Below are 57,671 nucleotides of genomic sequence, written 5' to 3' on the forward strand. Positions count from 1 at the left end.
TCGGTGAGCGCGCGCGGATCCATCACCGCGCCGGACAGGATGTGCGCGCCGATCTCCGAGCCCTTCTCGAGCACGCACACGCCGATCTCGGTGCCTTTCTCGGCCGCCAGCTGCTTGAGCCGGATCGCCGCCGACAGCCCCGCGGGGCCGCCGCCGACGATCACGACGTCGTATTCCATGGATTCGCGCGGGCCGTACTGCTCGATCAGGCTTGCGGGGGTCATTGACGTTCCTCTAACCGTTAGAATGCTTTGTAATTCGGGATCGCGTATTGTCGGCGAAACAAAACACTCGCCGCAACTGAGTGCCGGTAGATTAGCACGATCGTTCGATTTTTGTGCTAGGGTTATGCCGCATGCGTGTCGCGCGTTCTGCGGTCAAACGACGTCGAAAGGGGTGGGGAATGGGTCGATCGATCAATCTGGAAGGCAAGGTTGCGCTGGTGACGGGCGCGTCGAGCGGGCTCGGACAGCGTTTCGCGCAGGTGCTGTCGCAGGCGGGCGCGAAGGTCGTGCTCGCGAGCCGGCGCGTCGAGCGGCTGAAGGAGCTGCGCGCTGAAATCGAGGCGGCAGGCGGCGACGCGCACGTCGTGTCGCTCGACGTCACCGACGTGCAGAGCATCAAGGCCGCTGTCGCGCACGCGGAGACCGAAGCGGGGATGATCGACATCCTCGTGAACAACTCGGGCGTGTCGACGATGCACAAGCTCATCGACGTGACGCCCGCCGATTTCGAGTTCGTATTCGATACGAACACGCGCGGCGCGTTTTTCGTCGCGCAGGAAGTCGCGAAGCGGATGATGATGCGCGGCAACGGCGGCGGCAAGCCGCCGTTCAGGATCATCAACGTCGCGTCGGTCGCGGGCCTGCGCGTGTTCCCGCAGATCGGGCTGTACGCGATGAGCAAGGCGGCCGTCGTGCACATGACGCGCGCGATGGCGCTCGAATGGGGCCGCCACGGGATCAACGTGAACGCGATCTGCCCGGGCTACATCGACACCGAAATCAATCACTACCTGTGGGAAAGCGAGCAGGGCCAGAAGCTGCAGTCGATGCTGCCGCGCCGGCGCGTCGGCAAGCCGCAGGATCTCGACGGGCTGCTGCTGCTGCTCGCCGCCGACGAATCGCAGTTCATCAACGGCTCGATCATCTCGGCGGACGACGGCTTCGGCCTCGCCTGACCGGCCTGCTTCGATGCTGGCCGACCCTGCAATAAACACGCAATGAACACGCCATCGACGCGCAATGAACGCGCAATGACCGACTACGCATCCGTCTTCGAAATGTCGATGCCGATCCGCTGGGGCGACATGGACGCATTCGGCCACGTGAACAACACCGTCTACTTCCGCTACATGGAGCAGGCGCGGATTTCGTGGTTCGAGTCGATGGGCCTCGGCGGCAACAAGGGCGACGGGCAGGGGCCCGTGATCGTCACCGCGTCGATGGAATTCCTGCGGCAGCTCGCGTATCCGGGCGACGTGATCGCGCGGATCTCGGTGTCGAAGCCGGGCCGCAGCAGCTTCGATTCCGGCTTCGAGCTGCTGCGTGCCGACGAGCCGGGGCAGCTCTATGCGCGCGGCAGCGCGCGCGTCGTGTGGATCGACTACGCGCTCGGCAAATCGGTGCCGCTGCCGGACACGCTGCGCGAGCGGATCGGGCGCGCGCTCGCCGAGCAGGCCGACTGATCCGCGCTGACTGCCCCGCACCGGGTGCCCCGCGCGGACTGACTCGCACAGACTGTCCGCACAGACTGAGCACCGCCCGCCCCGCGCGGGCGCCGCGCTTCAATGGCCGAGCAGGCGCTGCAGCAGCTCGGCCGTGTTTCCCGTCCCGTATTTGCGCATCAGCCGCCCGCGGTAGATGTCGACCGTGCGCGAGCTGATGTCGAGCATGCGGCCGATCTGCTTGCTCGTCTTGCCGGTTGCGAGCTGCGCGGCGATCTCGCGCTCGCGCGGCGTCAGCTCGACCGCGACGCGCCGCGTCGCGCTTAAGTCCTCGAACGTCCACACGCCGGTGGCGAGCGGCGCGGTGCGGTCGAGCGCGCGGCCGGTCACGTGGCACCAGAACAGCTCGCCGGTCGCGCGCTTCATGATCCGGTCGTCGCCGTAGATCCCGTTCGCGATCATCACGCGCGAGATCCGCTCGCCGATCCGCTCGAACTCGTCCGACGACGGATACAGCACCTCGAACGACTGGCCGATCAGGTCGGCCCGCGTGCAGCGGAAGATCGCGGCGACCGCGTCGTTGCAGTCCTCGATCGCGCGGTCGCGCGACATCACGAGCCCGATCGGCGCGAGCTGGAAGGCGGTCTGGTAGTCGATTGCGGGCATGGGCGCGGGCCAGTGGTGCGGGGATTAGGCGGGGGCTTATGTATTTTTGCGTATTGTGCAGCATCCGCGCGGCATCGTACCCTTCCGGGCAGATCGCGGCCAGTGCGGCGCGGATAAAACAGGCGCGTCGCCGAAGCGGCGGACGTCGGCCATGCGTAGTATGACGCGGCGGGCCGCGTCGGCGCGCGAACCTGGTCAGCTGGTTTCCATAAAGGAAGGGACAGAGAGATGAACAAAGTCTATCCAAGCGCGGCCGCCGCGCTGGAAGGGATCGTCCAGGACGGACAGACCTTCGCGGTCGGCGGTTTCGGCCTGTGCGGAATTCCCGAGGCGCTGATCGCGGCGCTGCGCGATACGGGCGTCAAGGGCATCACCTGCATCAGCAACAACGCGGGCGTCGACGGCTTCGGTCTCGGCCTGCTGCTCGAGACGCGCCAGATCAAGAAGATGATCTCGTCGTACGTCGGCGAGAACAAGGAGTTCGAGCGCCAGTACCTGTCCGGCGAGCTCGAGCTCGAATTCACGCCGCAGGGCACGCTCGCCGAGAAGCTGCGCGCGGGCGGCGCGGGCATCCCGGCGTTCTTCACGAACACCGGCTACGGCACCGTGATCGCGGAAGGCAAGGAAACGCGCCAGTTCGGCGATCGCCATTACGTGCTCGAGCCGTCACTGACGGCCGACGTCGCGCTCGTGAAGGCGTGGAAGGCGGACAAATCCGGCAACCTGGTCTTTCGCCGCACCGCGCGCAACTTCAACCCGATGTGCGCGATGGCCGGCAAGATCACGGTGGTCGAGGTCGAGGAGATCGTCGAGAACGGCGAACTCGATCCGGACAACATCCACACGCCGGGCATCTTCGTGCAGCGCATCGTGCTGAACACGACCCCGGAAAAACGCATCGAACAACGCACCGTCCGCGCGAAAGGAGACTGACATGGCCTGGAATCGTGACCAAATGGCCGCGCGCGCGGCGAAGGAACTGCAGGACGGCTTCTACGTGAACCTCGGGATCGGCCTGCCGACGCTCGTCGCGAACCACGTGCCGGAAGGTGTCGAGGTGTGGCTGCAGTCGGAGAACGGCCTGCTCGGCATCGGCCCGTTCCCGACCGAGGACGAGATCGACGCGGACCTGATCAACGCCGGCAAGCAGACGGTGACGACGCTGCCCGGCTCGTCGATCTTCTCGTCGGCCGATTCGTTCGCGATGATTCGCGGCGGCCACATCAACCTCGCGATCCTCGGCGCGATGCAGGTCAGCCAGACCGGCGACCTCGCGAACTGGATGATCCCCGGCAAGATGATCAAGGGGATGGGCGGCGCGATGGACCTCGTCGCGGGCGTGCGGCGCGTGATCGTGCTGATGGAGCACGTCGCGAAGGGCGATGCGCACAAGATCCTCGAGAAATGCGATCTGCCGCTGACGGGCGTCGGCGTGATCGACCGGATCATCACCGATCTCGGCGTGATCGACGTGACGCCGAACGGCCTGAAGGTCGTCGAGCTCGCCGACGGCGTGACCGTCGACGAGATCAAGGCGAAGACCGGCGCGCCGCTCGACGTGAGCGCGCTGTCGTAAGTCATCCTCCCGCCCGCGCGTCGCGCCGACGCGCGGCGCGTATCCCGGGGCGCGCCCGAGCGCCCCGCGTCCTTCATCCGATGCCGCCCGCGAACCGTTCGGCCAATCGCTCCCGCTCGAACGCGTCGACGACGAAGTCGACGAACGCCCGCGTTTTGGCCGGCAGCAGTGTGCGCGTCGCGTAATAGATCGAAATCGTTCCGACATCCGCATACCAGTGCGGCAGCAGCCGCACGAGCTCGCCCCGTTCGATCCACGGCAGCGCGTCCGGCACGGTCAGCAGCGCGACGCCCAGTCCGAGCACCGCGGCTTCCCGCATCGCGGCCGGGTCGTTGACCATGATCGTTTCGCCAAGCCGCGCGGGCATTTCGCTGCCCGCCGCGTCGCGCATCGTCCGGTGACGCACGCGGCCGGTGCGGCTCGAGCGCATCACGATGCCGTCGAGGCCCGCGAGATCGCCGGGATCGGACGGCGGCACGCGGCCGGCCAGGTAAGCCGGCGACGCGACCGCGATCAGATGCGCGGGCGCCAGCCTGCGTGACACGACACCCGGCGCGAGATCGAATCCACCGCCGATCGCCGCGTCGTAACTCTCCGCAATCAGGTCGACCTGCCGGTTTTCGAAGTGCCAGTCCGGACGGATCAGCGGATGGCGCGCGAGGAACGCCGGCAGCAGCGGCATCACGTGCGTGATGCCGAACGTCGGCGGCAGGCTGACTTTCAGCACGCCGGCCGGCGCGCCGCGCCCGGTCGACACGGACGAGATCGCGGCCTGCAGCGCGTCCAGATTGCCGCCGATTTCGGCGAGAAAGCGCTCGCCCGCCTCGGTCAGCGTGAGCTTGCGCGTCGAGCGCTGGAACAGCCGCACGCCGAGATTGCGTTCGAGCAGCGCGACGTTCCGGCTGACCGCGGCGGGCGTCAGCGCCAGGCGCCGCGCGGCCTCGGAAAAGGTGCCCGTTTCGGCGCTGCGGACGAACGACTCGAGGTTCGCGAGGGTTTCCATGCGGCCCATCTTAAAGCATCGCTTGAAAATAATTCAAATGATTCATGGCTAATCATCGGGTAATGAAGCCGGCAACATTCACTCATCTGTCCACCGGACATTTCCTTGCCGGCGGCGACTTCGCCGCTTGATTCGTCACCTTTTTCCGAGGAGCATTGCCATGAGCACCATCGGTATCATCGGCGCGGGCGCGATCGGTTCCGCGTTCGCACGCGCGCTGGCCCGCACCGGCGTCGAAGCGGTCATTTCCAACAGCCGCGGCCCGGCCTCGCTCGCGGATCTCGCGCGCGAGCTCGGCCCGTCGATCACGCCGGGAACGCGCGAACAGGCTGCCGCGCAGGACATCGTCCTCGTCGCGGTGAACTGGTCGAGGCTGCCTGACGCGCTGGCCGGGCTGCCGGACTTCGGCGGCCGTATCGTGATCGATGCGAACAACCCGATCGAGGCGCCGCACTTCGTGCCGGCCGAATTGCACGGCCGGATGTCGAGCGACGTATTCACGGATCTCGTGCCGGGCGCGCGCGTCGTGAAGGCGTTCAACCATCTCCCGGCGCACTTCATCTCCGACGATCCGCAGGCCGGCGACGGGCGCCGCGCGCTGTTCTTCGCGGGCGACGACGCGGATGCGAAATCCGCGGTGCGCGCGCTGATCGAGCGGCTCGGCTTCTTCGGCATCGACATGGGTTCGCTCGGCGCCGGCGGCCGGATGATCCAGATTCCCGGCGGGCCGCTGGCGGTGCTCGATCTCGTCAAATTCGGCTAGCCGGCGAACGGCGCGCCATTCATGCTTGGATGGCGGCGTGCACGGTTCGCTGTCGCGTGCCGCGTGCGCCGATCCCGTTCGTGGAAGCGGTTTACAATCGACTGCACCTGGCGGCGCACGCATCGCGCCGCACGTTCCGTGCTCATTCGACTGGACCGCTTCGATGCCGACGACTTCCGAGACTTCCTCGAATTCCCCGCTTCCCCGTCAGCGCCGCGTGCAGTGCGCGAGCCCGGTCGGCCTGCATCGCATCGCGTATACCGAGTGGGGCGACGCCGCCAATCCGCGCGTGCTGGTCTGCGTGCACGGGCTGACCCGCTCGGGTCGCGACTTCGACCGTCTCGCGGCCGCGCTGTCCGATGCGTACCGCGTCGTGTGCCCGGACGTCGTCGGGCGCGGCCAGTCCGACTGGCTCGCCGATCCGCGTCTCTATGGCTTGCCGCAATACGTCGCCGACATCGTCACGCTGATCGCGCGGCTCGACGTCGAGACGGTCGACTGGTTCGGCACGTCGATGGGCGGGCTGATCGGTCTCGCGTTCGCGTCGCTGCCCGGCTCGCCGGTGCGCAAGATGATCGTCAACGACGTCGGCCCGCGCATCGAGCCCGGCGCGCTCGCGCGCATCGGCGAGTATCTCGGCGTGCAGCCGCGCTTTTCGACCGAGCAGGAGGGGATCGACTACGTGACGTCGCTGTCGCTGTCGTTCGGCGCGCTGTCCGCGGACGAATGGCGGCAGATCGGCGCGCCGCTCGTGCGCGCGCTGCCGGATGGCGGCTGGACGCTGCGCTACGACCCGCGGATCGCCGAGCCGTTCAACGCGATGACGCCCGAGCAGGCCGAAGCGGGCGAGGCCATGCTGTGGCGCGCGGTCGATGCGATCGACGCGCGGATGCTCGTCGTGCGCGGCGAGGTGTCCGATCTGCTGTCGCGCGACACCGCGGCCGAGATGGTCCGTCGCGGCAAGCGCGTGTCGCTGGCCGAAATCGCCGGTGTCGGCCATGCGCCCGTGTTCATGAACGCGGAGCAGATCGCGCTCGCACGCGGGTTTTTCGTCGAAGAGGCCGCGCGCACGTCATAATATGCGGTTCGGCGCCGACACGATCGGCGCCGCATTCGATCCTTCAACCCTCCACCGAATCGGGACATTTCATGGCAGTCATCCGTCACCACGTCGAAGCGCGCTATTCCGACACCGCGATCCACAACGGTACCGTGTATCTCGCCGGCCAGATCGCCGAGGACGCCACGCAGGACATCACCGGACAGACGCGCGAAGTGCTCGGCCACATCGACCGCCTGCTCGCGGAGGCGAACAGCGACAAGTCGCAGTTGCTGATGGTGCAGATCTTCATCTCCGATCTCGCGAACTTCGCCGCAATGAACGCGGTGTGGGACGCGTGGGTCGTGCCGGGTCACACGCCGCCGCGCGCAACCGTCGAGGCGAAGCTCGCCGATCCGAAGCTGCTCGTCGAGATCGTCGTCACCGCCGCGCAGAAGAGCTGAGCGCCCCTGTATCGCAATCTCGCAATCTCGCAGTCCCGCGCTGTCCCGGTATCGCAATGAACGTTTTCCGCCGCACCGCCCGATGATCGTCGATCCTGCCTCCACGCCCGCCGCCGCGTCCGCCGCCGGCGCGCCGTCGTTCGATGACGTGCTCGCATTCGTGCGCAAGCACGCGGGCGGCGTGCGGCTGTCGTCGGGCGAGCCGCTCGCCGATCACGCGCTCGGCACGGCGGCGATCGTGCGCACGCTGAACGTCGATCCGCCGGCGGTGCAGGCGGCCGCGCTGTTCGGGCTGACGCCGCATCTGAGCGATCCCGGCCGCGAGATCGCGGAGCGCTTCGGCGACGAGGTCGCCGGCCTCGTCGCCGACGTGCGCAAGCTGCTGCGGCTCGGCTCGCTGAGCCTGCGCGCCGCGCAGAACGCGGGCGCCGTCGCGGGCCGCGACGCGGCCGCCGCGCGCCGCGCGCAGATCGAGGCGCTGCGCAAGATGCTGCTCGCGTTCGCGCAGGACATCCGCGTCGTGCTGATCCGGCTCGCGTCGCGGCTGCAGTCGCTGCGCTGGTACGCGGCGTCGAAGCTCGAGCCGCCGCCGGACGTCGCGCGCGAGACGCTCGAGATCTACGCGCCGCTCGCGAACCGTCTCGGCATCTGGCAACTGAAGTGGGAACTCGAGGATCTCGCGTTCCGCTTCGAGGATCCGGCCACGTACAAGCGGATCGCGAAGCTGCTCGACGAGAAGCGCGTCGAGCGCGAGGCGTACGTCGCTCAGGCGATCGAACGGCTGCAGCGCGAGCTCGCGGCCGTGCACATCGCCGCCGACGTCAGCGGCCGGCCGAAGCACATCTACAGCATCTGGCGCAAGATGCGCGGCAAGGAGCTCGACTTCGCCGAGCTCTACGACGTGCGCGCGTTCCGCGTGATCGTCCCGGACATCAAGGATTGCTACACGGTGCTCGGGATCGTGCATCACCTGTGGCAGCCGGTGCCGAAGGAGTTCGACGACTACATCTCGCGCCCGAAGCCGAACGGCTACAAGTCGCTGCACACCGTCGTGATCGGCGACGACGGCCGCGCGTTCGAGGTGCAGATCCGCACGCACGACATGCACCGCTTCGCCGAATACGGCGTCGCCGCGCACTGGCGCTACAAGGAGGCGGGCGCGCGCGGCTACGGCGGCCAGTTCTCGGCGAGCGACAAGTACGACGAGAAGATCGCGTGGCTGCGTCAGCTGCTCGCGTGGAAGGACGACGTCGAGGACCACGCGGGCGACGCGTGGGCGCAGCTGCGCGAGACGTCGCTCGACGACGATCACATCTACGTGCTGACGCCGCAGGCGCGCGTGATCGCGTTGCCGCAGGGCGCGACGCCGGTCGATTTCGCGTACTACCTGCATAGCGAACTCGGCCATCGCTGCCGCGGCGCGCGCGTCGACGGCGCGATGGTGCCGCTGAACACGTCGCTCGCGAACGGCCAGACGGTCGAGATCGTCACAGTGAAGCAGGGCGGGCCGTCGCGCGACTGGCTGAATCCGCAGCTCGGCTACCTGCACAGCCCGCGCGCGCGCCAGAAGGTGCGCGCGTGGTTCACCGCGATCGAGCAGCAGGAGAACATCGCGCACGGGCGCGCGCTCGTCGAGAAGGCGCTGCAGCGCGAAGGCAAGACGTCGGTCAGCCTCGACAACCTCGCGACGAAGCTCGGCTTCAAGTCGCCGGACGAACTGTTCTCGGCCGTCGGCAAGGATGAGTTCAGCCTGCGCAACGTCGAGCACGCGGTGTCGGATGCGCCGCCGCCGGAGCCGGCGCACGAGGTGCCCGCCGATTTCGAGAAGCGCAGCAGCGGCGCGAGCGTCGCGCACGGCGCGTCGACGGGCGTGCTCGTCGTCGGCGTCGATGCGCTGCTGACCCAGCTCGCGCGCTGCTGCCGGCCGGCGCCGCCGGATCCGATCAGCGGCTTTGTCACGCGCGGCAAGGGCATGTCGATTCACCGCAGCGACTGCGCGACGTTCCGCCGGATGGCCGAGCGCGCGCCCGAGCGCGTGCTGCAGACCACGTGGTCCGCGGACGTGCTCGGCGGCCGCGGCGCGTCGGTCTATCCGGTCGACCTGATGATCGAGGCGACCGATCGGCAGGGGCTGCTGCGGGATATCTCGGAAGTGTTCGCGCGCGAAAAGATCAACGTGATCGGCGTGAAGACGCAAAGCCGCCGGAATGCGGCGTTCATGCAGTTCACGGTCGAGGTGTCGAACGCGGCGCAGGTGCAGCGCGCGTGCACGCTGCTCGGCGAGGTGGCGGGCGTGGGCCGGGCGGGCCGCAAGGCCTGATCCGGTGGGCGCCGGGTCGAATTCTGCGGTAAACGCAGAAAACCGTTGCCAAGCGCAAAAAAGCTCCATATAATCTTAGCTTCTCTAGGCTCGTAGCTCAGCTGGTTAGAGCACCACCTTGACATGGTGGGGGTCGTTGGTTCGAGTCCAATCGAGCCTACCAACGAACAATGAACGTCCGGCTTGCCGGATGTTCGAAGCAGTCAAACAACTGACCGCAATACAGGCGAATACGGTTATGACACCGCGAACGTTGACCGAAACCCTTTCGGAGCGACGCTAGTCGAGGAACGTTTTCGCCATTACGGTTCATGCAGTATCGAATGCGGCCCCTCGAAAGCGGGGCCGCATTTTTTTTGCCGCGAATTTTTTTACTGCCGCTCACTGACGGCATCACGGAGATTGCTATGGTTTCGATACGCTTGCCCGACGGCTCAGTTCGACAATACGAGCATCCGGTGACCGTCGCCGAAGTGGCTGCGTCGATCGGCCCGGGGCTTGCGAAGGCGGCGCTCGGCGGCAAGCTCGACGGCGAGCTCGTCGATACGTCGGCGGTGATCGACCGCGACGCGTCGCTCGCGATCGTGACCGACAAGGACGCCGACGGCCTCGACATCATCCGCCATTCGGCCGCGCACCTGCTCGCCTATGCGGTGAAGGAGCTGCATCCGGACGCGCAGGTGACGATCGGCCCGGTGATCGACAACGGTTTCTACTACGACTTCTCGTACCACCGCCCGTTTACGCCGGAAGATCTCGAGCAGATCGAAAAGCGGATGCAGGATCTCGCGAAGCGGGACGAGCCGGTGTCGCGCCGCGTCGTGTCGCGTGACGAGGCGGCCGCGTATTTCCGCAGCATCGGCGAGAAGTACAAGGCCGAGATCATCGACTCGATCCCGCAGAGCGACGAGATCAAGCTCTACTCGCACGGCGGCTTCACCGATCTGTGCCGCGGCCCGCACGTGCCGTCGACCGGCAAGCTGAAGGTGTTCAAGCTGATGAAGGTCGCGGGCGCGTACTGGCGCGGCGACTCGAAGAACGAGCAGCTGCAGCGGATCTACGGCACCGCATGGACGAAGAAGGAAGATCAGGACGCGTACCTGCACATGCTCGAGGAGGCCGAGAAGCGCGACCACCGCAAGCTCGGCAAGCAGCTCGACCTGTTCCACATGCAGGACGAGTCGCCGGGCATGGTGTTCTGGCACCCGAAGGGCTGGGCGCTGTGGCAGCAGGTCGAGCAGTACATGCGTCGCCGAGTGAACGACGCCGGCTATCTCGAGATCAAGACGCCGATGATCATGGACCGCTCGCTGTGGGAAGCGTCCGGCCACTGGCAGAACTATCGCGAGAACATGTTCACGACCGAGTCGGAGAAGCGCGACTACGCGATCAAGCCGATGAACTGCCCGGGCCACGTGCAGGTGTTCAAGCACGGGCTGCGCTCGTACCGCGACCTGCCGCTGCGCTACGCGGAATTCGGCTCGTGCCATCGCAACGAAGCGTCGGGCGCGCTGCACGGGCTGATGCGCGTGCGTGGCTTCGTGCAGGACGACGCGCACATCTTCTGCACCGAAGACCAGTTCATCTCCGAGTCGATCGCGTTCAACACGCTCGCGATGAGCGTGTACAAGGATTTCGGCTTCGATCACATCGACATCAAGCTGTCGCTGCGCCCCGAGCAGCGCGCGGGCACCGACGAGACGTGGGATCGCGCGGAGCAGGGGCTGCGCGATGCGCTGACGGCCTGCGGCCTGCAGTGGGAAGAGCTCGCGGGCGAGGGCGCGTTCTACGGCCCGAAGATCGAATATCACATCAAGGACGCGCTCGGCCGCTCGTGGCAGTGCGGCACGCTGCAGCTCGACATGGTGCTGCCGGAGCGTCTCGGCGCCGAGTATGTCGCCGAGGACAACAGCCGCCGCCGGCCGGTGATGCTGCACCGGGCGATCGTCGGTTCGATGGAGCGTTTTCTCGGGATTTTGATCGAGCACCACGCCGGCGCGATGCCGGCCTGGCTCGCGCCGATCCAGGCCGTTGTGCTCAATATTGCGGAAAGTCAAATCGAATATGCGCAATCTGTGGCTCAAACGTTGCAAAAACAAGGGGTTAGGGTGACGGCCGATTTGCGCAACGAGAAAATTAGCTATAAAATACGCGAGCACACGCTCGAGAAAGTTCCGTACCTGCTCGTGGTCGGCGATAAAGAGCGTGATGCGCAAACGGTAGCCGTGCGTGCCCGTGGCGGCGTCGATCTGGGCGTGATGCCGGTCGATGCCTTCGTTGAGCGTCTGCAGGATGACCTGCGCTCGTTCAAGTAACCGCCCTGGCAGCGCGGCTCGTTTTTTTAATTTTTAGAGGAAACGTAACATCGCTACTGATAAGTCGTCGCATCGCATCAACGGTGAAATCTCTGCGCCGGAAGTGCGCCTGGTCGGGGTCGATGGGGAGCCCATCGGCATCGTGAAACTCGTCGATGCTTTCCGCAAGTCGGAAGAACTGGATGTTGACCTGGTGGAAATCGCGCCGCAGGCGCAGCCGCCGGTTTGCCGTCTGATGGACTACGGCAAGTTCAAGTACCAGGAAGCCAAGAAGCAGCATGAAGCGAAGCTGAAGCAGAAGGTCATCCAGGTCAAGGAAGTCAAGTTCCGCCCGGGTACCGATGACGGGGATTACAACGTCAAGCTCCGCAACCTCACGCGCTTCCTCGAAGACGGCGACAAGACGAAGATCACGTTGCGTTTCCGCGGCCGCGAAATGGCTCACCAGGAAATCGGCATGCGGATGCTCGAGCGTCTGCGCACCGATCTCGACGAGGTCGGCCAGGTCGAGCAGATGCCGAAGATGGAAGGGCGCCAGATGATCATGGTGCTCTCGCCGAAGAAAAAGAAGTAACGGGCCCGCGCGCAAATCGCGCGCGGGTTCGCCGAGTGGTTCGGCGCGTCGCCCTGGTCGGGGCGGCGCAGCCAGAAACGACAGCGGCCGCCCGTGCCTGCATGGGTGGCGCGCTGTACACAAGTGGACTTGGGTTTCGAAGGGCGGGTCAGGGCGTAAGCCAACCGCACACCCATCTCCATCTAATAAACGGAGTTGTTCGTCATGCCTAAGATGAAGACCAAGAAGAGCGCTGCAAAGCGCTTCGTGGTGCGTCCGGGCGGTACCGTCAAGCGCGGTCAAGCCTTCAAGCGTCACATCCTGACCAAGAAAACCACGAAGAACAAGCGTCACCTGCGCGGCGCCACGGCAGTTCATGATTCCGATCTGAACTCCGTCCGCGCGATGCTTCCGTTCGCGTAACCCCTCAACCGATACTCACAGGAGAGAAACATGCCTCGAGTCAAACGTGGGGTAACCGCACGGGCCCGCCACAAGAAGATCATCAACCTGGCCAAGGGTTATCGCGGCCGCCGCAACAACGTCTACCGCATCGCCAAGCAGGCGGTGATGCGCGCGGGCCAGTATGCGTACCGCGATCGCCGCAACAAGAAGCGTGTGTTCCGCGCACTGTGGATCACGCGTATCAACGCGGCCGTCCGTCAGCACGACATGACGTACAGCGTGTTCATCAACGGCCTGAAGAAGGCGTCGATCGAACTCGACCGCAAGGTGCTGGCCGACATGGCGGTGTTCGACAAGGCTGCTTTTGCCGCGATCGTCAAGCAGGTGAAAGCCGCCGTTGCAGCCTAATTGCGAAATTAGCACTGCGTGGTCAGTTGCAGCGACGTTCCGGTAGTCGCGGCCGCTGCAGCGAAAACGGGGCTCTTCCTAGAGCCCCTTTTTTGTTTGGAATGACGTTGGAAATGATGGGATCTATGGATCTGGACCAGATTGTCGCCGACGCGAAGCAAGCCTTCGAACAGGCCGCCGACATTACCACGCTCGAAAACGAGAAAGCCCGCTTTCTCGGCAAATCCGGGGCGTTGACCGAACTCCTGAAGGGCCTCGGCAAGCTCGATCCGGACGCGCGCAAGACGGAAGGCGCACGCATCAACGTCGCGAAGCAGCAGGTCGAGGCCGCGCTGACCGCGCGCCGCCAGGCGCTCGCGGATGCGCTGCTGAACCAGCGCCTCGCCGCCGAGGCGATCGACGTCACGCTGCCGGGACGCGGCGCCGGCACCGGCAGCCTGCACCCGGTGATGCGCACGTGGGAACGCGTCGAACAGATCTTCCGCACGATCGGCTTCGACGTCGCCGACGGCCCCGAGATCGAGACCGACTGGTACAACTTCACGTCGCTGAACAGCCCGGAGAACCATCCGGCGCGTTCGATGCAGGACACGTTCTACGTCGACGGCAACGATGCCGACGGCCGACCGCTGCTGTTGCGCACGCACACGAGCCCGATGCAGGTCCGCTATGCGCGGATGAACCGTCCGCCGATCAAGGTGATCGCGCCGGGCCGCACGTACCGCGTCGACAGCGACGCGACGCATTCGCCGATGTTCAACCAGGTCGAAGGGCTGTGGATCGACGAGAACATCAGCTTCGCGGATCTGAAGGGCGTCTACACCGACTTCCTGAAAAAATTCTTCGAGCGCGACGACATCCTCGTGCGCTTCCGCCCGTCGTACTTCCCGTTCACGGAGCCGTCGGCCGAGATCGACATGATGTTCGAGCACGGCAAGAACGCGGGCAAGTGGCTCGAGATCTCCGGCTCGGGGCAGGTGCATCCGACCGTCATCCGCAACATGGGCCTCGACCCCGAGCGCTACATCGGCTTCGCGTTCGGCAGCGGCCTCGAGCGCCTGACGATGCTGCGCTACGGCGTGCAGGATCTGCGTCTGTTCTTCGAGAACGACCTGCGCTTTTTGCGGCAGTTCGCGTAACGCTCGCGCACGCACGCCGACTTGCGCCCGCGCGCATCCTCCGGAGCGCGGGCGTCGAACCAACCTGTTTCGAACGTAGACATCCATGCAATTCTCTGAATCCTGGTTGAGAACCTTTGTCGATCCGCAGCTGACGACCGACGAGCTGTCGCATGCGCTGACGATGGCCGGGCTCGAAGTCGAGTCGCTGACGACGGCCGCGCCGCCGACGTCGAAAATCGTCGTCGGCCGCGTGCTCGAAGTCGTCAAGCATCCGGATGCGGACAAGCTCAATGTCTGCCAGGTCGACGCCGGCACGGGCGCGACGCTGAATATCGTCTGCGGCGCGCCGAACGTCGCGCCGGGCATCAAGGTGCCGGTCGCGCTCGTCGGCGCCGAGCTGCCGCCCACCGAGGAAGGCGGCAAGCCGTTCGCGATCAAGCTGTCGAAGCTGCGCGGCGTCGAGAGCCAGGGGATGCTGTGCTCCGCACGCGAGCTGAAGCTGTCGGACGACCATGCAGGCCTGTTGATCCTGCCGGAAGACACGCCGATCGGCCAGGACATCCGCGACACGCTGAATCTCGACGACACGATCTTCGAAATCAAGCTGACGCCGAACAAGGCCGACTGTCTGTCGGTGTTCGGGATCGCGCGCGAGACCGCCGCGATCACCGGCGCGCCGCTGACGCCGGTCGACATCCGTCCGGTGCGCGCGGAGCTCGACGACACGCTGCCGGTGAAGATCACCGCGCCCGATCTGTGCGGCCGCTTCTCGGGCCGCGTGATCCGCGGCGTGAACGCGCGCGCGAAGACGCCGCGGTGGATGGTCGAACGCCTCGAGCGCGCGGGCCAGCGCAGCGTGTCCGCGCTCGTCGATATCTCGAACTACGTGATGTTCGAGCTCGGCCGCCCGTCGCACGTGTTCGATCTCGACAAGATCCACGGCGGCATCGAAGTGCGCTGGGGCAAGCGCGGCGAGACGCTGAAGCTGCTGAACGGCAATACGGTCGAGCTCGACGAGACGGTCGGCGTGATCGCCGACGATCGTCTCGTCGAGAGCCTCGCGGGGATCATGGGCGGCGACAGCACGGCCGTCACGCTCGACACGACGAACATCTATCTCGAAGCCGCGTTCTGGTGGCCGGACAGCATCCGCGGCCGCGCGCGCAAGTACAACTTCTCGACCGACGCCGCGCACCGTTTCGAGCGCGGCGTCGATTACGCGACGACCGTCGAGCATGTCGAGCGCATCACGCAGCTGATTCTCGACATCTGCGGCGGCAAGGCCGGCCCGGTCGACGACCAGGCCGTGAACCTGCCGCGGCGCGCGCCGGTGACGATGCGCGTGTCGCGCGCGAACCGGATCATCGGCATCCCGATCGACGCCGAGGAAATCGCCGGCATCTTCACGCGGCTGAGCCTGCCGTTCGAGCGCGACGGCGACGTGTTCTCCGTGACGCCGCCGTCGCATCGTTTCGACATCGAGATCGAGGAAGACCTGATCGAGGAAGTCGCGCGAATCCACGGCTTCGAGAAGATCCCGGCGCGTCCGCCCGTTGCGACGAGTGAGATGCGCGCGACGAACGAGACGCAGCGCTCGATCCACACGATCCGGCATGCGCTCGCCGCGCGCGATTACGCGGAGACGGTCAACTTCAGCTTCGTCGATGCCGAGTGGGAGCAGGATTTCGCCGGCAACGCGAACCCGATTCGTCTGCTGAACCCGATCGCGAGCCAGCTGTCGGTGATGCGCACGACGCTGTTCGGCAGCCTGATCAACGTGCTGCGCCACAACCTGAACCGCCGCGCGGATCGCGTGCGCGTGTTCGAGGCGGGCCGCGTGTTCGTCGCCGATCCGTCGGTGAAGGCGGGTGAGCTCGCGGTCGAGGGCTATGCGCAGCCGAAGCGCGTCGGCGCGCTGGCCTACGGCCCGGCACTCGACGAGCAGTGGGGCGCGCCGACGCGCGCGGCCGATTTCTTCGACGTGAAGGGCGATCTCGAAGCGCTGATCGCGCCGGCCGCCGCGTGTTTCGTGAAGGCCGAGCATCCGGCGCTGCATCCGGGCCGCAGCGCGCGGATCGAGATCGAAGGCCGCGCGGTCGGCTGGATCGGCGAGCTGCACCCGCGCCTGATGCAGAAGTACGAGCTGCCGCACGCGCCGGTGCTGTTCGAGATCGACACCGACGCGCTCGTGGCGCGCGCGCTGCCGGCGCCGGGTGAGGTGTCGAAGTTCCCGCCGGTGCGGCGCGACATCGCGGTCGTCGTCGATCAGGCGGTCGAGGTTCAGGCCCTGTTCGACGACATGAAGAAGGCGCTGGCCGACGACGCGTGCCGATTCGTTCAGAAGGTTGTACTCTTTGACGAATTTCGTGCAAAATCAAATACTTCCGGTGGACTTGCCGCGCACGAGAAGAGCCTGGCGTTCCGCGTGACGCTGCAGGATGCGGCCGGCACGCTGCAGGACGAAGTCGTGGATCGCGCGATCCAGGCGCTCGTCGAGCGGATGGCAAGCGGGCACGGCGCGCGCTTGCGCGGCTGACGGAGGGGCCCGCCCGGTCGGCGGGCGGCCTTTTCCATCGTGAGTTTTGGCTTTAACGCGTTGTATTGCATTGCAGATATGAACGACATGACCTCGAGTGAATTCGAAGCCCTCCTGACGGCGCAACGCAGCGCCATGACCCGCGACGCCTCCGCGCCCGCGCTGGCGGAGACGCCGACGCTGACGAAGGCGGAGCTGGCCGAGCTGCTGTTCGACAGCGTCGGGCTGAACAAGCGCGAGGCGAAGGACATGGTCGAAGCGTTCTTCGACGTGATTCGCGACGCGCTCGAAAACGGCGAAAGCGTGAAGCTGTCCGGTTTCGGCAACTTCCAGCTGCGGGACAAGCCGCAGCGCCCCGGGCGCAACCCGAAGACGGGCGAGGCGATTCCGATCGCCGCGCGCCGGGTGGTAACCTTCCACGCGAGCCAGAAGCTGAAGGCGCTGGTCGAAAGCGGCACGGAGTCGAACTGACCCGTTGACGCTCCCCGCGCGGCCGGCCGCCGCGCTCCCACCGACGGTAACTGACGATGACAACAACGGTTGAGAAAGTCGTCCTGCCTCCGATTCCTGCGAAGCGCTACTTCACGATCGGCGAAGTGAGCGAACTCTGCGGCGTCAAGCCTCACGTGCTGCGCTACTGGGAGCAGGAGTTCACGCAGTTGCGGCCGGTCAAGCGGCGGGGCAACCGGCGGTACTACCAGCATCACGAAGTGCTGCTGATCCGGCGGATCCGCGAATTGCTGTACGAGCAGGGCTTCACGATCAACGGCGCGCGCAACCGGCTCGATGCGCCCGGCGGCGGGCGCGGGGCGCCCGAAGCGGCGCCGGAGGACGTGGTGCCCGCGGCGGTGGCCGATGTTCCGGCGCAGCCTGCGGCGGCAGCGGCAGCGGCGGCCAGGCAGGGCGGTACCGTCGACGTCGTCGCGCTGCGTCAGGCGCTCCTCGACGTGATCGAAGGGCTGAAGCGGGACTGAGCGCCGCGCATCGTTCGGTTGTCCGTCAATGAAAAACCCGGGAGGTTCTCGCCTTCCGGGTTTTTTTACGTACCGGTTTCTCTCTGCGTCACATAAGTGAAATCCCGCGCTTAGAAGACGAGGTCTAGTCGCTTGAGTATTGCCCCGGCTCAAATTACTATCTCTCAAACAAATGAGACATTGAATAATGTCACATTGTTAGAAGCACAAGACTGGAGACGACCGGGTGAAGGTGTCGCTGTCGCTCATGCTCCAAGTCTTGCTCGTCGGTCGATGCGCGTGCGCTGCGCGCCATCGACGCCGACCGCGAGAAACATGGAGAGAGACGATGCGGACGTACGTCGGAAAACTGATGCTGTGGGCGATGGTGCTCGTGGGCGGTGTTGCGCTGAGCGGCTGCTCGGTGATTTATCCGCCGGTGGGCGCGACGCTCACGCATTACGCGAACGACCATGTGGTGCCGGAGGTGCTGGCCAGCAACGACGTGGATATTTCCACCTGCGGCACCGGAGCGGGGCTGCACCAGTTGCTCGAGTCGTTCGAGCGGGTCGTCCACCGTCCGCACATCGCGATGATGGATACCGAGCTGCTGTCGGGCTACTGCGCGCAAGCACGCGCGAACGAAGCGCACCTGATGTATCTGCAGGCGCTGCACGACGGCCAGGCCAATCGCGCGAAGGATTTCCACATCGTCGAGCAGCGCCTGCAGAAGCTGACCGCGCAACGCCGCTACGCCGCTTACCATGACTTCGTCGCCGCCTACGACCACTTCGGCGACGCACACGCGTGCCCGCGCTTTCGGAACGATCAGGATCAGGCCGAGTATCTGGTTGGCCTGATCACGACCGTCCAGGCGCTGCTCAGCGACATCCAGGCGGGCAGCGTGGTCGGCGTGCCGCAGGACGTCGCGAACCGGGCGGCAAGGTCGTCGGCGTGCCTGGACAACGCGAAGTGGTGGGGCATGCCGGAGGCGATTCGGGCCGCCGCGTGGATGAGCGTGCCGGGCACGGCGCCCGCCGGCACGGATCCCCAGACGGTGATGGATCACGCGGTCGAGACGGCCACGCCGTCCGGCATGCCGCTCGCGGCCACGTTCGCCGCCATCGCGGCCTACGGCCACGGCGACACGGCCAGGGAACAGGAAGCGATCCGGCAGTTCGTCGCGATCGACCAGCAGAACAAGGTTCCGAAGAAATACGCGCTGCTCGGGGAGATCGGCCGCCTCGAGGCCACCTACTACTCGGACCAGATCTGGATGAAGGCCACCGGCGCCCGCACGCCGTATGAAGGCCTGGGCCGGTTCCCGAACGATTCGGCGAGCGGCAAGGCCGACGACACCGGAGATTTGCTGAAATGATGACGCCGACCCGCACGAACGAGATTTTCCTGGGCGCGCACGCGAAGGCCGGCACGGGTACGTGGCGCAACTGGCTGGTCGCGTTGCCGACCGCGCTGCTTCTGCTGGCGGCGGTTGCGTTCGCAACCAGTTCGTTTCTCCATGCGCGCCTGCTCAACCTCGGGGAGACGTTCTGGCCCGGATACAACTTCCTCCGGGTCGAGATGCCGAAGCCTGCCTGCGATCCGCACGCGAACATCGACGCACAGGTCGCGCAGGCGGTTGCCCAGGCCAGGAAGTCGAATGCGGACAGCCTGTTCGACTCGGGGCCGGTCGATCCGAATGCCGTTCGCGCATCGCTGCTCGATCAGCGCGACCAATGCCGGAAGCTGTTCACGCTGTACGAGCGCAACCAGCTGGCGAGCCAGTCGCTGATTCTGCGAGCGTATCGCTCGATCGAACTGACGGTCGGTGCGCTGACCAATGCGGGGCAGGACGTCCAGCCGTACGTGCTGGTGCTGCTGATCCTGTTTTGCGGTTACGCCGGCAAGCTCGGGCACGAGCATATCGCGCTGCGGCTGCCCGTGACCGCGCTGGACTATCGGGTCAGCGCGATCGCTCAGGCCGTGGTCAACCTCGGCCTGCTGGCCTCGGCGATCGAGTGGATCCGGCTCGATCAGGGCGCGGGGGCATCGGTGCCGAACCTGCTGCACTGGATCTGGATCGCCGGCTTCGGCGTGCTGTCGGCGCTGTGCCTGTTCGATTTCGTCAAGGTGCCGGAGAAGGCCGCGCCGGGCGGCAATCTTGGTCGCGCGTTGCTGACGGTGCCGCTGTATGTCGTGCTCGGCGTGTTGACGCTGTTGTGGTTCGCGTTCGGCGAACGCTACATGGCCGGTGCGATCGTGCAGGTCCGGCGCATGGTGATGTTCTCGGATCTGTACCTCGACGTGGCGCTCTACATCTGGGCCGGCGTGCTGCTGAAGGAGACCCGGCTGACGTCGCTGATCTTCGAAGTGCTGCGGCCGTGGAAGCTCGCGCCGGAACTGATCACGATCGCCGTCGTGCTGATCGCCGCGGTGCCGACCGCCTATACCGGCGCGTCGGGGATCTTCGTGCTGGCGATCGGCGGCGTGATCTACGAGGAACTGCGCGAGAACGGCGCCCGCCGTCAGCTCGCGATGGGCGCCGCCGCGATGTCCGGCAGCATGGGCGTGGTGCTGAACCCGTGCCTGATGATCGTGATCATTTCCGCGCTCAATCGCGAAGTGACCACCGATCAGCTGTTCGAGTGGGGTTCGCGGATCTTCATGCTGTCGGCCGTGTTGTTCGCGATCGTCGTGATCGCGACGCGGCGCTCGTCGCTGTCGATCGCTTCGCCGCGCGACGCGCTCGGGCCGAGCCTGAAGGCGCTGATTCCGCTGATTCCGTATGCGGCGATCGCGGTCTTCGTGGTGTTCCTGTTTACGGTGATTCTGCAGACGCCGTTCAACGAGTTCTCGATTCCTGTTGTGCTGCCGTTCATCCTGCTCGGCATCATCGCGTTCGAGCGCTGGGTGCTGGTCTTCTTCAACTACATCCGCAAGCGCGAGCCGGGTGCGCCGAGGGTGGGCCGCGTGTGGCCGGTCGTGCGCGATTCGACGTTGCAGTCGTCGATGTCCATCGGCGCGCTGCTGCTGCTGATGGCGTTCGCGGTGTCGGTCGGCGGCGCGGTCGAGCGCTCGGGCGTGATGGATCTGTTCCCGCAGCATCTCGGCTCGGTGTGGCTCGCGACCGCGATTCTCGTCGTGACGCTCGTGATCGTCGGCATGCTGATCGATCCGTACGGCGCGATCATCCTCGTGAGCAGCGTGATCGCCGGCATCGCATACCGCAACGGCATCACGCCGGTGCATTTCTGGATGATCACGCTGGTCGCGTTCGAGGTCGGTTATCTGATGCCGCCGGTCGCACTCAATCATTTGCTGGCCCGACAGTCGATCGGCGAGCACGAGTTCGAGGCGCTGCGCACCGAGCCGCGCGAGAAGTCGTTCTACCGCCGGCACGAGCGCGTGCTGATGCCGCTCGTCGTGATGTGCACGGTCCTGCTGATCGATGCATTCGGCCCGCTGGTCTACAAGTTGTTTGCCTGAAAGATTCGTATCGAACGGGCAAGCGTGTCGCGGCGCGCTGCCTTAACCAAAGGTGAAGTCGGACGGAGGAAACCATGGATATTCGAAACAGAAACTGGCGAAAGACGCTGAAACTGGCGGGCGTTGCGGCAGCGCTGTGCGGCAGCGCGCACGCGTTTGCCGGCGAGCCGGTCAGCCGGACGCTGTGCATTTACGATCCGATCGGCGCGAACGGCTTCATCTACCAGTCGTTCCAGGACTACATCACGCAGGCGCTGAACTGGGGCGTCAGGTTCGATCCGAAGCCTTACACGGACGAAGACGTCGCGGTGTCGGATTTCAAGAGCGGCAAGTGCGATGCGGTCGAGATCACCGGCGTGCACAACATCCAGTTCGTGAAGTTCGCCGGCAGCCTGGACATGGTCGGTGGCCTGCAGACGTATCCGGAAGAGCACAGCGCGATCATGGCGATTTCGGGGCCGAAGGCCGCGAAGTACATGACGGCCGGCGATTTCGAGGTCGCCGGCGTCGCGCCGGGCGGCAAGGTGTTCCTGTTCGCGCGCCACAAGGACAACCTGTCCAGCATGCAGAAGGCGGCCGGCAAGAAGGTTGCGGTGCTGTCGTTCGACAAGCAGGCGACGACGTTCGCGAACGTCGCGGGCGCGGCGCCGGTGCCGGCCACGATCGCGTCGTTCGGTCCGATGTTCAACAATGGCAGCGTCGAGTACGCGTATGCGCCGTCGTTCGCGTACAAGGCGCTCGAGCTGTACAAGGGGCTCGGCACCGACGGCGGCGTCGCCGACTACGTGCTGGGCATGCTGTCGCTGCAGGTCGACGTCCACAAGAGCAAGTTCCCGGCCGATTTCGGACAGACCTCGCGTACCTGGGTGGCCGGGAACATGTGGGATACGGCGATCGGGCGCATCCAGAAGACCGACAGCGAGGTGCCCGACAAATTCTGGGCGCATGTCGACGCGGAGCGCACGAAGAGCTATGCGGAGCTGCTGGTCAAGGTGCGGCAGGGCCTGTGGGACGAAAAATGGTATGACCACGACATGCAGCACATGCTGAAGAAGATCCGCTGCAAGTCGAATCCTTCGGAAGCGGAGTGCAGCCAGCCGTCGGAGGGCGGGCCGACCTGATGTGACGGGCCCGCGCTTGCGGGGCGGGCCGGCGGCTGGCCTGGCGGACTGCCCCGGCGGCGTGCCTGGCGTGGGGTTCATGCGTCGGGTTCAGGCATCCTGCGCGGCGAAAGTGGCGGCCAGCTCGTCGAGGAATTCGTTGACCGGATCGCGCTGCTTCGCCGACTGCCGGACCGCCGCATGAAAGCTGACCTCATAGCGCAGCGCGTGCGGATTCAGCGCGCGCAACTGGTCGAGTTCCGCGTGCCGCGCCGCGTAATGCCGCGGCAGAAAGCCGAGATGCTGACCGGACAGGATCAGCAGCGCGGCGCCGTCCATGCTGTCGGTGAACGCGGTCAGGCGCTCGACCTGCGCCGGCGCGGGCATTTCGGGCAGCGGATGGCTGCGCCAGACCCAGTCGTGATCGACGACGTCGTCGGGCTTCAGGCGGCCCGCGTTGCCGAACAGCGGATGCGTGGGGCCGCAATAGGCGATCTGCGTTTCATGGAACAGCGGGATGTAGTCGATGTTCGCGAGCCGGTGCCAGAAGTAGCCGATCGCGAGATCGAGATGCCCGTTGATCACCTTCTCCTCCAGCATCGACGACGACAGCTCGGTGAAATTGAAGTGAACCGACCGGTGCGTCGCGCGGAAGCGTGAAATCGCGAGTGCGATCTTCTTGTTCGCGGCCGGGGCGATCTGGCCCAGCAGGCCGATGTTGATGCTGACGACCATCTCGCGATTGATCTGATGCACTTCGGCGCGAAAAGCTTCGAGCGCCGCGAAGAGCCGCCGCGCGGCGTCGACGAACTGGCTGCCGCGCGGCGTCAGCGAGAAGCCGCCGCGGCCGCGCTCGCACAGACGAAAGCCGACCCGGGCCTCGAGCGTCGACAGTTGCGCGCTGATGGTCGGCTGCGTCGTGTTGAGGGCCGTCTGCGCGGCCGATATCCCGCCGGCCTCGACCACCGTGAGGAAGACCCGGACGAGGCGCAGATCCAGCTCCGATACATTTCCTAACATTGTTCGTTCTCTCCGGGCGATGAACCGCACGGTTATAGAACACGCCTCGGCGTTCGAACAGGTGCGTCGCCGGCGGTGTCGGCGTCGGCCGATGCGGGCCGCGACGGGACACCGCCGGCCACTGCGGGCCGCCGGCAAGCGGCGCGGGCGCGTCGCGACTGGATCAATGTGAACAATCGAAAACGCAGTCGTGCGGGCGCGCCGATACATAGGGAGCAGTCTATGTAAACAGTGCGGGGGCGGCATTTTGCCGTCCGGTACAACTCCTTATATTTCGCACGACCGGCGAAGACCGGCTCCCGCCGGCATTCATCCGAATCGATCCACCAGAGGAGAATTTCATGTCCGAGACGAACAGTCCGGCCCGTTTCGCCGAGCCCGGCGGCGGCCTGGCGATCGAAGGCCATTCGATCGACTACATTCCGGAAAACGAACGTCACGCGAAGCTGCGCAGCCAGGGCCCGTTCTGGTTTCTCGGCAACTTCCATTTCTTCACGATCTCGATCGGCTTCGTCGGTCCGGGCCTGGGTCTGTCCGCCGGGTGGACGACGCTCGCCGGCGCGCTCGGCATCATGTTCGGCACGATCTTCATGGCGTTCCACGGCTCGCAGGGGCCGGAGATGGGGCTGCCGCAGATGATCCAGTCGCGCGCGCAGTTCGGCTACCGCGGCGTGATCCTTGCGCTGATGGCGACGATGTTCGTGTTCGTCGGCTTCAACGTCGTGAACGTATCGCTGATCATGGGCGGCCTGCAGAACGTGTTCGGGCTCGATCCGGCGCTGGTCGCATGCGCGGTCGTCGCGGCCGGCGCGCTGCTGTCGATCTTCGGCCACGACCTGATGCACAAGGCGTTCAAATGGGCGCTGCTCGCGACGCTGCCGCTGTACGCGTTCGTCACGATCGCGCTGATGGCCGGCGCCGGGCACGCGCACGCGGCGCCGGCCGCGCATGCCGGCGTCAACGGGGTCGCGTTCGCGACGCAGTTCGCGATCGCCGCGAGCTACAACATCTCGTATGCGCCGTACGTGTCCGACTACTCGCGCTATCTGCCGAAGCGCACGAGCCGCGCGAAGCTGATCGCCGCGGTGTTTCTCGGCGCATCGCTGTCGGGCACGTGGATGATCGGCCTCGGCGCGTGGCTCGCGCAGCAACTGAGTGCCGCCGATGCGCTCGTCGCGCTGAACCATGTCGGCTCGGCGGTCGCGCCGGGGCTCGGCAGCGTGCTCGTGATCGTGTCGGTCGCCGGGTTCGTGCCGATCATTTCGCTGAATACGTACAGCGCGATGCTGACGCTGCTGACCGGCGTCGATTCGTTCAGGAAGATCACGCCGACGCCGCGCGCCCGTGTGACGTCGATCGCGATCATCAGCGCGATCGTGCTCACGTGCGTGATGTCGATCGAGGGCAACGGGATCGCGTTGCTGGACACGTTCCTGACGGTGCTGCTGTATTTCCTGGTGCCCTGGACCGCGGTGAACCTCGTCGACTACTTCTTCGTCCGCAAGGGCCGCTACGCGATTCCGCATTTCTTCACGCCGAAGGGGATCTACGGCGCGTGGCAGGCGCGTGGGATCACCGCATACCTGATCGGGTTCTGCGCGATGATTCCATGCTTCAACATCTTCGACGCGACCGCCGACAAGGCGGTGTTCGTCGGGCCGCTCGCGCGCAAGCTGGACGGCGTGGACATCGCGTGGCTCGTGGGCCTGATCGTGTCGGGGCTCGTGTACTACGTGCTGAGCCGGTCGCTCGATCTCGATGCCGAGCGCGAGGTCGTCGATTCGATCGACGAGCGGGATCTCGTCGGGATGATGCGCGACGGGCATTGAGTGTCGCGGTGAGCTTGCGCGGAGGAATGTGACTTGCTGACGAAATGCGTTCTAAGTGCGAGAACTATCTGTTATACTTTTGTGCTTTCGGGGCGTAGCGCAGCCTGGTAGCGTACCTGCATGGGGTGCAGGTGGTCGGAGGTTCAAATCCTCTCGCCCCGACCAAGTCAAATCAAGCACTTAGCTTGTTACGGAAGACCGGCGAAAGCCGGTCTTTCTGTTTTTGCCCCTACTTTTCCATCTACCGTACGGTTCGCTGGTGGCTCGACGCGGATCTTTGATCGAGCGATGCCACGCATCGGGTGCGTGCAATCAAGTGCAACGGCCCGCCGAGTCCGTCGCCCGTTGCGCGTTCGTCATTTCGAGTGACCGAACGTCAGCCTTTCCGTCAGTCCTTCCATATCTCTTGAGTCGCCGATGGCGAGCGGCAGCGACCGGCCATTCTCGGCCGTTCGTCCGAGCGGTTGCTTAGATTTCTGTACGTCGGTTTGCCCCCTGACAGCGGCCCTTCGCAGCCGGCGGCGTTCGATAAATCGGACGTCTTTTATCGACCCGATGCGGACCGGCCGTTACCGGTTGCTCGTCGGCTGGGGTAAAAGCAGGGGGAAAATAGAACCTGACTTGCCGGAGTCGAGGCGATTTAGGGATGGACCGGGGGCCGGTTTGTACTCGCTTCTCTGTTCCGAATCAGCGCGACCTTCGCCAATTCAGAGGACTAGAATCGCGGACAGGACTGAGGAGAAACCAAATGCAACAAAGCGCCGGTTCGCTCCGCGGGAAAATCACGCGGCGTAGGATGCTCACACTAGCTGCTTCCATAGCGGCAGTGCCTGCCATCGCACAGGAGTGCCGGCTTGGGCCACCACCGCACCACCGGGGGCCGCCGGTCTTCATGGATTACGATCAGGTCGAACTCGATGCGTCGTACGATCAAGCGTACTACGAACCCCTCATCGGCCAAGTCTCGCAGCGTCTCGCTTCCAACAGCGAGGCCATGCGAACCCGCATCGGGGCGCCGCAACGCGTCGCCTACGGACCGACCGGAATCGAAAAGCTCGATATTTATCGTACCAACCGTGCCAACGCACCGATTTTCGTGTTCATCCACCCGGGCAATTGGTTGGTGGGCGCGGCCAAGGACTACGGCTACCCCGCGGAGATGTTCATCAACGCCGGGGCACATTACGTCGCCTTGGATTTCATTGCGATAAAGGAGGCGGGCGGGAACCTTGGCGTGATGGCGGCCCAGGTACGCAGCGCCATCGCCTGGGTCTATAAAAACGCTGCCACCATCGGCGGCGATCCAAACCGAATCTATATCGGCGGCCATTCCTCAGGTGGACACCTCTGTGGAGTTGCGCTCGTCACGGATTGGCAAAAGGAGTTCGGCCTCCCCAGCGACATAGTGAAGGGCGGCCTGTGCATGAGCGGCATGTATGAGATGGCACCGGTGCAGCTCTCCTGGCGGCGAACCTACGTGAATTTCACCGATGCAATGGCGGACGCAATGAGTCCGCAGCGCCATATCGAGAGGCTAGTTGCACCCATCGTCGTAACCTACGGAACCTTCGAGACACCTGACTTCCAACGCCAGAGCCGAGATTTTGCTGCTGCGGTTCAAGCCGCGGGGAAACCGGTGCAACTAATTGAAGCGTCCAACTACGCTCACCTGGAAATGGTCGAATCGCTCGGAAATCCTTATGGCCCGAATGGCCGCGCCGCCCTCTCTCTGATGAAGCTTTCGTCAAAGTGATATTGCTCGCTTTTGATACGGAAGACCGGCGAAAGCCGGTCTTTTCGTTTCTGATTCCACTTCGTTGCGACGTGAACCCGTTCCGCGTCACACAGGCAAATCCCTCATCGACCCCGTATCGCGGCCCGCGCGCAGGACCGCTTTTTGCACATGGCGCCGCGGCACCGTACAATGCACGGTTGATCCACGGAAAGCGCCGTGATTTTGCGGAAGAGGATTCCCTGAACATGACTGATCTTCGTCTTACCAAGCGGTTCGCTGCAGTGCTCGCCACCGGCGCATTCGTCGCCGGCTGTAGTTCGACGTCGCCCACGCAGGTCGACTACAAGAGCGATTCGAAATCGAAGGAGGTTTCGCTTGCGGTGCCGCCCAACATGCTCGACGAGACGGCCGATCAGCGCTCGCTGCCTCCGCAGGGCGGCGCGACCTCCCTGTCCACGCTGCAGCAGGTCCAGAAGGTCGCGCCGCCGACCGATTCGGTCGCACCGGCCGTCGCCGGCATGCACATCCAGCGCGACGGCACCGAAAGCTGGCTGGTCGTCGACAACAAGACGCCCGCCGACATCTGGCCGCAGGTGCGTCGCTTCTGGCAGGAGCAGGGCTTTCTGCTCGTCGTCGACCAGCGCGACAAGGGCGTGATGGAAACGGACTGGAACGAAACCCATCCGCAGATCAACGACGGCCTGATTCGCAGCGTGCTGTCGAAGGCGATGGGCAACTCGTACGTGACCGCCGAGCGCAACAAGTTCCGCACGCGTCTCGACACGGCACCCAACGGCGGCACCTACGTGTTCATCAGCCAGAAGGGGATGCGCGAGGCGCTGACCGGCCCGTCCAACGAGTCGAGCAAGTGGGAGCCGAAGCTGAACGATCCCGCGCTCGAGGCCGAATACCTGAAGCGCCTGATGGCCGTACTCGGCCAGAACGAGCTGCGTGCGCAGAACGGCGAGCCGCCGATCGCGGCCGACGATTCGCCGGTCTTGAAGAAGGAGGAGAAGGCCAGCGCGGATGCCGCCGCGTCGAAGGCCGCTGCCGCGGTCGCTGCGCAGAACGTCGCGCGCGCGTCGCAGGGGCCGGCGGATACGGCGGGCGCGGTGCCGAGCGTGCCGCCCGAGGTCACGCTCGGCGAGCCGTATGACCGCTCGTGGCTGCGCGTCGGGCTCGCGCTCGACCGCGCGAACTTCACGGTCGACGACCGCGACCGCACGAAGGGGCTGTACTACGTGCGCTACGTCGATCCGAAGGATCTGAGCTCGGCGGAGCAGGGCTTCTGGAGCCAGCTGTTCCACGGCAAGAAGGAGAAGACCGCGAAGCAGTACCTCGTCAACGTGAAGGCGCTGACGTCGGATGAGACGCGCGTGTCGGTCGTCGACGCGAGCGGGTCGATCGACACGTCGTCGCCCGCGCGCCAGATCATGTCGCTGCTCGTGAACCAGCTGCGCTGATTCGAGCGGTATCCCGCTTCGAGCAAAGCCCGCCTGACCGGCGGGCTTTTTTTATTCGCGCGTAGCACGTCATCTGGCCCTCGCGCGCACCTCACGTGAACGTTACGTAACACGTGCGTGTTACGACCCGCAGAATTGCCTGTAACGCTTCCAATCGCCGGAAATTTTTCCTTATAAATCAAATCAATACATTTTAGGAAAAGTCTGGCACGAAAGATGCTAAGTAACTGGCATGATGATCCGCGCCACGCGCGGATCCCGGTGGCCCCGTCGCCTATCCTCGTAGGGCGACGGTTTTGCCCGCGCTTCCTGTGAAGCGCGGGCAATTTTTTTGGGGCGCCGCTTTCGCATGGGCGCCGGCCAACTCGCGTCAGTGAGACGTGTCGGGAACGTCGAGGATCAGGATGATCGTCCAGTCCGCGTCGCCGTCGTGATGGTACTGGCGCTCGGCGACGATGAACGGCTGCTGCTTGCCCTGCGGGCCGAGGAAGAGCACGTCGCCCTCCATCGGCAGGCATTCGATCGGCGGCAGCGCGAGGAACGCGTCTTCCGAGCCGCGCGGCATCAGTTGCTTGATCTTGCGAGTGGCGGCCTCGGTCCACTCGATGTCGAGTTGAATATTGCTCATGCTGTCCTCCGCACCGGAGTGCGTACGGGTGGAATGGTTCGGGCCGCGACTTTAGCACGGCCGAGGGCTGCAACGAAAAAGCCGAACCCGGTTGCCCGGATTCGGCTTTTTCGCGTGGGCGGTGCCGCGGCGCTTACTGGCTGGCCGCGTCGGCCGGAGCCGCTTCCTTCTTCTCGGCCTTCATCGCCTTCTTCATTGCCTTGTGATGATGCTTCATCGCGTGATGCTTGTGTTCTTCGTGCATCGCGGGTTCTTCGGACGCCTGAGCAGCTTGACGCTGCTGCAGCTCCTGAGCGCGTTGCTCGATTTCGGAAATCTTCGCCGGATCGGTGATGGTTTTGATTTCCGTGCTCTCTTGTGCATACGCTGCGCCAGCCAACGCCGACATCGCAACCAGAATAGCCAGGGACATTTTCTTCATTGCTATACCTCCGCTAAGTGGTGAGGGACCCGAGTGTTGCCGTTTCGTCTGGCGACTGCAATCGAGTGGATCGAGTGTAACAAAAGTGACGGATCGATGCATATCCGGGCGGTTCGACGCAAGGTCGCGTGGAAGCCGCGCAACACTTGGCGTTCCCGCCACGCGTCTGCCATCGGACGTTCCATTGGCGTGCCGGTTCAGAACCACCCGAGCCACCGGTATGCGTAAAACTGCGCCATGCCGATCAGTTCATGCAGCGCGAGTTCCGCGTTCACGAGGTTTCGCCAGCGCGGCACGACGCCGAGCTGCGCGTCGCGCCGGTTCGCGTAGACGGGTTGCGGCGAGATGCCGAAGCGCTGGAAGTCGAGCAGCGCGCGCCGCATCTGGTACGACGACGTGACGAGCGCGCGCGCGTCGTCATGCCGCGAGCGTAGTATAGAAGCCGTGAATTTTGCGTTTTCGTACGTGGTGCGGCTGTGCGACTCGAGAATCAGATCGTCGCGCGCAACACCCGCCGCGATGAGGTAGGGCGCGTAGGTCGCGGCCTCGGTCGCGCCGTGATGCTGCGGATCGCCGCCGGATACGATCACCGTGCATTGCTGCGCTCGACGCGTGCAGTCGCGATACAGCTCGGCGGTCTTGCGTATCCGTGCGTAACCGTCCGCGGGCGGCTCGAGCGTGCCGTCGTCGCGCCGCCGGGTGCCGATGCCGAGCAGGATCAGCGCGGTGTGTCCATGCATGTCGGGGTGCTCGATCGGCACGACGCCGGCCTGTGCCCAGTCGATCAGCGGCGCGGCGAGCCAGCCGGTCGCGAGCAGCCAGAACAGCGCGGCGGCGGCGATCGCGATCATGCGCCGGCGCCGGCGACAGAGCATGAAGGCGACGAAGAGTAGTACAAATGAATCGAACAGAATCAATGGGATTGGGGTATGGTGTCTTTTTATGGACGGCTGATGATCCGGCCCTGAATCAGGCCGGCAGCCGGAGCCGAGGGCCGAGCAGACGCCATTCCGGAATGGCGCGGCGGCGGGCGGTGACTCCGCCGGCACGCCGCTTGGCATTGTCGCTGCACTTTAAGAAAGAATCGAGATGGCCACGTATTCCAACGAAGCGGTGCTCGACGCGTTGAGACGAGTGCAGTACCGTCAGGTGCCGTGGGCGCGTCGCCCCGGCGTATTCGAATATCTCCGGTCGCTCGGGCTGATGGGTACCGCCCGGCAGAAGACCGTTGCGCCGGCGCCCGGTTTTCATGCGCCGGTCGACATCGCGGTGCTGACCGACAACGGCCGCGCCGAATTCGCGCGGCTCGAGCGCGACGAGAAGCTGGCGAGCTGGGTCGACAGGCGCACCGACGAGTATGCGCTGAGCGAAGCGAGCGCGGTGTCGATCCTCGAGAGTCGCCTGTAATGAATCGCCTGTAATTGCGCGCGCGGCGGCAGCGAAAAAAAAGCCCGTATCACGAGGATACGGGCGTACCGGATACTTTGCTGTTGCCACGCAATGTCATGGCAAACATGTGACCCTTCGCGCGCCGGCCAGTTCCCGGCTGTGCGCAAATTTCTTTCGGTCAATGGTGCTGAAATGCGTCGGGTGTGTCGGGCGCATGCAGGCCGACGCGCGCGCGCGCATTGTTCGCGATGTCGCCGCGCAAATCGCCGCGCGGCACGGTCTGATGGCCGGTCGTGGCTGCCGGGGGGCGCGGCGGTGTGCGCGGCGCGCCTTGACGTTCATGCTGCCCGTGCGGCAGCTTGTTCTGCTGGTCGGCCCGGGCGGGTGCCGACAGGACCAGTGAAACGACAATGCCGCATGCGACAAGCAGTGACATTCGTTTCATGGCAGGCTCCCTTCAAGCCGTCGATGCGGCCTGTTGATATGTGGCTAAGGTAAGCGCGGGAGCGCAGGCTTGCTGTAAATATTGGTAAATAGATGTATCGCTCGGGCAGCGATGGAACGGGGCTTCGACGGGGCTTCGACGGGGCTTCGGCGGCGCTTCGGAAAGTGCCGCTCCGCAAAAAGACACTGGGCGACCGAAGTCGCCCAGTGCAGTGATCGTTACGCCATCTTGACCGGCGCGCGCCACGATTCCGGATTGGTCCAGAACGCGCCGCGCAGACGGTCGCGGCTCGGCGGGGCAGGCGGCTTCACCGCGCTCGCGCCGATGCGTCCGCGCAACGAAATCTGGCGGCCGCTCGTACCCAGTCGCTTGACGATTTCGGCGAGCGTGCCGTCGGCTTGCCATTCATCGAAACGGCGGCGGCAGGTCGGCGGCGACGGATAGCGGCCCGGCAGCTTCGACCAGCCTTCACCGGTCGACAGCACCCACAGCACCGCATTCACCACCGAGCGTGCTTCCACGCGGGGGCGGCCGCGTCGCTCACTCCGGGCGGGTTCCGAGCAAAACAAACCCTCGACCAGCGCCCATTCGGTATCTCTCAAATCGTCGAACAGCATGATGTCCTCACCTCAGCGAAGCTAACTCCGGTGCACTGCCTCGCGCCGCGCACCCCCCCGTGTGGCACTCGCGAAGCGAGTGCCGGGCGGGCGTCAGGTCCGGCGGCGACGATCGTCTCGTCGCCGGATGAATCCTGCGCCCGTGTGCGCTGAGTGACGCATGAAGCGTGCCACGTCGGTGATCATCACCCCGAAAGCCGCTTCGCAGCGGGCCAACGGCTGAGTCAGCTAGGGGCGTATAAGACTTCAAAACGGCCCCGGCGGAAATCGGGACAATCACCGATCTTGTGCGTTTCGCCCGTCTGGCGTGCGTTTGCGTTGTTATTGCACCGCAGCGAAGCATCTGCGCCGGATACTGGAATCACGCAATAGAATCGCGGATCGGCATCCGGGAACGATGAGATATGTCCATGAACGTCACGCTGCGCCAGCTTCGCGTGTTCATCGAGGTCGCGCGGCTCAGCAGTTTCAGCCGGGCCGGCGACGAGATCGGCCTCACGCAGTCGGCCGTGAGCCGCTGCGTGCGCGAGCTCGAGGCGGAGCTCGGGTTGAAGCTGATCGACCGCACGACGCGCGACGTCCAGCTGACCGAGGCCGGCGCGAACCTGATCGCGAGCGTGTCGCGGCTGCTCGACGATCTCGACGACACGCTGCGCGAAATCCGCGAGATCGGCGAGCAGCGCCGCGGCCGCGTGATGGTCGCCGCGAGCCCGACGGTGGCGTGCCGGCTGATGCCGCGCGTCGTCGCGGCGAGCGAGCGGCAGTTTCCGTACGTGACGCTCGGCCTGCGCGACGACGTGCAGAGCGACGTGCTGCGCAAGGTGAAATCGAGCGAGGTCGATTTTGGGGTCGTGATCGGCCCGCTCGCTGTGGCCGAACTCGTCAGCGAGCGGCTGATGACCGATTCGTTCTGCCTAGTCGCGCGCGCCGACCATCCGCTCGCGGCGCTCGACGAGGTGCCGTGGACCGCGCTCGACGGCGAGCGCCTCGTGCTGCTCGACCACGCGTCGGGCAGCCGGCCGCTGATCGACGCGGCGCTGGCCGCGCAGCGGGTGGACGCGCGCATCGTGCAGGAGCTCGGGCATTCGTCGACGGTGTTCGGGTTCGTCGAGGCCGGCGTCGGCGTCAGCGTGCTGCCGTGGCTGTCGCTGCCGCTGCCGGCCGGATCGTCGCTGGTCGCGCGGCCGCTGACGCCGCGCGCGGAGCGCACGGTCGAGCTCGTGCGGCGGCGCGACCGCTCGCTGTCGCCGGCCGCGCAGGCGGTCTGGGAGCTGGTCCGGCAGATGCCCGCGCGCGCGGAGGATCTCGATTGACCGCGGGTGCGGCCGGCGAGCGCAAAAAGCTCACCTCACTTTACGCACTCGGCAATTTTGCGTAAGATGGCGCTCAGTCACGCGATTCCGTCGTCATTCCGTCGTCAATCGCGCTGTTCCGTCCGGTTTGGGCCTGGCTTGATCGTAGTTCGCCGCCCCCGGTTCGTGCTCCCATCAATATGACCGATCAGAATCGGGCGAGCGCGTCTTCCGTTCCTTTCGTCTGTTCGTTGATCCGGTCCGTTTGACCACAGGGTCTGGCCTAGCTGCATGAATACCCAAGAGGCGAAGATCGTCCTCGAGACTGCTTTGATCTGCGCGCAGGAACCGCTGAAACTCGGCGACCTGCGCAAGCTCTTTGCCGACGACGTGTCGGCCGACGTCGTCCGCACGCTGCTCGAAGCGCTACAGGAGGACTGGTCGGGCCGCGGCGTCGAGCTGGTCGCGCTGGCGAGCGGCTGGCGTTTCCAGAGCAAACCGGCGATGCGCGGCTATCTCGACCGCCTGCATCCGGAAAAGCCGCCGAAATATTCGCGCGCGGTGCTCGAGACGCTCGCGATCATCGCGTATCGCCAGCCGGTCACGCGCGGCGACATCGAGGAGATTCGCGGCGTCACGGTCAACACGCAGGTGGTCAAGCAGCTCGAGGATCGCGGCTGGATCGAGGTGATCGGGCATCGCGACGTGCCCGGGCGGCCGGCGCTGTATGCGACGACCAAGCCGTTCCTCGACGACCTCGGCCTGAAGGCGCTCGACGACCTGCCGGCGCTCGAGGAGCCCGCCGCCCATATCGAGGCGGCGCTGCTCGCGCAGCAGTCGATGGATTTCGGTGGCGACGTGCCCGTTGCGGGCGACGAGCCGGCTTCGAACGACGAAGAACATACTGATATAGAACAGGCCGGCGCCGACGCAGCGCCGGCCGCCATGCAGCCAGTGCCGCTGCATGCGGAGTTGATCGAGGAAGATCGCGGACCGGCGGCCGAAGCGGCAGCCGGCGAGGGGGCGACGGCGGGCCGCGGCGCGCCGGACGGGGCCGTGCACGACGATGCGCCCCGTTCCCGCCCCGCAGATGACGAGACGCTGGACAACACGCCCGGCAGTCTCGCGGATGCCGTACGCAGCGCAAGCGCGTCCGTTCGCGTGGGCGACCTGCCGGACGACGAAGAAGAACCCGAGCAGCGTCGCGCCTGATCGCGGCGAAATCCATGCCGCGCCCGTGCCGGGCGCGAGACCTGACATTTTGAGGTTGTTTTGACAGATACCCACGATATTGAATCGTCCGCGCATGCCGACGAGGCGCCCGAGCAGGGTGCCGCGGACGCGGGCGGCGACGAGCGTCCCCGCCGCGGCCTGCGGCGCGGCCCGCGCAGCCTGATTGCGCGCCGTCGCGCGGCCGCGAAATCGAAGAGCACGGAAGGCGCGCCGCAGGGCGGCGAACCGGCGCCGGCGTCCGCCGACGCATCGGACGCGCCGGACGCGCCGGACGCGCCGGACGCACCGCGGCGGCAGCAGTCGCCGCGCGCGCCGCGCAAGGAAGGCGCGGCGAAGGGCGCGCGCAAGCCCGCGGCGGGCAAGCCGCGCCAGGGCGGCCAGGCGGGCGGCCAGGCGGGCAGCCAGGCGGGCGGGCAGGGCAAGCCGCGTGCGGGCGCGACGGCGGGGGCCGCGAGCGACGCATCGCAGGACGATCTGTTCGCGTACGTGACGTCGCCGGCGTTCGACGCGGACAACGCGGCGGCCGGCAGCGGCGTGCGTGCGCCGATGCTGCGCCGTGGCCAGGCGGCCAAGCGCGTGCTCGCGCCGGACGACGACGCGCCGAAGCTTCACAAGGTGCTGGCCGAGGCCGGCATGGGCTCGCGCCGCGAGATGGAAGAGCTGATCGTCGCCGGTCGCGTGTCGGTGAACGGCGAGCCGGCGCACATCGGCCAGCGGATCATGCCGACCGACCAGGTGCGGATCAACGGCAAGCCGGTCAGGCGCAAGCTGCAGAGCAAGCCGCCGCGCGTGCTGCTGTATCACAAGCCGACCGGCGAGATCGTGAGCCATGCCGATCCGGAAGGCCGGCCGTCGGTGTTCGACCGCCTGCCGCCGATGAAAACCGCGAAATGGCTCGCGGTCGGTCGCCTCGACTTCAATACTGAAGGTCTGCTGATGCTGACGACGTCGGGCGATCTCGCGAACCGCTTCATGCATCCGCGCTACAGCGTCGAGCGCGAGTACGCGGTGCGCGTGGTCGGCGAGCTGGCCGAGGGCGCGCGGCAGAAGCTGCTGCACGGGATCGAGCTCGACGACGGCCCGGCGAACTTCCTGCGCATCCGCGACGGCGGCGGCGAGGGCACGAACCACTGGTATCACGTCGCGCTGGCCGAAGGCCGCAACCGCGAGGTGCGCCGGATGTTCGAGGCGGTCGGGCTGATGGTGAGCCGGCTGATCCGCACGCGTCACGGCCCGATCGCGCTGCCGCGCGGGCTGAAGCGCGGCCGCTGGGAAGAGCTCGACGACGCGCAGGTCCGCAAGCTGATGGCGACGGTCGGCCTGAAGGCGCCGGCCGAGGACAAGGGCGACAAGCGTGGCGGACCGGCCGAGCGCCGCCAGCCCGATCCGATGCAGACGTCGATGGGCTTCATCGGCCGCGAGCCGGTGTTGACGACCCACGGCCAGCTCGACCAGCCGCGCCGCGGCCGCCGCGGTGCGCCGGGCCTCCCGGGGCTCTCCGGCTACGGCGGCCTGCCGACCGCGACGTCGACCGGCTACGGCAACCGTCCGTCGGGTAACCGTCCGGCGGGCGGCCGCGACGTCGATGGCAACCGCGCGTCGTACGGCGGCACGGGCGGCAAGCGCGGCGCGGGAATGGGCGGCGCCGGCAAAGGCGGCGCGGGTAGAGGTGGCAGCCAGGGCGGCAACCAGGGCGGCAACCGCAACGTGAACGGCAATCGTGCCGACGGCGGTGGCAACGCGGGCAACGGCGGCGGCGCGCGTGGGCCGCGTCAGTCGCGCAATCGTCCGCGCAGCCGCTGACGCGTCGTTGCATGCCGCGCGTGCATTTCCCCGAACGGGAACGCACGCGGCATGCGCGATACCGGTAAAACCGGCGTGATATCGCCGGTTTTACCGGTAGGCGCTTGGCGTTTTCGCCAAAAATCGCTATAATCGCGAAGTCGCTGGGCGTACGGATTTTTTGATGTGCGGCTCAGGTGCGACCAAAGGTAAGAAGATGGGCGTTCCGCCCATTTTTTTTTGCTGAAACGGTTAGGCATCTCGGGTAGCGCTTCCTGCGCCGGCTAAGGCGCGCCCCGCGGGTGAATCGCGAGCGGCGGGCGCGAACACCTGAGAGGACACAGTGCAACTGACGGAACTGATAGAAACCACGGTCACCGGGCTCGGCTACGAGCTGGTCGACATCGAGCGCACCGGGCGCGGCATGCTCTGCATCTACATCGATCAGACCGCCGGCATTTCGCTCGACGATTGCGAAAAGGTCACACGTCAGCTCCAGCACGTCTTGACGGTCGAAAACATCGATTACGAACGGCTCGAAGTCTCGTCCCCGGGGCTCGACCGCCCGTTGAAGAAGCTGGCCGATTTCGAGCGCTTTGCCGGCTGCGAGGCGTCGGTGACCCTGAAAAAACCGCTGGACGGGCGCAAGACGTACCGGGGCATTCTGCATGCGCCGAACGGCGAAACGATCGGTTTGGAATTTGAACGGAACAAAGGCGAGCCGGCCATGCTGGACTTTACCGTGGCTGACATCGATAAGGCCCGCCTGATTCCGCAAGTTGACTTTAGGAGCCGCAAATAATGAGTCGCGAAGTTTTGATGCTGGTGGATGCGCTGGCGCGCGAGAAGAACGTCGACAAGGAAGTCGTGCTGGGCGCGCTCGAAGCTGCGCTCGCATCGGCTTCCAAGAAGCTGTTCGACGAAGGCGCCGAAATCCGCGTCCATATCGATCGCGAAAGCGGCGAGCACGAAACCTTCCGTCGCTGGCTCGTCGTGCCGGACGAGGCCGGCCTGCAGGAACCGGATCGCGAGATCCTGCTGTTCGAAGCGCGTGAGCAGCAGGCCGACGTCGAGGTCGGCGAGTTCATCGAGGAGCCCGTGCCGTCGATCGAGTTCGGCCGCATCGGCGCGCAGGCCGCGAAGCAGGTGATCCTGCAGCGGGTGCGCGACGCCGAGCGCGAGCAGATCCTGAACGATTACCTCGAGCGCGGCGAAAAGATCATGACCGGCACGGTGAAGCGCCTCGACAAGGGCAACTTCATCGTCGAATCGGGCCGCGTCGAAGCGCTGCTGCGCCGCGACCAGCTGATCCCGAAGGAGAACCTGCGCGTGGGCGACCGCGTGCGCGCGTACATCGCGAAGGTCGACCGCACCGCGCGCGGCCCGCAGATCGAGCTGTCGCGCACCGCGCCCGAATTCCTGATGAAGCTGTTCGAGATGGAAGTGCCGGAGATCGAGCAGGGCCTGCTCGAGATCAAGGCGGCCGCGCGCGACCCGGGCGTGCGCGCGAAGATCGGCGTCGTCGCGTACGACAAGCGGATCGACCCGATCGGCACCTGCGTCGGCATCCGCGGTTCGCGCGTGCAGGCGGTGCGCAACGAGCTCGGTGGCGAAAACATCGACATCGTGCTATGGTCGGAAGATCCCGCCCAGTTCGTGATCGGCGCGCTCGCGCCGGCGGCGGTCCAGTCGATCGTCGTCGACGAAGAAAAGCACTCGATGGACGTCGTCGTCGACGAAAACGAGCTGGCTGTCGCGATCGGCCGCAGCGGCCAGAACGTTCGTCTTGCCAGCGAACTGACCGGCTGGCAGATCAACATCATGACGCCGGACGAATCCGCCCTGAAGCAGAACGAGGAGCGCGACACGCTGCGTGGCCTGTTCATGGCGCGTCTCGACGTCGACGAAGAAGTCGCCGACATCCTGATCGACGAAGGTTTTACGAGCCTCGAAGAGATCGCTTACGTGCCGCTCAACGAAATGCTCGAGATCGAGGCGTTCGACGAGGACACCGTGCACGAGCTGCGCAACCGCTCGCGCGACGCGCTGCTGACGATGGCGATCGCGAACGAAGAGAAGGTCGAAAATGCCGCGCTTGACCTGAAGAGCCTCGACGGCATCACGCCGGAGTTGCTCGCGAAGCTGTCCGAGCACGGCGTGCAGACGCGCGACGATCTCGCGGAGCTGGCGGTGGACGAACTGGTCGACTTGACCGGGGTGGAAGAGGATGCCGCTAAGGCGTTGATCATGAAAGCACGTGAACACTGGTTCCAGTGAGAAATGACCATGGCGCACTGATTTGATGGCGGCCGTATGGCCTGACCCGATGCTAACCGCAAGGAATCGGTCCTTGCACTAAGAGGAATGAATGGCGAGTAACAACGTAGCCCAATTTGCCGCGGAACTGAAAATGCCTGCTGGTGTGCTGCTCGAACAGCTGCAGGCAGCGGGCGTCCAGAAAGCGAGTGAAGACGATGCGCTGTCCGAGACGGACAAGGCGCGTCTGCTCGATCATTTGCGCAAGTCGCACGGCGCGACCGACGGCGACAAGCGCAAGATCACGCTGACCCGCAAGCATACGTCGGAGATCAAGCAGTCCGACGCAACGGGCAAGGCTCGCACCATTCAGGTGGAGGTGCGCAAGAAGCGCACGTTCGTCAAGCGTGACGACGTGAGCGACACCGGCACCGACCAGGGTCAGCCGCAGGCCGCCGAAGCGGAAGACGACGCCGAGCTGAAGCGCCGCGAGGAAGAGGCGCGCCGCGAGGCCGAGCTGCTCGAGCAGCAGGCGCAGGAACTGCGCGAGCGCCAGGAGCGTCTCGAGCGCGAGGAAGCGGAGCGCCGCGCCCGCGAGGAAGCGGCCGAGGCCGAGCGCCGTCGCGCCGAGGAAGAGGCGGCGGCGAAGCGTGCCGCGGCCGAGACGGCCGCGCAGCAGGCTGCCGCCGCGCAGCAGGCCGCGGTGGCCGCGCAGGAAGCGCGCACGCAGCCCGTGCAGGACGAAGCGCAATCCGCTCAGTCCGCGCAATCCGCGCAGGACGAAGCGCGCGCCGCGGCTGAACGCGCCGCGCAGCGCGAAGCGGCGAAGAAGGCCGAGGACGCCGCGCGTGAAGCGGCCGAGAAGGCGCGCGCCGAGCAGGAAGAGATCCGCAAGCGCCGCGAAGCCGCCGAGGCGGAAGCGCGCGCGATTCGCGAGATGATGAACACGCCGCGCAAGGCCGTGGTCAAGGCGGTCGAGCCGCCGAAGCCGGTCGAGCCGCCGAAGCCCGCCGAAGCGAAGGGCACGCTGCACAAGCCGGCGAAGCCGGAAGGCGCGCAGGCGCGTCCGGCCGTGAAGAAGCCGGCCGGTGCGGCGCCCGCCACCACGCCGGCGGCGCCGGGTGCCGGCGATCGCGCGAAGAAGCCCGCCGGCAAGGGCGGCTGGCAGGACGACGCCGCGAAGCGTCGCGGTATCAAGACGCGCGGCGATTCGAGCGGCGGTGTCGACCGCGGCTGGCGCGGTGGCCCGAAGGGGCGCGGCAAGCACCAGGACAGCGGGTCGTCGTTCCAGGCGCCGACCGAACCGATCATCCGTGAAGTGCACGTGCCGGAAACGATTTCCGTCGCGGATCTCGCGCACAAGATGTCCGTGAAGGCCTCCGAAGTCATCAAGGTGATGATGAAGATGGGCCAGATGGTCACGATCAACCAGGTGCTCGACCAGGAAACGGCGATGATCGTCGTCGAGGAGCTCGGCCACCGCGCGGTCGCCGCGAAGCTCGACGATCCGGAAGCGCTGCTCGTCGAAGGCGAGACCAGCAACGATGCGGAGCAACTGCCGCGTCCGCCGGTCGTCACCGTGATGGGCCACGTCGACCACGGCAAGACGTCGCTGCTCGACTACATCCGTCGCGCGAAGGTCGCGGCGGGCGAAGCGGGCGGCATTACGCAGCACATCGGCGCGTATCACGTCGAAACGCCGCGCGGCGTCGTCACGTTCCTCGACACGCCGGGCCACGAGGCGTTCACCGCGATGCGTGCGCGCGGCGCGAAGGCGACCGACATCGTCGTGCTGGTGGTGGCGGCGGACGACGGCGTGATGCCGCAGACGAAGGAAGCGATCTCGCATGCGAAGGCGGGCGGCGTGCCGATCGTCGTCGCGATCAACAAGATCGACAAGCCGGATGCGAATACGGACCGCGTGAAGCAGGAACTCGTCGCGGAAGGCGTCGTGCCGGAAGAGTACGGCGGCGATTCGCCGTTCGTGCCGGTGTCGGCGAAGACCGGCGCGGGCATCGACGATCTGCTCGAGAACGTGCTGCTGCAGGCCGAGGTGCTCGAGCTGACGTCGCCGATCGTGGCGCCGGCGAAGGGCCTCGTGATCGAAGCGAAGCTCGACAAGGGCAAGGGCCCGGTCGCGACGGTGCTGGTGCAGTCGGGCACGCTCAATCGCGGCGACATCGTGCTCGCGGGCACGGCCTACGGCCGCGTGCGCGCGATGCTCGACGAGAACGGCAAGCCGACGAAGGAAGCCGGCCCGTCGATTCCGGTCGAGATCCAGGGCCTGTCCGAAGTGCCGGGCGCGGGCGAGGAAGTGATCGTGCTGCCGGACGAGCGCAAGGCGCGCGAAATCGCGCTGTTCCGTCAGGGCAAGTTCCGCGACGTGAAGCTCGCGAAGCAGCAGGCCGCGAAGCTCGAAAGCATGCTCGAGCAGATGGGCGAAGGCGAAGTGCAGAACCTGCCGCTCATCATCAAGGCCGACGTGCAGGGCTCGCAGGAAGCGCTCGTGCAGTCGCTGCTCAAGCTGTCGACCGACGAAGTGCGCGTGCAGATCGTGCACAGCGCGGTGGGTGGCATCAGCGAAAGCGACGTCAACCTCGCGACGGCGTCGAAGGCGGTCATCATCGGCTTCAACACGCGCGCCGACGCGCAGGCCCGCAAGCTCGCCGAGGCGAACGGCATCGACATCCGCTACTACAACATCATCTACGACGCGGTGGATGAGGTGAAGGCCGCGATGTCGGGCATGCTCGCGCCGGAGAAGCGCGAAGTCATCACCGGCATGGTCGAGGTGCGCCAGGTGTTCAAGGTGCCGAAGGTCGGCGCGGTTGCAGGCTGTATGGTCACGGACGGCGTGGTCAAGCGCACGTCGTCGGTGCGCGTGCTGCGCAACAACGTCGTGATCTTCACCGGCGAGCTCGATTCGCTGAAGCGCTTCAAGGACGACGTGAAGGAAGTCAAGCAGGGCTTCGAGTGCGGTATGTCGGTGAAGAACTTCAACGACATCGTCGAAGGCGACCAGTTCGAAGTGTTCGAGGTGACCGAAGTCGCCCGGACGCTGTAAACACGGCGCAACGGCTCCTGGGCGGGATGGGCGTGAGCCTGTCCCGCCCATTTTCATGACGGCTCGCTTTGCGCGGGCCGTGGCCTTTTCGCCAAACCGGATCATCGATCGATCATGACGAAGAAACGTACTTCCCCCAATCGCAACGTGCAGATCGCGGACCAGATTCAGCGCGACCTGTCCGAGCTCATCATGCGCGAGGTCAAGGATCCGCGCATCGGTATCGTGACCATCCAGAGCGTCGAGCTGACGCCGGACTACGCGCACGCGAAGATCTACTTCACGGTGCTGACCGGCAAACCGGTGGATACGCAGGACGCGCTCAATCACGCGGCCGGCCATCTGCGCAATCTGCTGTTCAAGCGGCTGCACATCCATACGGTGCCGACGCTGCATTTCCATTACGACCAGACGACCGAAAAGGCGCTCGAGATGTCGCGCCTGATCGAAGAAGCCAACGCGTCGCGCGCGAAGGACGACTGAGTCTCGTCCGTCGGGTTCCGTTCGCGTAGTTCCGTCCGCCGAGTTCCGTCCGCGAGTTTCATCCGATTCATCCGCCTGATCCATGAAGACTGTTGCCCCCCAACGTCCGCGCGTGCCCCGGCGCGCGCTGGACGGCGTGCTGCTGCTCGACAAGCCCGTCGGCCTGTCGAGCAACGACGCGCTGATCCGCGCGAAACGCCTCTATCTCGCGAAGAAGGCCGGCCACACCGGCACCCTCGATCCGCTCGCGTCCGGCCTGCTGCCGCTTTGCTTCGGCGAAGCGACGAAGTTCTCGCAGGATCTGCTCGAAGCCGACAAGACCTACGAAGCGACGATGCGCGTCGGCGTGCGCACGACGACCGGCGACGCGGAGGGCGACGTGCTCGACACGCGCGCGGTGACCTGCGACCGTGCGGAGGTCGACGCGGCGCTCGCGCGATTCACCGGCGAGATCGTGCAGGTGCCGCCGATGTATTCGGCGCTCAAGCGCGACGGCAAACCGTTGTACGAATACGCGCGGGCCGGCCAGACGGTCGAGCGGGAAGGGCGCCGCGTGACGATCCACGCGCTCGAACTGCTCGCGTGCGAGCTGCCCGACGTGACGTTTCGCGTGACCTGCAGCAAGGGCACGTACGTGCGCACGCTCGCCGAGGATATCGGCGAGGCGCTCGGCTGCGGCGCGCACCTGACGATGCTGCGCCGCACCGGCGTTGGCGCGCTGACGCTCGAGCACGCGGTGACGCTCGACGCGTTGTCCGATGCGGACGACGCGGCGCGCGACGCGTGGCTGCAGCCGGTCGACGCGCTGCTGTCGACGTTCCCGCTCGTGCGGCTGGACGACGCGTGCGCGAAGCGCTTCCTGCACGGGCAGCGGCTGCGCTTGTCCGAGCTGGCGCCGATCGACGCGAACGAGGGCGAGCGCGTGCGCGTGTACGACGCGACGCGGCTGCTCGGCGTCGCGCGCGCGGCGAACGGCGTGCTCGCGCCGGAGCGGCTCGTCGTGACGGCGGCGGCTTGAAATGAATGCCGAGTCGCCGACGCGCTTGCGCGCGGCGGCCGTGCGAAGACGAAAAAAAGCCCGGTCGGTAATCGACCGGGCTTTTTGCGTTGCTGCGGGAGGCGGGCCGCTCAGTGCGCCGCTGACGCGGCCGCGCCCGCATCGCCGCCGCCCGAGCGGTCGGGTTTCGTGATCCAGATCAGCCCGATCAGCACGACGAAGATCGCCGACGACAGATAGAACAGATCGTTCACGCCGAGCTGCGCGGCCTGCTGCGTCGCGAGATTGTTGATCAGCCCGCTCGCCTGCTGGTCGGTCAGACCGAGTTGGCCGAGTTGCGTGACGGTCTGGTTGAACGTCGGGTTGTACAGGTTCGCCTGCTCGACGAGCTGCGCGTGATGCATGCTGTTCCGGTGATCCCACGCGGTCTGGAAGATCGACGTGCCGATGCCGCCGCACATGATCCGCACGAAGTTCGACAGCCCCGACGCAGCCGGAATCCGGTGCCCCGGCAGGCCGGACAGCGTGATCGACACGAGCGGGATGAAAAGCCCGGCCATCCCGATGCCTTGCACGAGCGTCGGTAGCGTCAGCGCCCATGTGTCGACGCCGGTCGTGTAGCGCGAGCGCATCCAGAAGCACAGCGCGAACACGAGGAACGCGGCGGTCGCGATGTAGCGCGGGTCGGTGCGCGGCAGGAACTTGCCGGTCAGCGGCGACAGCAGGATCGCGAACAGCCCGACGGGCGCGAGCACGAGGCCGGCGTCGGTCGCGGTGTAGCCGAGCTGCGTTTGCAGCCACAGCGGCAGCAGCACGAGGTTGCCGAAGTAGAGGCCGTAGCCGACCGCGAGCGCGACCGTGCCGCCGGTGAAGTTCCGCCGGCCGAACAGCGACAGGTCGACGACCGGGTGCTCCGCCGTCAGTTCCCAGACCACGAAGAACGCGAACGCGATGACCGCGACGAGCGCGAGCACGATGATCGACGTCGACGAGAACCAGTCGAGGTCCTTGCCCTTGTCGAGCATGATCTGCAGCGAGCCGACCCAGAGGACGAGCAACGTGAGGCCGACGCCGTCGATCGGCGCGCGGCGCACCGTCGATTCACGCTTGCGGTAGACCGTCCAGGTCGCGGCCGCCGCGGCGATCCCGACCGGGATGTTCACGTAGAAGATCCACGGCCACGAGTAGTTGTCGGAGATCCAGCCGCCGAGGATCGGGCCGGCGACGGGCGCGATCAGCGTCGTCATCGACCACAACGCGAGCGCCATCGGCGCCTTGGCGCGCGGGTAGCTCGAGAGCAGCAGCGCCTGCGACAGCGGGATCATCGGGCCCGCGACCGCGCCTTGAATCACGCGCGACGCGAGCAGGAACGGCAGCGTCGGCGCGAGCCCGCACATCCACGACGACACGACGAACAGCAGGATCGACGCGAGGAACAGCCGCACCTGGCCGATGCGGTCGGTGAGCCAGCCGGTCAGCGGCACCGAGATCGCGTTCGCGACCGCGAACGACGTGATGACCCATGTACCCTGGTCGGCCGACACGCCGAGGTCGCCCGAGATCGTCGGGATAGCGACGTTCGCGATCGACGTATCGAGCACGTTCATGAACACGGCGAGCGACACCGCGATCGTGCCGACCACGAGTTGCCCGCCCGAGAGCGGCGGATGGGAGACGGGGGCCTGTGCCATGTCGTTGCGGTGTTACATCAGTTTCGCGGCTGCGGTCGGCACTGCCGGCTTGGCCGGCGCGGCTTGCTGCGTCGCGGCCGCCGTCGCGTTTGTGCCCGCGTTTGTGCCCGCGTTTTCCGCGATGATGCGCGCGATTTCGGCATCGGCCTCGTTGCCGTACTTCGCGAACACGTCGGTCTGATAGACGGTGTTCGGCACGTTGGCGAGCTGGTCGCCGTTCTCGTTCTTGATGTCGACGTCGGCCTGCATCGACAGGCCGATGCGCAGCGGGTGATCGTGCAGATCCTTCGGATCGATCTCGATGCGCACCGGCAGGCGCTGCACGACCTTGATCCAGTTGCCGGTCGCGTTCTGCGCGGGCAGCAGCGAGAACGCCGCGCCGGTGCCGGCCGAGAAGCCGACGACCTTGCCGTGATAGATGACCGAGGAGCCGTAGATGTCGGCGCTCAGCTCGACCGGCTGGCCGATGCGCATGTGCTTGAGCTGCACTTCCTTGAAGTTCGCGTCGACCCAGACAGCGGAGAGCGGCACCACCGACATCAGCGGCGTGCCCGGCGACACGCGCTGGCCGACCTGCACCGAGCGCTTTGCGACGTAGCCGTCGACCGGCGCGGGCAGCGTGTTGCGCGCGTTCGCGAGGTACGCGTCGCGAACCTTCGCGGCGGCGGCGAGCACGTTCGGCTGCGTCGAAATCGTCGTGTTCGCGGTCAGCGCGCGGTTCGACGTGAGCTGCTGCTCGGCGGCGTCGAGCGACGCCTGCGCGGCATTCACCGCGTCGCGCGCGTGCGAGATTTCTTCCTGCGACACGGCGCCCGTCTGCGCGACCGAGACGCGGCGGCGCAGATCGTCCTGGGCCTTCGACAGGTCCGACTGACGCAGCGCGACCTGCGCGCGGTACTGGTCGTCGTTGGCGAACAGGCCGCGGACCTGGCGCACCGTCTGCGCGAGGTTCGCCTCGGCCTGCTGCAGCGCGACCTGCGAATCGGCCGGATCGAGCAGCACGAGCGGATCGCCGGCCTTCACGGTCTGCGTGTCGTCAGCCTTCACCGCGATCACGGTGCCGACCACTTGCGGCGTGATCTGCACGACGTTGCCGTTCACGTACGCGTCGTCGGTCGATTCATGGAAGCGCGCGACGAGGAAGTAGTAGAGGCCGTACGCGATGGCCGCGATCACGATGACCGCGACCAGCAGCGTCATCATTCGCTTGCGCTTGCCGTTGTTCGCTTGGGCGGCGGCGTTTTGTTGAGGGTCGCTCATGGCGAGTTTCTCCGTCCGTTATGTCGAGTGTCTGCGTGTTGGGGAGCGCGCGGGTCAGTTTGCGGCCTGAGCGGCGGGCTGGGAAGCGGGCTGAGCGGCGGGCTGAGCGGCAGGCTGAGAAGCGGGCTGAGAAGCAGCCTGCGGCCCGGATTGCGCGGGCGCGGCGCCGGTCGCATCGGGCGCCGCGAGGCGCGTGCCGGTCGCGTCGAAGCCGCCGCCGAGCGCCTTGATCAGCGCGATCTGCATGTCGCGCCGGCGCATCTTCAGGTTCGTCACGGTCTGCTCCGCGGCGAGGCGGCTGCTGTCCGCGCTCAGCACCTGCAATTGCGGCGACAGACCCGCCTTGTAGCGAATCACCGCGAGCTCGTACGCGTGCGTCGACGCGTCGAGCGCGCGCTGCGCGTCGTCCATCTGCCGGTCGACCGAGCGGATCGACGCGACCTGCGTCGCGACGTCGTTCAGCGCGCCGATCAGCGCCTGGTTGTAGTTCGCGACGGACAGGTCGAAGTCCGCGTAGCGGCCCTTGAGCTGCGCGCGCAGCGCGCCGGCGTCGAAGATCGGCAGATGGATCGCCGGGCCGAACTGCGCCTGCCGGCTGCCGAAGTTCAGGAATTTGCCCCAGCCGAACGCATCGAAGCCGAAGCCGGCCGCGAGGTTCACGTCCGGGAAGAATTCGGCCTTCGCTTCCTTCACGTCGTGCATCGCGGCTTCGACCTGCCAGCGCGCGGCGACGATGTCCGGACGGCGCGACACCAGATCGGCCGGCAGGTTGCCCGGCAGCGCGACGGCGCCGCCCGGGTTCAGCACCGGCGCGGCGATCTGCAGGCCGCGATCCGGCCCCTTGCCGAGCAACGCGGCGAGCTGGTAGCGCACGGTCGTGATCTGGCCGTCGAGGTCGGACAGCGACGCCTGCGTGGTCGCGATGTTGCCGCGCGCGGTCTGCCGCTCGACGTTCGTGTCGAGGCCGGCGGACACGCGGCCGTCGGTGATCCTGCCGACGCTCTGGCGGTTCGCGATCTCGCGCTGCGCGATGTCGCGCAGCGCATAAAGCTGCGCGAGCTGGTTGTACGTGCGCGCGACCGACGCGGCGAGCGTGATCCGCGCCTGCTGCATGTCGGCTTCGGCGGCCTTTTCCTGCGAGACCGCGGTGTGCAGGCGCTCGCGGTTCTTGCCCCACAGATCGAGATCCCACGACGCGCTCGCGAGCACGTTGTTCTCGCTGTACCACTGGCCGCCGTACGGCGGCGGGAAGAGGGCGTTGCCCGAGTAGAGCTCGCGGGTCCACGAGTAGCTGGCCTCGGCCTTCGGCAGCAGCGACGAGCGCGACGACTCGATGTACGACGACGCCTTCGCGATCCGCGCCTGCGCCTGCGCGATGGTCGGATTGCCCGCGAGCGCCTCGTCGATCAGCTTCGGCAGCTGCGGATCGCCGAACTGGCCGGCCCAGTCGAGCGTGGGCCAGTTGCCGCCCTCGGCGGGCAGGCTCTGCGTGGTTTCGAATTGCGACGCGGGGGCGATCTGCTTGTCACTCTTGATGCCGAAGTAGTTCGCGCAGCCCGCCAGCGCCAGCGCGGCAACCGCGGCGGCGACGGCGGTCCGGTACGACCCGGCTCGCACGGACAACGGGGAGGAATTCATCGCGCTGATCTCTGACTCGGAATGGATGGTGGACACTGCAAGGATTCCCTTACATTGATCTGTCTGAATTGATTGTTATGGCATGAATTATGCGTTGCCGCTGCCGCCGATCGTGTCGCAGCCGTTGCTGAGGATCCTGCGCAGCATACTCTTCAGGAAGCCGACTTCCTCCGGCGTGAATCCGTCCAGAAGCGGGTCGAGTACGCTGCGGAAGATCGCAGGCAGCTGCTCGGCGATCGCGCGGCCTTCGTCGGTCAGCGCGAGGCGCACGACGCGGCGGTCGTCGACGCAGCGCACGCGCGACAGCAGCCCGCGCTTCTCGACGCGATCGAGCAGCCGCGTGACCGCGCTCGCGTCGATCCCGTACTCGCGGGCCAGTTCGGCGGCCGTCGAGCACTTGCCGACCGCGATCATGAACAGCATGCTCGCCTGCGTGCCGGTGATCCCGATTTCATCTTGCGTGCGTTGCGTGACGAGATTGGTCATCAGCGATCTCGTGCGCGAGATCAGGTAGCCGACGCTGTCGTTGACCTGGTAGGTCGACAGCGTCAGGTCCGACGGAATGGGCGGGGTAGGATTCGACATAAAATCCTGAAGCTGCAATAGTTGACTAGGCAGGAGTATAGACACTATTGGTTGCCGCGGCAAATGTTAGCTGACGCGTCGTTTACCTGCTCGGCGCGGCGCAATCCCCTGCGCGCGGACGGGTTTTTCTCGGCGCCCGGCGGAGCGGGGATAGCGATACGCGGGATCGTGACATGCCGACGTGCTATAATTTAAGGCTTTCCAGGCAGCATCGCGCACGCACGTGAATCGCACGTGGACGACCAGCGCGCGTTTGCGCAATCAAATTTCCAGGCTTCTATGACCCGCGCCCTTCGCAATATCGCCATCATCGCCCACGTCGACCACGGCAAGACGACGCTCGTGGACCAGCTGCTCCGCCAGTCCGGCACCTTCCGCGACAATCAGCAGGTCGCCGAGCGGGTGATGGATTCGAACGACATCGAAAAAGAGCGCGGGATCACGATCCTCGCGAAGAACTGTGCGGTCGAGTACGAAGGCACGCACATCAACATCGTCGACACGCCGGGGCACGCGGACTTCGGCGGCGAAGTCGAGCGCGTGCTGTCGATGGTCGACTCCGTGCTGCTGCTCGTCGACGCGGTCGAGGGCCCGATGCCGCAGACGCGCTTCGTCACGAAGAAGGCGCTCGCGCTCGGCCTGAAGCCGATCGTCGTCGTCAACAAGATCGACCGCCCGGGCGCGCGGATCGACTGGGTGATCAACCAGACCTTCGATCTGTTCGACAAGCTCGGCGCGACCGAGGAGCAGCTCGATTTCCCGATCGTCTACGCGTCGGGCCTGAACGGCTATGCGTCGCTCGACCCGGCCGCGCGCGACGGCGACATGCGTCCGCTGTTCGAGGCGGTTCTCGAGCACGTGCCGGTGCGCCCGGCCGACCCGGAAGCGCCGCTGCAGCTGCAGATCACGTCGCTCGACTATTCGACGTACGTCGGCCGGATCGGCGTCGGCCGCATCACGCGCGGGCGCATCAAGCCGGGCCAGCCGGTCGTGATGCGCTTCGGCCCCGAAGGCGAGGTGCTGAACCGTAAGATCAACCAGGTGCTGTCGTTCGAGGGGCTCGAGCGCGTGCAGGTCGAGTCGGCCGAAGCCGGCGACATCGTGCTGATCAACGGGATCGAGGACGTCGGCATCGGCGCCACGATCTGCGCGGCCGAAGCGCCCGACGCACTGCCGATGATCACGGTCGACGAGCCGACGCTGACGATGAACTTCCTCGTCAATTCGTCGCCGCTCGCGGGCAAGGAAGGCAAGTTCGTCACGAGCCGCCAGATCCGCGATCGCTTGATGAAGGAGCTGAACCACAACGTCGCGCTGCGCGTGAAGGACACCGGCGACGAGACCGTGTTCGAAGTGTCGGGCCGCGGCGAACTGCACCTGACGATCCTGGTCGAGAACATGCGCCGCGAAGGCTATGAGCTCGCGGTGTCGCGTCCGCGCGTGGTGCTGCACGAGGTCGACGGCGTGAAGCAGGAGCCGTACGAGTTGCTGACGGTCGACCTCGAGGATTCGCACCAGGGCGGCGTGATGGAAGAGCTGGGCCGCCGCAAGGGCGAAATGCTCGACATGGCGTCGGACGCGCGCGGGCGCACGCGCCTCGAATACAGGATCCCGGCGCGCGGCCTGATCGGCTTCCAGGGCGAGTTCCTGACGCTCACGCGCGGCACCGGCCTGATGAGCCACACCTTCGATTCGTACGCGCCGGTCAAGGACGGCACGCTCGGCGAGCGCCGCAACGGCGTGCTGATCTCGCAGGACGACGGCGCCGCGGTCGCCTACGCGCTGTGGAAGCTGCAGGATCGCGGCCGTATGTTCGTGAAGCCGGGCGACGCGCTGTACGAGGGGATGATCATCGGCATTCACAGCCGTGACAACGACCTCGTCGTGAACCCGATCAAGGGCAAGCAGCTGACCAACGTGCGCGCGTCGGGCACCGACGAGGCGGTGCGCCTCGTGCCGCCGATCCAGATGTCGCTCGAATACGCGGTCGAGTTCATCGACGACGACGAGCTCGTCGAAGTGACGCCGCAGTCGATCCGCCTGCGCAAGCGCTACCTGAAGGAGCACGAGCGCCGTCGCGCGAGCCGCGAGGCCGCGGTCGACTGACCGCCGGTCCGTGCGCCGTCTTGTGCACCGCCTCGTGCGCCGCACCATGACGAAACCGCCTCCGGGCGGTTTTTTTTTGCCTGCGCGCGCCGCGTTACACGGGGCTTTCGGGCCTCCTGCCTTGTGAACTTCGCTATCTGTTCTGTGATATGCTGCGCGCACGCAAGTTTTAGGTCCTTCCAAGCAAGACTTGATTCGCAATCCGCTAAACGGTCAGGCCGTGTCGCGGAAGGTTGAGCAACCCGCTATTTCTCGAGAAACTCGAAGAAAGGTGAGCGTAAAATGTCAGATGTCATGAAGCAGTTTCAGCTGAACTCCTATCTGTTCGGCGGCAATGCTTCGTACGTTGAAGAACTGTACGATGCATATCTCGACAATCCGGCGTCGGTGCCGGAGAACTGGCGCGAGTACTTCGACGCGTTGCAGAACGTGCCGGCGACGGACGGTTCGAACGCCAGCGACGTCGCGCATTTCCCGATCGTCGAGTCGTTCGCGCAACGCGCGAAGGCCAACGCGTTCATTCCGCGTGAAAGCACCGGCAACCTCGCGACCGCCCGCAAGCAGGTCCACGTCCAGACGCTGATCAGCGCCTACCGCTTCCTCGGCTCGCAGTGGGCCAATCTCGATCCGCTGAAGCGCCGCGAGCGTCCCGCGATCCCCGAGCTCGAACCCGCGTTCTACGATTTCTCCGAAGCCGACCTCGATCAGACGTTCAGCGCGAGCAACCTCTATTTCGGTTTCGAGCAGGCATCGCTGCGCGACATCGTGAAGGGCTTGCGCGACACGTATTGCGGCACGATCGGCGCCGAGTACATGTACATCAGCGATCCGGAGCAGAAGCGCTGGTGGCAGGAGCGTCTCGAGTCGATCCGCGCGACGCCGAATTTCCCGGCCGACAAGAAGAAGCACATCCTGAACCGCCTGACCGCCGCCGAAGGCCTCGAGCGCTATCTGCACACGAAGTACGTCGGCCAGAAGCGCTTCTCGCTCGAAGGCGGCGAGAGCTTCATCGCATCGATGGACGAGGTCGTCCGTCACGCGGGCTCGAAGGGCGTGCAGGAAATCGTGATCGGGATGGCGCACCGCGGCCGCCTGAACGTGCTCGTGAACACGCTCGGCAAGATGCCGTCGGATCTGTTCGCCGAATTCGAAGGCAAGCACGTCGACGATCTGCCGGCCGGCGACGTCAAGTATCACAAGGGCTTCTCGTCGGACGTGTCGACGGAAGGCGGCCCGGTCCACCTGTCGCTCGCGTTCAACCCGTCGCACCTCGAAATCGTGAACCCGGTGGTCGAGGGCTCCGCGAAGGCGCGGATGGACCGCCGCGGCGATGACGACGGCCTGCAGGTGCTGCCGGTGCAGATCCACGGCGACGCGGCGTTTGCCGGCCAGGGCGTCGTGATGGAAACGCTGAACCTCGCGCAGACGCGCGGCTACGGCACGCACGGCACGCTGCACATCGTGATCAACAACCAGATCGGCTTCACGACGTCCGACCCGCGCGACGCGCGCTCGACGCTGTACTGCACCGACGTCGTCAAGATGATCGAGGCGCCGGTGCTGCACGTGAACGGCGACGATCCGGAAGCGGTGGTGCTCGCGACGCAGATCGCGATCGACTACCGGATGCAGTTCCACAAGGATGTCGTGCTCGACATCATCTGCTTCCGCAAGCTCGGCCACAACGAGCAGGACACGCCGGCCGTCACGCAGCCGCTGATGTACAAGACCATCGCGAAGCATCCGGGCACGCGCGCGCTGTACGCGGAGAAGCTCGTGCAGCAGGGCGTGATCACCGCCGAGGATGCCGACGGCTTCGTGAAGGCATACCGCAAGGCGATGGACGACGGCCACCACACCGTCGATCCGGTGCTGTCGAACTACAAGAGCAAGTACGCGGTCGACTGGGTGCCGTTCCTGAACCGCAAGTGGACCGACTCGGCCGACACCGCGGTGCCGCTCGCCGAGCTGAAGCGCCTCGGCGAACGCATCACGACGGTACCGGAAAACTTCAAGGTCCACCCGCTCGTCGAGCGCGTGATCAACGATCGCCGCAACATGGCGAAGGGCGACCAGCCGCTCGACTGGGGCATGGGCGAGCACCTCGCGTTCGCGTCGCTCGTCGCGTCCGGCTACTCGGTGCGCCTGACCGGCCAGGACTCGGGCCGCGGCACGTTCACGCACCGCCACGCGGTGCTGCACGACCAGAACCGCGAGCGCTGGAACGACGGCACGTACGTGCCGCTGCAGAACATCGCGGAAGGCCAGGCGAAGTTCACGGTGATCGACTCGGTGCTGTCGGAAGAAGCGGTGCTCGGCTTCGAATACGGCTACTCGACCGCCGAGCCGAACACGCTCGTGCTGTGGGAAGCGCAGTTCGGCGACTTCGTCAACGGCGCGCAGGTCGTGATCGACCAGTTCATCTCGTCGGGCGAAGTGAAGTGGGGCCGCGTGTCGGGCCTGACGATGCTGCTGCCGCACGGCTACGAAGGCCAGGGTCCGGAACACTCGTCGACCCGTATCGAGCGTTTCCTGCAACTGTGCGCGGATCACAACATGCAGGTCGTCCAGCCGACGACGCCGGCGCAGATCTTCCACCTGCTGCGCCGCCAGATGATCCGCCTGTTCCGCAAGCCGCTGATCGTCGCGACGCCGAAGTCGCTGCTGCGTCACAAGGAGGCGGTGTCGGATCTGTCGGAACTCGCGAAGGGCTCGTTCCAGCCGGTGCTCGGCGAAATCGACGGCGGTATCGACGCGAAGAAGGTCAAGCGCGTGCTCGTCTGCTCGGGCCGCGTGTATTACGACCTCGTCGCGCATCGCCGCGAAGCGAAGGCGAACGACGTCGCGATCATCCGGATCGAGCAGCTGTATCCGTTCGCGCACAAGCAGTTCGAAGCGGAAATGAAGAAGTACGAAAACGCGACTGAAGTGGTCTGGGTGCAGGACGAGCCGCAGAATCAGGGCCCGTGGTTCTACGTCGAACACCACCTGAAGGACGGCATGAAGGAAGGGCAGAAGCTCGCGTACAGCGGGCGCCCGGCTTCGGCCTCGCCGGCGGTCGGTTACTACGCGAAGCACTACGAGCAGCAGAAGGCCCTGATCGAAGGGGCGTTCGGCCGACTGAAGAGCGCATCGATCGCGAAATAAACGACGACGGCGAAACGGGAAAGCGCGGTGCGCTTTCCCGCTCCGCTCGGCCGGCGCGCGAATGACACGCGAATGAAACGCGATCGACACGCGCGAGCCGAACGGTTCGACCGAATCCGTCACTCCCCAGACTCAGCATTCAGGAAAATCACATGGCTATCGTAGAAGTCAAAGTCCCCCAGCTTTCCGAGTCCGTTTCGGAAGCGACCATGCTTCAGTGGAAGAAGAAGCCCGGCGAAGCAATCGCGCAAGACGAAATCCTGATCGAACTCGAGACCGACAAGGTCGTGCTCGAAGTGCCCGCGCCGGCCGCCGGCGTGCTCGCGCAGGTTCTGCAGAACGACGGCGACACCGTCGTCGCCGATCAGGTGATCGCCACGATCGACACCGAAGCGAAGGCGGGCGCCGTCGCCGCGGCGGCGGGCGAAGCCGAAGTCCAGCCGGCCGCCGCGCCGGTCGCCGCAGCGGCCGCGCAGCCGGCTGCCGCCGCCACCGCGTCCAGCACGGCCGCCGCGTCGCCGTCCGCCGCGAAGCTGATGGCCGAGAAGGGCCTCGCATCGGGCGACGTCGCCGGCTCGGGCCGCGACGGCCGCATCACGAAGGGCGACGTGCTCTCCGCCGGCAGCGCGCCGAAGGCCGCGCCGGCCGCCGCGCCCGCGAAGGCCGCCGCCGTCGCGACGAAGGCGACGCTGCCGGACGTGAAGGTGCCGCTGTCGGCGACGACGTGGCTCAACGACCGTCCGGAGCAGCGCGTGCCGATGTCGCGCCTGCGCGCGCGCATCGCCGAGCGCCTGCTCGAATCGCAGCAGACCAACGCGATCCTGACGACGTTCAACGAAGTCAACATGCAGCCGGTCATGGACCTGCGCAACAAGTACAAGGACAAGTTCGAGAAGGAACACGGCGTGAAGCTCGGCTTCATGTCGTTCTTCGTGAAGGCGGCGGTCCACGCGCTGAAGAAGTTCCCGCTCGTGAACGCGTCGATCGACGGCAACGACATCGTCTACCACGGTTACTTCGACATCGGCATCGCGGTCGGCTCGCCGCGCGGCCTCGTCGTGCCGATCCTGCGCAACGCGGACCAGATGAGCCTCGCGGACATCGAAAAGAAGATCGCCGAGTTCGGCCAGAAGGCGAAGGACGGCAAGCTGTCGATCGAGGACATGACGGGCGGTACGTTCTCGATCTCGAACGGCGGCGTGTTCGGCTCGATGCTGTCGACGCCGATCATCAACCCGCCGCAGTCGGCCATCCTCGGCGTGCACGCGACGAAGGAGCGTCCGGTCGTCGAGAACGGCCAGATCGTGATCCGTCCGATCAACTATCTCGCGCTGTCGTACGACCACCGGATCATCGACGGTCGCGAAGCGGTGCTGTCGCTCGTCGCGATGAAGGATGCGCTCGAAGATCCGGCGCGCCTGCTGCTCGACCTGTAAGCCCCGCCCCCTGCATTGACCCGCTCCGCGCGGGCGCGCGACCACGCGCGCCCGCGCGGAGCCACAAGAAGAAGGATTGCCATGTCCAAGGAATTTGACGTCGTCGTGATCGGCGCCGGCCCGGGCGGCTACATCGCCGCGATCCGCGCCGCTCAACTGGGCAAGACCGTTGCCTGCATCGAAAAATGGAAGAACCCGGCCGGCACGCTGAAGCTCGGCGGCACCTGCCTGAACGTCGGCTGCATTCCGTCGAAGGCGCTGCTCGCGTCGTCGGAGGAGTTCGAGAACGTGCAGCATCATCTCGGCGACCACGGAATCACCGTCGGCGACGTGCAGGTCGATATCGCGAAGATGCTCGGCCGCAAGGACGCGATCGTCGAGAAGATGACGTCCGGGATCGAGTTCCTGTTCAAGAAGAACAAGATCACGTGGCTCAAGGGCCACGGCAAGTTCGCCGGCAAGACCGACGCCGGCGTGCAGATCGAGGTGAGCGGCGAGGGCGAGGCCGAAGTCGTCACCGCGAAGAACGTGATTATCGCGACGGGCTCGAAGGCGCGTCATCTGCCGGGTATCCCGGTCGACAACCGGATCGTTTCGGATAACGAAGGCGCGCTGACGTTCGACGCGGTGCCGAAGAAGCTCGCGGTGATCGGCGCGGGCGTGATCGGCCTCGAGCTCGGCTCGGTGTGGCGCCGCCTCGGCGCCGACGTGACGGTGCTCGAAGCGCTGCCGGCGTTCCTCGGCGCCGCCGACGAGGCGCTCGCGAAGGAAGCCGCGAAGCTGTTCAAGAAGCAGGGCCTCGACATTCATCTCGGCGTGCAGATCGGCGAAGTGAAGGCGACGCCGGACGGCGTGTCGATCGCGTACACCGACAAGGACGGCAACGCGCAGACGCTCGACGCGGACCGCCTGATCGTGTCGGTCGGCCGCGTGCCGAACACCGACAACCTCGGTCTCGAGGCGATCGGCCTGAAGGCGAACGAGCGCGGCTTCATCGACGTCGACGACCACTGCCGCACCGCGGTGCCGAACGTGTACGCGATCGGCGACGTCGTGCGCGGCCCGATGCTCGCGCACAAGGCGGAAGACGAGGGCGTGCTGGTCGCGGAAGTGATCGACGGCCAGAAGCCGCACATCGACTACAACTGCATTCCGTGGGTGATCTACACGTACCCGGAAATCGCGTGGGTCGGCAAGACCGAGCAGCAGCTGAAGGCGGAAGGCCGCGAGATCAAGACCGGCAAGTTCCCGTTCTCGATCAACGGCCGCGCGCTCGGCATGAACGCGCCGGACGGCTTCGTGAAGATGATCGCCGACGCGAAAACCGACGAGCTGCTCGGCGTGCACGTGATCGCGGCGAACGCGTCCGACCTGATCGCGGAAGCGGTGGTCGCGATGGAGTTCAAGGGCGCAGCGGAAGACATCGCGCGGATCTGCCATCCGCATCCGTCGATGTCCGAAGTGATGCGCGAGGCGGCGCTCGCCGTCGACAAGCGCTCGCTGAACAGCTGATCGACCTCGCGCCGGCCGGTTCTCCGGCCGGCGCCGGGTTTCTCGACGAAGGCGGGCGGAGTTTTCCGCCCGCCTTCTTGCATTGCGGTTTGCATAATGAACGTCCAAGAATATTACGAGCGCGAGCTGACCTCCCGCGGCTATCAGTCGGATCCGGCGCAGCGCGCCGCGGTCGACCGCCTGCAGCAGTGCTATGACGAATGGGCCGCGTACAAGGCGCGACGCTCGAACGCGTTCAAGAAACTGATCATCCATCCGGATCTGCCGCGCGGCGTCTACATGTGGGGCGGCGTCGGGCGCGGCAAGAGCTTCCTGATGGACAGCTTCTACGCGGTCGTGCCGCTGCAGCGCAAAACGCGCCTGCATTTCCACGAGTTCATGCGCGAAGTGCACCGCGAGCTCGAGGAACTGAAGGGGCAGGCCGATCCGCTCGACGAACTCGCGCGGCGCATCGCGAAGCGCTACCGGCTGATCTGCTTCGACGAATTCCACGTGTCGGACATCGCGGACGCGATGATTCTCTACCGGCTGCTCGACGGGCTGTTCAAGAACGGCGTGCAGTTCGTGATGACGTCCAACTACGATCCGGACGACCTGTATCCGGACGGCCTGCATCGCGACCGGATGCTGCCGGCGATCGAGCTGCTGAAGGAAAAGCTCGACGTGGTGAACGTCGATGCGGGCGTCGACTACCGGCAGCGCACGCTCGCACAGGTGCAGATGTATTACACGCCGCTCGGCGCCGACGCGGACCGCGCGCTGCGGCACGCGTTCGCGAAGCTCGCGGCGGTGCCCGACGAGAGCCCGATCCTGCGCATCGAGAAGCGCGAGCTGAAGGCGCTGCGTCGCGCGGACGGCGTCGTCTGGTTCGATTTCAACACGCTGTGCGGCGGCCCGCGCTCACAGAACGACTACCTCGAGCTCGCGAGCCGCTTCCATGCGGTCGTGCTGTCGGAGGTGCCGCAGATGTCGCCGCGGATGGCGTCGGAGGCGCGCCGCTTCACGTGGCTGATCGACGTGATGTACGACCACAAGGTGAAGCTGCTGATGTCGTCCGCGGTGCCGCCGCAGGACCTGTACGTCGAAGGGCCGATGGCGAACGAATTCGCGCGGACCGTATCGCGGATCGTCGAGATGCAGTCGAAGGAGTATCTCGAGACGCCGCGGCGCATCGTCGATACATCGCTGACCTGAAGCGGCGCAATCGCGGGTATGTTGCAAAATACGGCCAATTGAACGGTTAATTACGGTTAAATTGGCGTATCTCG

At 66.0% G+C, this 57,671-nt stretch carries 48 protein-coding genes, 2 tRNA genes and 1 pseudogene; 38 read left to right on the forward strand and 13 right to left on the reverse strand.

Annotation, left to right across the window (positions count from 1 at the left end):
* Positions 1 to 224: FAD-dependent oxidoreductase (locus HZI36_RS15785; protein WP_179403589.1), on the reverse strand; the 224-nt coding region annotated here is incomplete at its 3' end.
* Positions 225 to 403: 179 nt separating this feature from the next.
* On the opposite strand from HZI36_RS15785, the gene HZI36_RS15790 reads away from it, so the two are divergent.
* Both HZI36_RS15790 and HZI36_RS15795 read left to right on the forward strand, forming a co-directional pair.
* Entirely contained in the window at positions 404 to 1,180 is a 777-nt protein-coding gene (locus HZI36_RS15790; RefSeq protein ID WP_179403590.1) for an SDR family oxidoreductase, read from the forward strand.
* Positions 1,181 to 1,255: 75 nt separating this feature from the next.
* Positions 1,256 to 1,687, forward strand: coding sequence for an acyl-CoA thioesterase (locus tag HZI36_RS15795; protein ID WP_179403591.1), 432 nt, complete (start codon positions 1,256 to 1,258; stop codon positions 1,685 to 1,687).
* Between the two features lie 99 nt (positions 1,688 to 1,786).
* Here HZI36_RS15795 and HZI36_RS15800 read toward each other — a convergent pair whose 3' ends face one another.
* Complete coding sequence (locus HZI36_RS15800) at positions 1,787 to 2,332, reverse strand: PAS and helix-turn-helix domain-containing protein (RefSeq protein WP_179403592.1); 546 nt, start codon at positions 2,330 to 2,332, stop codon at positions 1,787 to 1,789.
* A 228-nt stretch (positions 2,333 to 2,560) separates the two neighbouring features.
* Between HZI36_RS15800 and HZI36_RS15805 the strand changes: the two genes are divergently transcribed.
* Both HZI36_RS15805 and HZI36_RS15810 read left to right on the forward strand, forming a co-directional pair.
* On the forward strand, positions 2,561 to 3,265 hold the full coding sequence (locus HZI36_RS15805) for a CoA transferase subunit A (protein ID WP_179403593.1): 705 nt from the start codon (positions 2,561 to 2,563) through the stop codon (positions 3,263 to 3,265).
* Position 3,266: 1 nt separating this feature from the next.
* Positions 3,267 to 3,908 (forward strand): CoA transferase subunit B, encoded by a 642-nt coding sequence (locus HZI36_RS15810; protein ID WP_179403594.1) that lies wholly within the window; start codon positions 3,267 to 3,269, stop codon positions 3,906 to 3,908.
* A 73-nt stretch (positions 3,909 to 3,981) separates the two neighbouring features.
* On the opposite strand, the gene HZI36_RS15815 is transcribed toward HZI36_RS15810, so the two are convergent.
* Entirely contained in the window at positions 3,982 to 4,911 is a 930-nt protein-coding gene (locus tag HZI36_RS15815) for a LysR family transcriptional regulator (protein WP_179403595.1), read from the reverse strand.
* Between the two features lie 160 nt (positions 4,912 to 5,071).
* On the opposite strand from HZI36_RS15815, the gene HZI36_RS15820 reads away from it, so the two are divergent.
* The 16 genes from HZI36_RS15820 to HZI36_RS15895 all read left to right on the forward strand — a co-directional run bounded on the left by HZI36_RS15820 (position 5,072) and on the right by HZI36_RS15895 (position 22,395).
* On the forward strand, positions 5,072 to 5,674 hold the full coding sequence (locus HZI36_RS15820; protein ID WP_179403596.1) for an NADPH-dependent F420 reductase: 603 nt from the start codon (positions 5,072 to 5,074) through the stop codon (positions 5,672 to 5,674).
* A 163-nt stretch (positions 5,675 to 5,837) separates the two neighbouring features.
* The gene (locus tag HZI36_RS15825) at positions 5,838 to 6,752 is read left to right on the forward strand and encodes an alpha/beta fold hydrolase (RefSeq protein ID WP_179403597.1); all 915 of its coding nucleotides are present in this window, start codon (positions 5,838 to 5,840) and stop codon (positions 6,750 to 6,752) included.
* Positions 6,753 to 6,823: 71 nt separating this feature from the next.
* A complete protein-coding gene (locus HZI36_RS15830; protein ID WP_179403598.1) occupies positions 6,824 to 7,177 on the forward strand; it encodes a RidA family protein in 354 nt (117 codons plus the stop codon).
* A gap of 82 nt (positions 7,178 to 7,259) precedes the next feature.
* Positions 7,260 to 9,497 carry a RelA/SpoT family protein gene (locus tag HZI36_RS15835; protein WP_179403599.1) on the forward strand — a complete coding sequence of 746 codons (2,238 nt, stop codon included), beginning with the start codon at positions 7,260 to 7,262 and terminating at the stop codon, positions 9,495 to 9,497.
* 86 nt (positions 9,498 to 9,583) lie between these two features.
* Positions 9,584 to 9,660 (forward strand) — tRNA-Val (locus tag HZI36_RS15840).
* Positions 9,661 to 9,904: 244 nt separating this feature from the next.
* Positions 9,905 to 11,812 (forward strand): threonine--tRNA ligase, encoded by a 1,908-nt coding sequence (gene thrS / locus HZI36_RS15845; RefSeq protein ID WP_179403600.1) that lies wholly within the window; start codon positions 9,905 to 9,907, stop codon positions 11,810 to 11,812.
* A 49-nt stretch (positions 11,813 to 11,861) separates the two neighbouring features.
* Positions 11,862 to 12,386, forward strand: a complete 525-nt coding sequence (infC, locus tag HZI36_RS15850) for a translation initiation factor IF-3 (protein WP_179403797.1) — start codon at positions 11,862 to 11,864, stop codon at positions 12,384 to 12,386.
* Positions 12,387 to 12,590: 204 nt separating this feature from the next.
* A complete protein-coding gene (rpmI, locus tag HZI36_RS15855; protein ID WP_004191477.1) occupies positions 12,591 to 12,788 on the forward strand; it encodes a 50S ribosomal protein L35 in 198 nt (65 codons plus the stop codon).
* Positions 12,789 to 12,818: 30 nt separating this feature from the next.
* Positions 12,819 to 13,178, forward strand: a complete 360-nt coding sequence (gene rplT / locus HZI36_RS15860) for a 50S ribosomal protein L20 (protein WP_004192938.1) — start codon at positions 12,819 to 12,821, stop codon at positions 13,176 to 13,178.
* Between the two features lie 125 nt (positions 13,179 to 13,303).
* Positions 13,304 to 14,317: a phenylalanine--tRNA ligase subunit alpha gene (pheS, locus tag HZI36_RS15865; protein ID WP_179403601.1), complete on the forward strand. Its 1,014-nt coding sequence runs from the start codon at positions 13,304 to 13,306 to the stop codon at positions 14,315 to 14,317.
* Positions 14,318 to 14,402: 85 nt separating this feature from the next.
* Entirely contained in the window at positions 14,403 to 16,835 is a 2,433-nt protein-coding gene (pheT, locus tag HZI36_RS15870) for a phenylalanine--tRNA ligase subunit beta (RefSeq protein ID WP_179403602.1), read from the forward strand.
* Between the two features lie 78 nt (positions 16,836 to 16,913).
* Complete coding sequence (locus HZI36_RS15875; protein ID WP_179403603.1) at positions 16,914 to 17,306, forward strand: integration host factor subunit alpha; 393 nt, start codon at positions 16,914 to 16,916, stop codon at positions 17,304 to 17,306.
* A gap of 56 nt (positions 17,307 to 17,362) precedes the next feature.
* Positions 17,363 to 17,809 (forward strand): MerR family transcriptional regulator, encoded by a 447-nt coding sequence (locus HZI36_RS15880; RefSeq protein ID WP_179403604.1) that lies wholly within the window; start codon positions 17,363 to 17,365, stop codon positions 17,807 to 17,809.
* A gap of 328 nt (positions 17,810 to 18,137) precedes the next feature.
* Positions 18,138 to 19,166: a hypothetical protein gene (locus HZI36_RS15885; protein ID WP_179403605.1), complete on the forward strand. Its 1,029-nt coding sequence runs from the start codon at positions 18,138 to 18,140 to the stop codon at positions 19,164 to 19,166.
* Complete coding sequence (locus tag HZI36_RS15890; RefSeq protein WP_179403606.1) at positions 19,163 to 21,274, forward strand: TRAP transporter large permease subunit; 2,112 nt, start codon at positions 19,163 to 19,165, stop codon at positions 21,272 to 21,274. The genes HZI36_RS15885 and HZI36_RS15890 overlap by 4 nt, the downstream gene beginning before the upstream one ends.
* A 74-nt stretch (positions 21,275 to 21,348) precedes the next feature.
* Complete coding sequence (locus HZI36_RS15895) at positions 21,349 to 22,395, forward strand: putative solute-binding protein (RefSeq protein WP_179403607.1); 1,047 nt, start codon at positions 21,349 to 21,351, stop codon at positions 22,393 to 22,395.
* A 90-nt stretch (positions 22,396 to 22,485) separates the two neighbouring features.
* Here the strand turns inward: HZI36_RS15895 and HZI36_RS15900 are convergent, their stop codons facing one another.
* Positions 22,486 to 23,394, reverse strand: a complete 909-nt coding sequence (locus tag HZI36_RS15900) for a LysR family transcriptional regulator (RefSeq protein WP_179403608.1) — start codon at positions 23,392 to 23,394, stop codon at positions 22,486 to 22,488.
* Positions 23,395 to 23,735: 341 nt separating this feature from the next.
* Between HZI36_RS15900 and HZI36_RS15905 the strand changes: the two genes are divergently transcribed.
* From HZI36_RS15905 to bamC, 4 genes are all read left to right on the forward strand, one after another.
* Positions 23,736 to 25,223: a purine-cytosine permease family protein gene (locus HZI36_RS15905; protein WP_179403609.1), complete on the forward strand. Its 1,488-nt coding sequence runs from the start codon at positions 23,736 to 23,738 to the stop codon at positions 25,221 to 25,223.
* An 88-nt stretch (positions 25,224 to 25,311) separates the two neighbouring features.
* Positions 25,312 to 25,388 (forward strand) — tRNA-Pro (locus HZI36_RS15910).
* Between the two features lie 727 nt (positions 25,389 to 26,115).
* Positions 26,116 to 26,976 carry an alpha/beta hydrolase gene (locus tag HZI36_RS15915; RefSeq protein WP_179403610.1) on the forward strand — a complete coding sequence of 287 codons (861 nt, stop codon included), beginning with the start codon at positions 26,116 to 26,118 and terminating at the stop codon, positions 26,974 to 26,976.
* A 227-nt stretch (positions 26,977 to 27,203) separates the two neighbouring features.
* Entirely contained in the window at positions 27,204 to 28,421 is a 1,218-nt protein-coding gene (gene bamC, locus HZI36_RS15920) for an outer membrane protein assembly factor BamC (protein WP_179403611.1), read from the forward strand.
* A gap of 370 nt (positions 28,422 to 28,791) precedes the next feature.
* Here bamC and HZI36_RS15925 read toward each other — a convergent pair whose 3' ends face one another.
* From HZI36_RS15925 to HZI36_RS15935, 3 genes are all read right to left on the reverse strand, one after another.
* Positions 28,792 to 29,049, reverse strand: coding sequence for a hypothetical protein (locus HZI36_RS15925; RefSeq protein ID WP_059608571.1), 258 nt, complete (start codon positions 29,047 to 29,049; stop codon positions 28,792 to 28,794).
* Positions 29,050 to 29,182: 133 nt separating this feature from the next.
* Positions 29,183 to 29,470, reverse strand: coding sequence for a hypothetical protein (locus HZI36_RS15930; RefSeq protein WP_179403612.1), 288 nt, complete (start codon positions 29,468 to 29,470; stop codon positions 29,183 to 29,185).
* A gap of 197 nt (positions 29,471 to 29,667) precedes the next feature.
* Positions 29,668 to 30,387, reverse strand: coding sequence for a YdcF family protein (locus tag HZI36_RS15935; RefSeq protein WP_179403613.1), 720 nt, complete (start codon positions 30,385 to 30,387; stop codon positions 29,668 to 29,670).
* 172 nt (positions 30,388 to 30,559) lie between these two features.
* Here HZI36_RS15935 and HZI36_RS15940 point away from each other — a divergent pair, with 172 nt between their 5' ends.
* Positions 30,560 to 30,877 carry a hypothetical protein gene (locus HZI36_RS15940; RefSeq protein WP_179403614.1) on the forward strand — a complete coding sequence of 106 codons (318 nt, stop codon included), beginning with the start codon at positions 30,560 to 30,562 and terminating at the stop codon, positions 30,875 to 30,877.
* A gap of 160 nt (positions 30,878 to 31,037) precedes the next feature.
* On the opposite strand, the gene HZI36_RS15945 is transcribed toward HZI36_RS15940, so the two are convergent.
* Both HZI36_RS15945 and HZI36_RS15950 read right to left on the reverse strand, forming a co-directional pair.
* Complete coding sequence (locus HZI36_RS15945; RefSeq protein WP_179403615.1) at positions 31,038 to 31,304, reverse strand: hypothetical protein; 267 nt, start codon at positions 31,302 to 31,304, stop codon at positions 31,038 to 31,040.
* Between the two features lie 221 nt (positions 31,305 to 31,525).
* Positions 31,526 to 31,921 (reverse strand): annotated as a pseudogene (locus HZI36_RS15950) (transposase); the annotation flags it as partial.
* 410 nt (positions 31,922 to 32,331) lie between these two features.
* On the opposite strand from HZI36_RS15950, the gene HZI36_RS15955 reads away from it, so the two are divergent.
* The 8 genes from HZI36_RS15955 to truB all read left to right on the forward strand — a co-directional run bounded on the left by HZI36_RS15955 (position 32,332) and on the right by truB (position 43,049).
* Positions 32,332 to 33,234 carry a LysR family transcriptional regulator gene (locus HZI36_RS15955; RefSeq protein WP_179403617.1) on the forward strand — a complete coding sequence of 301 codons (903 nt, stop codon included), beginning with the start codon at positions 32,332 to 32,334 and terminating at the stop codon, positions 33,232 to 33,234.
* Positions 33,235 to 33,504: 270 nt separating this feature from the next.
* Positions 33,505 to 34,425: an SMC-Scp complex subunit ScpB gene (scpB, locus tag HZI36_RS15960; protein WP_179403618.1), complete on the forward strand. Its 921-nt coding sequence runs from the start codon at positions 33,505 to 33,507 to the stop codon at positions 34,423 to 34,425.
* A gap of 60 nt (positions 34,426 to 34,485) precedes the next feature.
* Positions 34,486 to 36,249: a 23S rRNA pseudouridine(2605) synthase RluB gene (gene rluB, locus HZI36_RS15965; RefSeq protein WP_179403619.1), complete on the forward strand. Its 1,764-nt coding sequence runs from the start codon at positions 34,486 to 34,488 to the stop codon at positions 36,247 to 36,249.
* Positions 36,250 to 36,571: 322 nt separating this feature from the next.
* Positions 36,572 to 37,030 (forward strand): ribosome maturation factor RimP, encoded by a 459-nt coding sequence (gene rimP / locus HZI36_RS15970; protein WP_179403620.1) that lies wholly within the window; start codon positions 36,572 to 36,574, stop codon positions 37,028 to 37,030.
* Positions 37,030 to 38,505 carry a transcription termination factor NusA gene (nusA, locus tag HZI36_RS15975; RefSeq protein WP_179403621.1) on the forward strand — a complete coding sequence of 492 codons (1,476 nt, stop codon included), beginning with the start codon at positions 37,030 to 37,032 and terminating at the stop codon, positions 38,503 to 38,505. The genes rimP and nusA overlap by 1 nt, the downstream gene beginning before the upstream one ends.
* Before the next feature lie 91 nt (positions 38,506 to 38,596).
* A complete protein-coding gene (gene infB, locus HZI36_RS15980; protein WP_179403622.1) occupies positions 38,597 to 41,548 on the forward strand; it encodes a translation initiation factor IF-2 in 2,952 nt (983 codons plus the stop codon).
* Positions 41,549 to 41,662: 114 nt separating this feature from the next.
* A complete protein-coding gene (rbfA, locus tag HZI36_RS15985; RefSeq protein ID WP_179403623.1) occupies positions 41,663 to 42,031 on the forward strand; it encodes a 30S ribosome-binding factor RbfA in 369 nt (122 codons plus the stop codon).
* Between the two features lie 82 nt (positions 42,032 to 42,113).
* On the forward strand, positions 42,114 to 43,049 hold the full coding sequence (gene truB, locus HZI36_RS15990) for a tRNA pseudouridine(55) synthase TruB (RefSeq protein WP_179403624.1): 936 nt from the start codon (positions 42,114 to 42,116) through the stop codon (positions 43,047 to 43,049).
* Between the two features lie 110 nt (positions 43,050 to 43,159).
* Here truB and HZI36_RS15995 read toward each other — a convergent pair whose 3' ends face one another.
* From HZI36_RS15995 to HZI36_RS16010, 4 genes are all read right to left on the reverse strand, one after another.
* Positions 43,160 to 44,719, reverse strand: coding sequence for a DHA2 family efflux MFS transporter permease subunit (locus HZI36_RS15995; RefSeq protein WP_179403625.1), 1,560 nt, complete (start codon positions 44,717 to 44,719; stop codon positions 43,160 to 43,162).
* A gap of 12 nt (positions 44,720 to 44,731) precedes the next feature.
* On the reverse strand, positions 44,732 to 45,979 hold the full coding sequence (locus HZI36_RS16000) for an EmrA/EmrK family multidrug efflux transporter periplasmic adaptor subunit (RefSeq protein WP_179403626.1): 1,248 nt from the start codon (positions 45,977 to 45,979) through the stop codon (positions 44,732 to 44,734).
* A gap of 54 nt (positions 45,980 to 46,033) precedes the next feature.
* Complete coding sequence (locus tag HZI36_RS16005) at positions 46,034 to 47,617, reverse strand: efflux transporter outer membrane subunit (protein WP_179403627.1); 1,584 nt, start codon at positions 47,615 to 47,617, stop codon at positions 46,034 to 46,036.
* Positions 47,618 to 47,704: 87 nt separating this feature from the next.
* Positions 47,705 to 48,202, reverse strand: coding sequence for a MarR family winged helix-turn-helix transcriptional regulator (locus tag HZI36_RS16010; RefSeq protein ID WP_179403628.1), 498 nt, complete (start codon positions 48,200 to 48,202; stop codon positions 47,705 to 47,707).
* A 279-nt stretch (positions 48,203 to 48,481) separates the two neighbouring features.
* Between HZI36_RS16010 and typA the strand changes: the two genes are divergently transcribed.
* From typA to zapE, 5 genes are all read left to right on the forward strand, one after another.
* Positions 48,482 to 50,308: a translational GTPase TypA gene (typA, locus tag HZI36_RS16015; RefSeq protein WP_179403629.1), complete on the forward strand. Its 1,827-nt coding sequence runs from the start codon at positions 48,482 to 48,484 to the stop codon at positions 50,306 to 50,308.
* 282 nt (positions 50,309 to 50,590) lie between these two features.
* Positions 50,591 to 53,455 (forward strand): 2-oxoglutarate dehydrogenase E1 component, encoded by a 2,865-nt coding sequence (locus tag HZI36_RS16020; RefSeq protein WP_179403630.1) that lies wholly within the window; start codon positions 50,591 to 50,593, stop codon positions 53,453 to 53,455.
* 152 nt (positions 53,456 to 53,607) lie between these two features.
* Entirely contained in the window at positions 53,608 to 54,891 is a 1,284-nt protein-coding gene (odhB, locus tag HZI36_RS16025; RefSeq protein ID WP_179403631.1) for a 2-oxoglutarate dehydrogenase complex dihydrolipoyllysine-residue succinyltransferase, read from the forward strand.
* An 81-nt stretch (positions 54,892 to 54,972) separates the two neighbouring features.
* On the forward strand, positions 54,973 to 56,403 hold the full coding sequence (lpdA, locus tag HZI36_RS16030; protein ID WP_179403632.1) for a dihydrolipoyl dehydrogenase: 1,431 nt from the start codon (positions 54,973 to 54,975) through the stop codon (positions 56,401 to 56,403).
* A gap of 96 nt (positions 56,404 to 56,499) precedes the next feature.
* Positions 56,500 to 57,597, forward strand: coding sequence for a cell division protein ZapE (gene zapE, locus HZI36_RS16035; protein ID WP_179403633.1), 1,098 nt, complete (start codon positions 56,500 to 56,502; stop codon positions 57,595 to 57,597).
* The last annotated feature ends 74 nt before the right edge of the window (positions 57,598 to 57,671 follow it).

The sequence above is a fragment of the Burkholderia guangdongensis genome, from assembly GCF_013403875.1.
GTDB lineage: Bacteria > Pseudomonadota > Gammaproteobacteria > Burkholderiales > Burkholderiaceae > Burkholderia > Burkholderia guangdongensis.

Coding starts and splice junctions, on each gene's coding strand:
- HZI36_RS15885 (WP_179403605.1), top strand. CDS start 18,138: ATGCGGACGTACGTCGGAAAACTGATGCTGTGGGCGATGGTGCTCGTG.
- HZI36_RS15795 (WP_179403591.1), top strand. CDS start 1,256: ATGACCGACTACGCATCCGTCTTCGAAATGTCGATGCCGATCCGCTGG.
- HZI36_RS15955 (WP_179403617.1), top strand. CDS start 32,332: ATGAACGTCACGCTGCGCCAGCTTCGCGTGTTCATCGAGGTCGCGCGG.
- HZI36_RS16010 (WP_179403628.1), bottom strand. CDS start 48,202: ATGTCGAATCCTACCCCGCCCATTCCGTCGGACCTGACGCTGTCGACC.
- HZI36_RS15815 (WP_179403595.1), bottom strand. CDS start 4,911: ATGGAAACCCTCGCGAACCTCGAGTCGTTCGTCCGCAGCGCCGAAACG.
- pheS (WP_179403601.1), top strand. CDS start 13,304: ATGGATCTGGACCAGATTGTCGCCGACGCGAAGCAAGCCTTCGAACAG.
- HZI36_RS15940 (WP_179403614.1), top strand. CDS start 30,560: ATGGCCACGTATTCCAACGAAGCGGTGCTCGACGCGTTGAGACGAGTG.
- HZI36_RS15890 (WP_179403606.1), top strand. CDS start 19,163: ATGATGACGCCGACCCGCACGAACGAGATTTTCCTGGGCGCGCACGCG.
- HZI36_RS15925 (WP_059608571.1), bottom strand. CDS start 29,049: ATGAGCAATATTCAACTCGACATCGAGTGGACCGAGGCCGCCACTCGC.
- scpB (WP_179403618.1), top strand. CDS start 33,505: ATGAATACCCAAGAGGCGAAGATCGTCCTCGAGACTGCTTTGATCTGC.
- pheT (WP_179403602.1), top strand. CDS start 14,403: ATGCAATTCTCTGAATCCTGGTTGAGAACCTTTGTCGATCCGCAGCTG.
- HZI36_RS15930 (WP_179403612.1), bottom strand. CDS start 29,470: ATGAAGAAAATGTCCCTGGCTATTCTGGTTGCGATGTCGGCGTTGGCT.
- HZI36_RS15880 (WP_179403604.1), top strand. CDS start 17,363: ATGACAACAACGGTTGAGAAAGTCGTCCTGCCTCCGATTCCTGCGAAG.
- HZI36_RS15820 (WP_179403596.1), top strand. CDS start 5,072: ATGAGCACCATCGGTATCATCGGCGCGGGCGCGATCGGTTCCGCGTTC.
- thrS (WP_179403600.1), top strand. CDS start 9,905: ATGGTTTCGATACGCTTGCCCGACGGCTCAGTTCGACAATACGAGCAT.
- infB (WP_179403622.1), top strand. CDS start 38,597: ATGGCGAGTAACAACGTAGCCCAATTTGCCGCGGAACTGAAAATGCCT.
- rplT (WP_004192938.1), top strand. CDS start 12,819: ATGCCTCGAGTCAAACGTGGGGTAACCGCACGGGCCCGCCACAAGAAG.
- bamC (WP_179403611.1), top strand. CDS start 27,204: ATGACTGATCTTCGTCTTACCAAGCGGTTCGCTGCAGTGCTCGCCACC.
- HZI36_RS15835 (WP_179403599.1), top strand. CDS start 7,260: ATGATCGTCGATCCTGCCTCCACGCCCGCCGCCGCGTCCGCCGCCGGC.
- HZI36_RS16005 (WP_179403627.1), bottom strand. CDS start 47,617: ATGAATTCCTCCCCGTTGTCCGTGCGAGCCGGGTCGTACCGGACCGCC.
- HZI36_RS15945 (WP_179403615.1), bottom strand. CDS start 31,304: ATGAAACGAATGTCACTGCTTGTCGCATGCGGCATTGTCGTTTCACTG.
- HZI36_RS15995 (WP_179403625.1), bottom strand. CDS start 44,719: ATGGCACAGGCCCCCGTCTCCCATCCGCCGCTCTCGGGCGGGCAACTC.
- HZI36_RS16000 (WP_179403626.1), bottom strand. CDS start 45,979: ATGAGCGACCCTCAACAAAACGCCGCCGCCCAAGCGAACAACGGCAAG.
- HZI36_RS15800 (WP_179403592.1), bottom strand. CDS start 2,332: ATGCCCGCAATCGACTACCAGACCGCCTTCCAGCTCGCGCCGATCGGG.
- HZI36_RS15790 (WP_179403590.1), top strand. CDS start 404: ATGGGTCGATCGATCAATCTGGAAGGCAAGGTTGCGCTGGTGACGGGC.
- HZI36_RS15900 (WP_179403608.1), bottom strand. CDS start 23,394: ATGTTAGGAAATGTATCGGAGCTGGATCTGCGCCTCGTCCGGGTCTTC.
- nusA (WP_179403621.1), top strand. CDS start 37,030: ATGAGTCGCGAAGTTTTGATGCTGGTGGATGCGCTGGCGCGCGAGAAG.
- zapE (WP_179403633.1), top strand. CDS start 56,500: ATGAACGTCCAAGAATATTACGAGCGCGAGCTGACCTCCCGCGGCTAT.
- HZI36_RS15895 (WP_179403607.1), top strand. CDS start 21,349: ATGGATATTCGAAACAGAAACTGGCGAAAGACGCTGAAACTGGCGGGC.
- HZI36_RS15905 (WP_179403609.1), top strand. CDS start 23,736: ATGTCCGAGACGAACAGTCCGGCCCGTTTCGCCGAGCCCGGCGGCGGC.
- HZI36_RS15875 (WP_179403603.1), top strand. CDS start 16,914: ATGAACGACATGACCTCGAGTGAATTCGAAGCCCTCCTGACGGCGCAA.
- typA (WP_179403629.1), top strand. CDS start 48,482: ATGACCCGCGCCCTTCGCAATATCGCCATCATCGCCCACGTCGACCAC.
- HZI36_RS15830 (WP_179403598.1), top strand. CDS start 6,824: ATGGCAGTCATCCGTCACCACGTCGAAGCGCGCTATTCCGACACCGCG.
- HZI36_RS15805 (WP_179403593.1), top strand. CDS start 2,561: ATGAACAAAGTCTATCCAAGCGCGGCCGCCGCGCTGGAAGGGATCGTC.
- HZI36_RS15915 (WP_179403610.1), top strand. CDS start 26,116: ATGGATTACGATCAGGTCGAACTCGATGCGTCGTACGATCAAGCGTAC.
- HZI36_RS16020 (WP_179403630.1), top strand. CDS start 50,591: ATGTCAGATGTCATGAAGCAGTTTCAGCTGAACTCCTATCTGTTCGGC.
- HZI36_RS15825 (WP_179403597.1), top strand. CDS start 5,838: ATGCCGACGACTTCCGAGACTTCCTCGAATTCCCCGCTTCCCCGTCAG.
- HZI36_RS15810 (WP_179403594.1), top strand. CDS start 3,267: ATGGCCTGGAATCGTGACCAAATGGCCGCGCGCGCGGCGAAGGAACTG.
- truB (WP_179403624.1), top strand. CDS start 42,114: ATGAAGACTGTTGCCCCCCAACGTCCGCGCGTGCCCCGGCGCGCGCTG.
- lpdA (WP_179403632.1), top strand. CDS start 54,973: ATGTCCAAGGAATTTGACGTCGTCGTGATCGGCGCCGGCCCGGGCGGC.
- odhB (WP_179403631.1), top strand. CDS start 53,608: ATGGCTATCGTAGAAGTCAAAGTCCCCCAGCTTTCCGAGTCCGTTTCG.
- rpmI (WP_004191477.1), top strand. CDS start 12,591: ATGCCTAAGATGAAGACCAAGAAGAGCGCTGCAAAGCGCTTCGTGGTG.
- rbfA (WP_179403623.1), top strand. CDS start 41,663: ATGACGAAGAAACGTACTTCCCCCAATCGCAACGTGCAGATCGCGGAC.